This is a genomic window from Streptomyces sp. NPDC021356, assembly GCF_040641015.1.
Classification (GTDB): domain Bacteria; phylum Actinomycetota; class Actinomycetes; order Streptomycetales; family Streptomycetaceae; genus Streptomyces.
In genome coordinates this window covers 1-46249 of sequence record NZ_JBFACU010000049.1, presented here as the reverse complement: position 1 = coordinate 46249, position 46249 = coordinate 1, and the positions used below count along the sequence as shown (strand labels likewise).

General features: G+C 70.5%; 42 protein-coding genes and 2 tRNA genes. 37 read left to right on the top strand and 7 right to left on the bottom strand.

Features of this window, described 5'->3' with window-relative positions; all coding sequences use genetic code 11:
• The first annotated feature begins 3 nt into the window (after positions 1–3).
• From AB0G56_RS38150 to AB0G56_RS38110, 9 genes are all read left to right on the top strand, one after another.
• Complete coding sequence (locus AB0G56_RS38150) at positions 4–2469, top strand: ADP-ribosyltransferase (protein ID WP_360979614.1); 2466 nt, start codon at positions 4–6, stop codon at positions 2467–2469.
• 41 nt (positions 2470–2510) lie between these two features.
• Positions 2511–2915, top strand: a complete 405-nt coding sequence (locus AB0G56_RS38145) for a hypothetical protein (protein WP_360979604.1) — start codon at positions 2511–2513, stop codon at positions 2913–2915.
• 10 nt (positions 2916–2925) lie between these two features.
• Positions 2926–3708: a DUF6508 domain-containing protein gene (locus AB0G56_RS38140; protein WP_360979601.1), complete on the top strand. Its 783-nt coding sequence runs from the start codon at positions 2926–2928 to the stop codon at positions 3706–3708.
• Between the two features lie 35 nt (positions 3709–3743).
• Positions 3744–4226, top strand: coding sequence for an HD domain-containing protein (locus AB0G56_RS38135; protein WP_360979598.1), 483 nt, complete (start codon positions 3744–3746; stop codon positions 4224–4226).
• Between the two features lie 98 nt (positions 4227–4324).
• Complete coding sequence (locus AB0G56_RS38130; RefSeq protein WP_360979595.1) at positions 4325–4657, top strand: hypothetical protein; 333 nt, start codon at positions 4325–4327, stop codon at positions 4655–4657.
• Positions 4658–4736: 79 nt separating this feature from the next.
• Positions 4737–6092: a type VII secretion integral membrane protein EccD gene (eccD, locus tag AB0G56_RS38125; RefSeq protein WP_360979592.1), complete on the top strand. Its 1356-nt coding sequence runs from the start codon at positions 4737–4739 to the stop codon at positions 6090–6092.
• 59 nt (positions 6093–6151) lie between these two features.
• Complete coding sequence (locus AB0G56_RS38120; protein ID WP_360979589.1) at positions 6152–7471, top strand: hypothetical protein; 1320 nt, start codon at positions 6152–6154, stop codon at positions 7469–7471.
• A 49-nt stretch (positions 7472–7520) separates the two neighbouring features.
• The gene (eccCa, locus tag AB0G56_RS38115; protein WP_360979586.1) at positions 7521–11498 is read left to right on the top strand and encodes a type VII secretion protein EccCa; all 3978 of its coding nucleotides are present in this window, start codon (positions 7521–7523) and stop codon (positions 11496–11498) included.
• 7 nt (positions 11499–11505) lie between these two features.
• On the top strand, positions 11506–12936 hold the full coding sequence (locus AB0G56_RS38110; protein ID WP_360979584.1) for a DUF6177 family protein: 1431 nt from the start codon (positions 11506–11508) through the stop codon (positions 12934–12936).
• A 42-nt stretch (positions 12937–12978) separates the two neighbouring features.
• On the opposite strand, the gene AB0G56_RS38105 is transcribed toward AB0G56_RS38110, so the two are convergent.
• Positions 12979–14283, bottom strand: a complete 1305-nt coding sequence (locus AB0G56_RS38105; protein ID WP_360979582.1) for an acyltransferase family protein — start codon at positions 14281–14283, stop codon at positions 12979–12981.
• Positions 14284–14780: 497 nt separating this feature from the next.
• Between AB0G56_RS38105 and AB0G56_RS38100 the strand changes: the two genes are divergently transcribed.
• The 7 genes from AB0G56_RS38100 (at position 14781) to murF (ending at position 21958) form a co-directional block, all read left to right on the top strand.
• Positions 14781–14975: a hypothetical protein gene (locus AB0G56_RS38100; RefSeq protein ID WP_037854478.1), complete on the top strand. Its 195-nt coding sequence runs from the start codon at positions 14781–14783 to the stop codon at positions 14973–14975.
• An 804-nt stretch (positions 14976–15779) separates the two neighbouring features.
• Positions 15780–16475 carry a response regulator transcription factor gene (locus AB0G56_RS38095; protein ID WP_360979578.1) on the top strand — a complete coding sequence of 232 codons (696 nt, stop codon included), beginning with the start codon at positions 15780–15782 and terminating at the stop codon, positions 16473–16475.
• Positions 16468–17559 carry a HAMP domain-containing sensor histidine kinase gene (locus AB0G56_RS38090; protein WP_360979575.1) on the top strand — a complete coding sequence of 364 codons (1092 nt, stop codon included), beginning with the start codon at positions 16468–16470 and terminating at the stop codon, positions 17557–17559. Before AB0G56_RS38095 ends, AB0G56_RS38090 begins: the two co-directional genes overlap by 8 nt.
• A 213-nt stretch (positions 17560–17772) precedes the next feature.
• Complete coding sequence (locus tag AB0G56_RS38085; RefSeq protein ID WP_360979572.1) at positions 17773–18768, top strand: D-isomer specific 2-hydroxyacid dehydrogenase family protein; 996 nt, start codon at positions 17773–17775, stop codon at positions 18766–18768.
• Positions 18761–19828, top strand: coding sequence for a D-alanine--(R)-lactate ligase (gene vanA / locus AB0G56_RS38080; protein WP_360979569.1), 1068 nt, complete (start codon positions 18761–18763; stop codon positions 19826–19828). Before AB0G56_RS38085 ends, vanA begins: the two co-directional genes overlap by 8 nt.
• A complete protein-coding gene (gene vanX / locus AB0G56_RS38075) occupies positions 19821–20444 on the top strand; it encodes a D-Ala-D-Ala dipeptidase VanX (RefSeq protein ID WP_360979566.1) in 624 nt (207 codons plus the stop codon). Before vanA ends, vanX begins: the two co-directional genes overlap by 8 nt.
• Before the next feature lie 152 nt (positions 20445–20596).
• Entirely contained in the window at positions 20597–21958 is a 1362-nt protein-coding gene (gene murF / locus AB0G56_RS38070) for a UDP-N-acetylmuramoyl-tripeptide--D-alanyl-D-alanine ligase (RefSeq protein ID WP_360979563.1), read from the top strand.
• A 15-nt stretch (positions 21959–21973) separates the two neighbouring features.
• Here the strand turns inward: murF and AB0G56_RS38065 are convergent, their stop codons facing one another.
• Positions 21974–23128 carry a peptidoglycan bridge formation glycyltransferase FemA/FemB family protein gene (locus tag AB0G56_RS38065; RefSeq protein WP_360979611.1) on the bottom strand — a complete coding sequence of 385 codons (1155 nt, stop codon included), beginning with the start codon at positions 23126–23128 and terminating at the stop codon, positions 21974–21976.
• Between the two features lie 88 nt (positions 23129–23216).
• On the bottom strand, positions 23217–23441 hold the full coding sequence (locus tag AB0G56_RS38060) for a hypothetical protein (protein ID WP_360979560.1): 225 nt from the start codon (positions 23439–23441) through the stop codon (positions 23217–23219).
• Between the two features lie 249 nt (positions 23442–23690).
• Here AB0G56_RS38060 and AB0G56_RS38055 point away from each other — a divergent pair, with 249 nt between their 5' ends.
• The gene (locus tag AB0G56_RS38055; protein ID WP_360979557.1) at positions 23691–24002 is read left to right on the top strand and encodes a tyrosine-type recombinase/integrase; all 312 of its coding nucleotides are present in this window, start codon (positions 23691–23693) and stop codon (positions 24000–24002) included.
• A gap of 1617 nt (positions 24003–25619) precedes the next feature.
• Here AB0G56_RS38055 and AB0G56_RS38050 read toward each other — a convergent pair.
• Together AB0G56_RS38050 and AB0G56_RS38045 are read right to left on the bottom strand one after the other, a co-directional pair.
• On the bottom strand, positions 25620–26285 hold the full coding sequence (locus AB0G56_RS38050) for a YdcF family protein (protein ID WP_360979554.1): 666 nt from the start codon (positions 26283–26285) through the stop codon (positions 25620–25622).
• Positions 26282–27076 (bottom strand): GntR family transcriptional regulator, encoded by a 795-nt coding sequence (locus tag AB0G56_RS38045; protein WP_360979551.1) that lies wholly within the window; start codon positions 27074–27076, stop codon positions 26282–26284. Before AB0G56_RS38045 ends, AB0G56_RS38050 begins: the two co-directional genes overlap by 4 nt.
• Positions 27077–27235: 159 nt before the next feature.
• Between AB0G56_RS38045 and AB0G56_RS38040 the strand changes: the two genes are divergently transcribed.
• From AB0G56_RS38040 to AB0G56_RS37975, 14 genes are all read left to right on the top strand, one after another.
• Complete coding sequence (locus AB0G56_RS38040; RefSeq protein WP_360979548.1) at positions 27236–27565, top strand: hypothetical protein; 330 nt, start codon at positions 27236–27238, stop codon at positions 27563–27565.
• A 2-nt stretch (positions 27566–27567) separates the two neighbouring features.
• The gene (locus AB0G56_RS38035) at positions 27568–28908 is read left to right on the top strand and encodes an FtsK/SpoIIIE domain-containing protein (RefSeq protein WP_360979545.1); all 1341 of its coding nucleotides are present in this window, start codon (positions 27568–27570) and stop codon (positions 28906–28908) included.
• A 15-nt stretch (positions 28909–28923) separates the two neighbouring features.
• Positions 28924–29103, top strand: a complete 180-nt coding sequence (locus tag AB0G56_RS38030; protein WP_360979542.1) for a hypothetical protein — start codon at positions 28924–28926, stop codon at positions 29101–29103.
• Positions 29104–29108: 5 nt separating this feature from the next.
• Positions 29109–29783, top strand: a complete 675-nt coding sequence (locus AB0G56_RS38025) for a DUF2637 domain-containing protein (RefSeq protein ID WP_360979539.1) — start codon at positions 29109–29111, stop codon at positions 29781–29783.
• A gap of 18 nt (positions 29784–29801) precedes the next feature.
• Positions 29802–29987, top strand: a complete 186-nt coding sequence (locus AB0G56_RS38020; RefSeq protein ID WP_360979536.1) for a mobile element transfer protein — start codon at positions 29802–29804, stop codon at positions 29985–29987.
• A gap of 16 nt (positions 29988–30003) precedes the next feature.
• Positions 30004–30330 carry a SpdD protein gene (locus AB0G56_RS38015; RefSeq protein ID WP_360979533.1) on the top strand — a complete coding sequence of 109 codons (327 nt, stop codon included), beginning with the start codon at positions 30004–30006 and terminating at the stop codon, positions 30328–30330.
• Between the two features lie 5 nt (positions 30331–30335).
• Positions 30336–30884 carry a GGDEF domain-containing protein gene (locus AB0G56_RS38010; RefSeq protein WP_360979530.1) on the top strand — a complete coding sequence of 183 codons (549 nt, stop codon included), beginning with the start codon at positions 30336–30338 and terminating at the stop codon, positions 30882–30884.
• Positions 30885–30902: 18 nt separating this feature from the next.
• Entirely contained in the window at positions 30903–31139 is a 237-nt protein-coding gene (locus AB0G56_RS38005) for a hypothetical protein (protein ID WP_360979527.1), read from the top strand.
• A 90-nt stretch (positions 31140–31229) separates the two neighbouring features.
• Complete coding sequence (locus AB0G56_RS38000; protein ID WP_360979524.1) at positions 31230–31412, top strand: hypothetical protein; 183 nt, start codon at positions 31230–31232, stop codon at positions 31410–31412.
• 5 nt (positions 31413–31417) lie between these two features.
• Complete coding sequence (locus tag AB0G56_RS37995; protein WP_360979521.1) at positions 31418–31588, top strand: hypothetical protein; 171 nt, start codon at positions 31418–31420, stop codon at positions 31586–31588.
• Complete coding sequence (locus AB0G56_RS37990; protein ID WP_360979518.1) at positions 31585–32784, top strand: DNA cytosine methyltransferase; 1200 nt, start codon at positions 31585–31587, stop codon at positions 32782–32784. Before AB0G56_RS37995 ends, AB0G56_RS37990 begins: the two co-directional genes overlap by 4 nt.
• Positions 32781–34175 carry a replication initiator protein RepSA gene (gene repSA, locus AB0G56_RS37985; RefSeq protein WP_360979515.1) on the top strand — a complete coding sequence of 465 codons (1395 nt, stop codon included), beginning with the start codon at positions 32781–32783 and terminating at the stop codon, positions 34173–34175. Before AB0G56_RS37990 ends, repSA begins: the two co-directional genes overlap by 4 nt.
• Entirely contained in the window at positions 34168–34380 is a 213-nt protein-coding gene (locus AB0G56_RS37980) for an excisionase family DNA-binding protein (RefSeq protein ID WP_360979512.1), read from the top strand. Before repSA ends, AB0G56_RS37980 begins: the two co-directional genes overlap by 8 nt.
• Positions 34380–35513 (top strand): tyrosine-type recombinase/integrase, encoded by a 1134-nt coding sequence (locus tag AB0G56_RS37975; protein ID WP_360979509.1) that lies wholly within the window; start codon positions 34380–34382, stop codon positions 35511–35513. The genes AB0G56_RS37980 and AB0G56_RS37975 overlap by 1 nt, the downstream gene beginning before the upstream one ends.
• Before the next feature lie 66 nt (positions 35514–35579).
• On the opposite strand, the gene AB0G56_RS37970 is transcribed toward AB0G56_RS37975, so the two are convergent.
• A tRNA-Gly gene (locus AB0G56_RS37970) sits at positions 35580–35653 on the bottom strand.
• Between the two features lie 1713 nt (positions 35654–37366).
• On the opposite strand from AB0G56_RS37970, the gene AB0G56_RS37965 reads away from it, so the two are divergent.
• From AB0G56_RS37965 to clpX, 5 genes are all read left to right on the top strand, one after another.
• Positions 37367–37443 (top strand) — tRNA-Pro (locus tag AB0G56_RS37965).
• Positions 37444–37784: 341 nt separating this feature from the next.
• On the top strand, positions 37785–39176 hold the full coding sequence (gene tig / locus AB0G56_RS37960) for a trigger factor (RefSeq protein ID WP_360979506.1): 1392 nt from the start codon (positions 37785–37787) through the stop codon (positions 39174–39176).
• 281 nt (positions 39177–39457) lie between these two features.
• Positions 39458–40063 (top strand): ATP-dependent Clp protease proteolytic subunit, encoded by a 606-nt coding sequence (locus AB0G56_RS37955; RefSeq protein WP_360979607.1) that lies wholly within the window; start codon positions 39458–39460, stop codon positions 40061–40063.
• Positions 40064–40120: 57 nt separating this feature from the next.
• Positions 40121–40801 (top strand): ATP-dependent Clp protease proteolytic subunit, encoded by a 681-nt coding sequence (locus AB0G56_RS37950; RefSeq protein ID WP_360979503.1) that lies wholly within the window; start codon positions 40121–40123, stop codon positions 40799–40801.
• A 168-nt stretch (positions 40802–40969) separates the two neighbouring features.
• A complete protein-coding gene (gene clpX / locus AB0G56_RS37945) occupies positions 40970–42256 on the top strand; it encodes an ATP-dependent Clp protease ATP-binding subunit ClpX (RefSeq protein WP_360979500.1) in 1287 nt (428 codons plus the stop codon).
• 72 nt (positions 42257–42328) lie between these two features.
• Here clpX and AB0G56_RS37940 read toward each other — a convergent pair whose 3' ends face one another.
• The gene (locus tag AB0G56_RS37940; protein WP_360979496.1) at positions 42329–43372 is read right to left on the bottom strand and encodes a hypothetical protein; all 1044 of its coding nucleotides are present in this window, start codon (positions 43370–43372) and stop codon (positions 42329–42331) included.
• A gap of 135 nt (positions 43373–43507) precedes the next feature.
• Here AB0G56_RS37940 and AB0G56_RS37935 point away from each other — a divergent pair, with 135 nt between their 5' ends.
• Positions 43508–46132 (top strand): valine--tRNA ligase, encoded by a 2625-nt coding sequence (locus AB0G56_RS37935; protein WP_360979493.1) that lies wholly within the window; start codon positions 43508–43510, stop codon positions 46130–46132.
• Positions 46133–46249: the final 117 nt, after the last annotated feature.

Genomic DNA, 46249 nt, shown 5'->3' with positions numbered 1-46249 from the left:
GGGCTGTTGGAGAAGGCGTACGGGGATCTGAAGGCGGACGCGGGTCACATCCGTGACGCGGGCCGGGATGTGCATAACCGGTTCCAGGGGTTGTCGGCGTATTACAGGGCTCCGGAGGCGGAGCAGTTGTTCGCGTCGACGAAGCCGGTGAAGGATCGTGCGGACACGTTCGCGTCGGGTCTGGAGTCGGTGTCGGGGGCGCTGTCGGGGTATGCGACGGAGATCCGTCCGCTGGTGAAGAAGCTTGAGGATCTGAAGCGGGAAGCCGCGACGTTCGTCAACTCGGTGAAGGACGATGACGACTGGCAGTACGACGGTGGCAAGGTCGGTCATCACAACCGGATCCGGGACGAGATCACGAAGACGGTGGCGGCGTTCTGGGCGGCGGAGCGCACCTGTCACAACAAGATCACCGCACTGTTCCACGGCACGCAGATGGTCGCGGGGGACGGTTCGGACCGTAAGGACCAGTACGGGTTCAACGCCGACGACCTGAAGAACGCGAAGCTTCCCTGGGGTGACCCGGTGGAGGAGAAGCATCATGCGTGGGAGGTCGGGCACTGGATCAAGTCGTTCGTGTGGGACGGTCTGATCGTCGATGGTGTGTGGGGGACGATCAAGGGTCTGGGCACGCTGGTGGGTTTCGGCGGCTGGGAGGCGATGGGCCAGGCCTGGAAGGGCCTCGCCCAGTTGGCGACCGGTCTGGTGATCTCCTCGCTGCCGGGGGTGGGCACGTTGTTCTGGGCGTTGCCGGACGACAAGCTGCCGTCCTGGTTGCGTGATTCGCGTACCGCGATGAAGGAGACGGGCAAGGCGCTGGTGGCGTGGGACGAGTGGGGCAAGAACCCGGCCCGCGCGGCGGGAGCGGTCACCTTCAACGTCCTGACCACCGTCTTCACCGGTGGTGCGGGCGGTGCGGCCTCGGGTGCGGGCAAGGCGGGCGCGGTCGCGAAGGCGTTGTCGGTGGCGGGCAAGGCGGGCAAGGTCATCGACCCGATGACGTATGTCGCCAAGGGCGCGGGCGCCGGCCTGTCGAAGATCGGAGACATCAGCAAGGCCCTGAAGGGCCTCGGCAAGATCGACATGCCCACCCTTCCCGACGGCTCGGTCCACCTGCCCGACGGGCGGCTGCTGGACCCGCACGGCAACATCTTGGGGCCCGACGGTGTCGTCGACACGACGCCGATTCCGCACGAGGTCGGCCCGGGCATCCCGACCGCGCCGAGCCTCCCGGACCACTGGACGATCCAGGGTCAGCAGCCGGTTTACGCAGGCGTCCACACGGGCGCCGACGGCGTGACCCACACGACCGACACGGCCGTGCACCACGACCACACGGTGCCTTCGTCGTCGTATGACCACCCGGTGCCTCAGTCGGCCTACGACCACACTCCGACCTCGTACGACCACACGCCGCCGGCGTCGACGTACGACCACACGCCATCGCCGTCCTCGTACGACCACTCGGTGTCCCCGTCGTCCCACGACCACACCCCGACGCACACGCCCGCGCACGACGTTCCCACTCACGACCTCCCCGGCGGCGGTCACGGTCGCACCTCGGACGCCCCGAACGGCCAGGGCCACGGCCACGAGCACGACGGCACGGGACACACCGGGCACGGCGGCGACCACACCCACGACCAGAGCGGCCACCACACGGACGGTCACACCGACGACGCCTCGCACGTGGGCGACCACGTGGACCTCGACCACCCGGTCGTCGACGCCACCGCGCACCACGGCGCCGACGCCCCGGCGACACCAGTCCACGACCACACGAACGTGCCGGGCCACGGCGGCGCCGGGGAGCCGTTCGAGTACAAGCCCCTCATGTCGGGGGACGATTTCGACGACTTGGCCACCGACGCCGAGAAGCACGCGGTGGCCACAGCCGAACTGGCGCGCGGCACGAACCTTGAGCCCAGCATCAGTGATGAGGCGGGGCAGGCGTACGGCGACGGTTACTGGAACGATTTCCTGGACGACCTCGACCCGGACGCCAGGGACGCGTTGCACACTTACAGCGATCATTACTACACACAGATCAACGGCCATCTCCGCTCCGGGATGGACGTGTCCCAGCACATCCTGGACACCATCGACAACATGGACGAGGTGATGGGCACCCGGCCGGTGCCCGAGGACGTCATGGTCATCCGAGGTACAGGGATCGACCACCTCAATCTGAGGACACCGCTCGAGATGGAGGGCCGTGTCTTCGGCGATGCCGCATACACCTCCACGGCGTTCGGCGAGACAGTGCCGCCGGCGTTCAGGTACAAGCCGGTGGTCATGCACTGGAGGGTTCCCAAAGGCACGCCCGCCCTCTGGATCGACCACATCTCCGCCAACCCGGGAGAGCGGGAAATCCTTCTCGCTCGTGGCACGGACTACAAGGTGACGCGTGTCTTCATGGACGAAGCGGGCAAGTGGCACGTTTACGGTGAGGTCCTCCCGAGGTCGTAACCTCGTTGAGTATCGGGTACAGGTAAAGGAACGTGGACTTCATGAGTGGTGAACAGCCGGTCAACCCGCGCTTGGAAGACGACCTGAGGTTTGTGGAAAAGGCGGGCGGCCCGCCGCGTTACCAGGACTGGACCGAGAAGCCGGTGCGGTACTTCGCGGTGGTCGACAAGCAGGGCGGGGCGATTCTCGGCTATGTGTGGGCCGGTGACGAGGACGACGCCGCCGCGTACGAGCCCCGGCAAGCAGCCGGTCCCCGTGGCGTGAACGAGGGTGGCCGCTGGGGCCGTCGGCTGCGCGCGGCCAAGGAACGGGGAGCCCGGCCGTCCCAGGCGCTTGTGGAGCTGTACGGCGACCCGGAGCCGGGCGGCAAGGGTCGCCCCCTGCCCGGTTCCCTGTCGGATGCTCCGAACGCGGCAGCGGTCGAGGCGCTCGCCAAGGGAAACTGACTCCGCCTTCATGCCCAACCCCGTCCACTACACCACCCCCACCACCCCCGATGGAGAAGTCATCGGCTACCTCTGGGGAGACCCGGTCGAGGTCGGCTGGATCGATCGGACGGCGAGCAGTCTGGGGGCCTATCTCGCCGGGCGTGACTGGTACAGGAAGATGGATGCGGCGCGTCGGCGGGGCCTTACGCCCTACGCCGTGGTGGAGTTGCTCAGCCGTGAGCCCGGCGCGGGTCCCGTCACCGGTGCTCACTCCGTCACGGCGCTGGAGGAACTCTCCCGCACGGTCACGGCTGCCGACGACCAGCGGCTGCTCGCTGAGCTCCACCCGGTGGACAGTGCCGCCTGGCAGGAACTGGCCGACGCCTTCGGCGCGCTCACGGACGAGGACCGCACGGTTCGTACGGGGGGAGGAGACCAGATCCGGGAAGGTGTGTACGAGGTGTCCTACCCCGTCTACACCCAGCCGCTGTGGCGGGCGGTCCACGCACTGAGCGGCATCGGCGCTGTCACTCCGGAACACCGCTGGGTCGACACCCCGTTGGACCCGGACACGCCCTTCGGTGCGCTGCACCCTGCCGACGCGGTACGGGCCGCCACCGCGATCGTGCGCGGCGAGCGGCTCTGCGAGGGAACGCTCGCCCTGGCTGTGAAGATCGGTCTGCTGGATGCCGTGGCGGCCTCGCTCGGTACGTGGCACGCTGCCCGTCAGGGCATGGGGAAGGCGGCAGTGGGGCACCACCCCGGGTGTACGAGCGGCCCAGCCATGCCATATGTTGCGGAAGCGAAGTAGGGGGGTCCGCGATGCCGCAGGAAAGGCCGCCCCGGATGGGGCGGACGCAGGCGCCGGCCGGTGCCGGCGCGCAGATGACTCCTGCCGAGGCCGAGGCCGTCGCCCGCGCCGCGCACGACGGTCAGCGGGACAAGGCCGGGCGGCCGTACGCCGAGCATCTGCGGGCCGTCGCCGAGGGTGTGCGCGCCCGCGGCGGAGGTGACGACCTCGTCGCCGCCGCCTGGCTGCACGACGCCCTGGAGGACGGCGCGCTCAGCGAGGAGTGGCTCGACGCGGCCCCGTTGCCGCAGGGGGCCAAGGACGTCGTACGGGCCGTGACCAAGCGGCCGGGTGAGGAACCGCGGGCCTACGCGCGCCGGATCCTGGCCACTCCGGGCGCCCGGCTGGTCAAGGCGGCCGACCTCGCGCACAACGCCGACCCACACCGCCTCGCCGCCCTCGACGAGCCCACCGCCCGGCGGCTCGCGCACAAGTACGCCACGATGCGCGGTCACCTCGGCCTCGGCCCGGACGACTGACGGCACGCAGCAGACACAGCCGCACCCCACGCCGCGTCGGGTACGGACCGCGGCACGGCACGGCACGAAGCACGCACCTACAGCACAGGACGACGGAAATGGCACGGGACTACGACAGCCAGCTGCTCGAGTCGGTGGCGGTGCGCCGGCGTCGCATGCGCGACGCGCTGCTGTTCGGCGCGCAGCGCGGCCGGCGCACGGTGGACGAACGGCTCGGCAAGGTGTTCGCCGGCATCGCCATCGCGGCTGTCCTGTGCGCCGGTTGCGTCGGCTGGTCGTTCCTCCAGGCCACCCTGGCCAAACAGAAGGCCCAGCAGAAGCAGCAGCAACAACAGCAGGAGCAGCTGTACAACCCGTCCCCGACGGCGAGCACCACGGGGGCGGCGAGCACCCCCTCCCACGGCACCGCCAAGCATGCGGAGAAGAAGTAGTGAAGGCGATGTGTACGGCCTACATGGGCATGCCACGCAGAGCCGGTGACCGGCACGGCGCGATGATAGGTTCCGGTGAGTGGTGAGCACAGCAACGACGTCCCGGACCCAGCTGAGCCGGGTCACCCTGGTCGGTGAACGCCGACGTGCCGACATCGTCCTGCCGTCGGACACCCCGATCGGCCAACTGCTCCCCGACATCCTGCGGCTGCTCGACGACCGCGCGTCCACGCGTCCGGCCACCCGGCAGCTGATCACCTCCGACGGCTCGGTCCTGCCGCATGACGCGACCCTGTCCTCGGCCGGGGTCCCCGACGGCGCCGTGCTCCAGCTCGTACGCGCCCACGCGGCACCGCCCGCCCCGGTCGTGCACGACGTCACCGACCAGGTCGCCGACGACCTCGACCTGCGGGCCTGGCGCTGGCGTCCGGCCGCCCGCCGGGCCAGCGCCGGAGTGGCCACCGTGGGCTTCGCGGTGGCCGCGGGCCTGCTCGCCCGGCGCGAGTTCGCGCTGGAGAGCGTCACCACCGCACTCGCGGTGGTCACCGCCGTGTGCCTCATCGCCGGCGCCCTGGTGGCCCGGATCGGCCAGGGCAACCGGGGCCTCGCCACCGCGCTGCTGCTGGCCACCGGCGGGCTCGGTCTGCTCACCGCGTGGACCGCCGCCGACGCCCACCACTGGTCGGCCACCGCCCGGCTGGCCGGTGTCGTCGGCGCGCTGGTGGTCACCCTCGTACTGCTGGCCTATTTCTCACCGCTGGGCCGCGGCGGACTCGTCGGCGCCGGCGCGGCGGCCGCGATCGCGCTCGTGTGGGAGGCCGTCGCCGCCCTCCAGGACCGGCCGGACCGGCTCGGCGCGGTGATGGTCGTGATCTCCGTCGTCCTGCTCGGACTGCTGCCGCGGCTGGCACTGATGGCCTCCGGGCTCACCGGACTCGACGACCGGCGTTCCTCGGGCGTCTCCGTCAGCCGCCACCAGGTGGCCAACGCCCTCGCCGCCACCCACCGCGGACTCGCCCTGGCCACGGTGGTCACCGCCGCTTCCGCCGCCGCCGGCGGCTGGCTGCTGACCACCGCCCACCAGCCGACCGTGTGGACGGTGGCCCTGGCCTCGCTGACCGCGGTCGTCCTGCTCTCCCGGGCCCGGGCCTTCCCGCTGGTCGCCGAGGTCGTGGCCCTGTTCGCGGCGGCGGCCGTGCTCGTCGTACGGCTCGCGGTGCTGTGGATGCACCAGGCCGGCGGCGCGGGTGCGCTGGTGCTGCTCGGCGTGGCCGCGCTGCTCCCGCTGCTCGTCCTCGCGGTGGAGCCGCCGGAGCACGTACGGGTGCGGCTGCGCCGGTTCGCCGACCTGATCGAGTCCCTCGGCGTGATCGGGCTCTTCCCGCTCGCCGTCGGGGTGTTCGGCATCTACGGGCAACTGCTCGACAAGTTCTGAGACTCACGCACGACGCGCCGGCGCTCCGGGCGGGATGACGAGGCAGGGAAGAAGGCGACATGCCTAACGGGGACAACTGGCAGAGCGACGTGCTGCGCGATCTGAGGAGCGGCGCGTCCCGGCAGGAGCCGCAGGAACCGCCGCAGACGCCTCAGGTACCGCAGACACCTCAGGTACCGCACGGGCCGCAAGAGGGAGCACCCCCGCCCCAGCAGCCCCACCCGCAGCCCCACCCGCAGCAGCCGCCGCAGCAGCCGGGCCTGCCCTCCGCGGACATACCCGCACGGCAACAGCAGCAGACCCCGCACCCGGGGCCCGCTCAGGTGCCCCCGGCGGCGACACCGACGTACGGCCAGCCGCACCAGCAGGCCCAGCCCCAGCACCCCGTGCCCCAGCAGGGCCACCCCGCCCGACCCGCCGCGCAGCGCCCCCAACCGCCCCGCCCCCACCGCACCACCACCCCCGACTCACGCCCCGTCGTCGACAAGCGGCTGGCCGGCGCCGGGGGCAAGCCGCGCCGGGGCGAGCCGTTCACGGCGCGGGCGCTGCGCGCGGTGCGCCGTACCGTCTCCTCCTCCGCCGCGCGCGAGGTCGCCGAGACCACCGCCACCGCCGAGGTGCTCCAGCAGGCGGTCACCACCGGCCGGCAGATCGCCGTGACCTCCATCCGCGGCGGTTCCGGCAAGACCACCGTCGCCGCGCTGCTCGGCACCACCTACGCGCACTACCGGCAGGACCCGGTGCTCGTCGTCGAGGCCGACCCGGCGCTCGGCTCGCTGCCGCTGCGCCTGGGCGCGGAGAGCCTGCGCTGGACCACCGGCGACCTCGCCGGCCTCGTCGAACCGCAGATGTCCCTGCTCGACGTCACCGGCTACCTCGTCCAGCTCCCGGACAACGCCTGGCTGCTGCCCGGCAGCCAGGGCCAGGTCGGGGCGATGCTCGACACCAAGGGCTACGAACGGGTCATGGTGTCGCTGCGCCGCTACTTCGGCGTGACCGTCGTGGACTGCGAGACCCTGCCCGCCGAGGTTGCCCGCACCGCGCTGTCCGCCGCCCAGGCCCGGGTGCTCACCGTGCCCGCCACGCTGGAGGGCGTCGCCAGCACCCACGCCGTCCTGGAGTGGATGCGGGGCCTGCCCCGGTCCATCACCACCTCCACCGTCGTCGTGCTCACCGAGACCGTGCCGCACACCGGGGTCGACGTCGGCAAGGCGGCCGAGCAGCTGAAGGCGACCGGGGCGGCCGTGCGCGTCCTGCCCTACGACCGGCACCTGGCGGCCGGCGGCGCGATCCGCACCGACCTGCTCGCCCGCCCCACCCGGCAGGCCGCCACCGCCCTGGCCGCCGAGGTCTTCCGGCTCTCCCAGACGCGCCGCTGAACCCCGTGGACGAAGGGAACTCGAGGACGACGAGGACGAGACACCCACGATGAGCACCCGACTGATCCACCGCCCGGCCCGGACCACCCGGCCCGCGGCCGCCCCCGAGCCGCGCACCATAGAGGCGCCGCCCAACCTGCCCGAGGGCAAGGCCGGCTCCATCGCCACCTCGCTGCTGCCCGTGGCCGGCGTGATGTCGTCCGTCGTGATGATGACGGTCGTGCGCAACAGCCAGTTCGCCGGGCTGGGCGCGATCATCCTCGTCGTCACCCTGGCCGGCTCCATGACGCTGGTCTTCTCCCAGCGCGGCAAGGCCCAGCGCACCCGCCGCACCCAGCGCGAGGCCTACCTCGCCTACCTGGAGGACCTGCGCGAGGAACTGTCCAAGGAGGAACGCGAGCGGCGCGAGCGCGCCCAGGTGCTCAACCCGCCGCCGGACGCCCTCTACGACATCGTGCGCGACCCCGCCCGGCTGTGGGAACGGCGCAGGCTCGACGGGGACTTCCTGCGGGTGCGGGTCGGCACCGGCGAGATGCCCGTACGGGACCTCAAGGTGGCCCAGCAGGGCTCCTCCGTGCTCACCCCGCCCGACCAGTTCATGCTGAACGAGGCGTCCGCGCTGATGACCCGCTTCAGCACCGGCACCGAACTGCCGCTCACCGTCCCGCTCGACCGGGTCGGCAACATCAGCGTCATCGGCCGCCGCGAGGACACCCTCCGGGTCGCCCGCGCCCTCATGGTGCAGACCGCCGCCACCCACGCCCCCGACGACGTGGCGATGGCCCTGGCCGCCCCCGGCGACCGGGTCGGCGACTGGGAGTGGGCCAAGTGGCTGCCGCACCTGCTCGACACCGAGCAGTTCGACGGCCCCGTCGCCGCCCGCCGCATCGCCCCCTCCCTGCCCCAGCTCGCCCGGCAGACCGGCGCCGAACTGCGCCGCCGCGCCTCCTACGCCGCCGAGGTGCGGCGCGGCCTGTCCGGCCCGGACGCCCTCGCCATGACCTCCCGGCTCCTCGTCGTCGCCGACGGGCACGGCGAGGACGCCGTCGAACTGCCCCGCCCCGACGACGCGGTGGGCCTGCGCGACATGGGCGTCACCGTGCTCCACCTGCTCGACGAACGCGTCCAGGAACCCGGCAGCGTCGGCGTGCGCATCACCGTCGAGGCAGACCGCATCCTCATCGAGGACCTGCGCGAGGCCGAACCGGTCAGCGCCCACGGCACCGTCGACGAGGTCGGCGTGCCCTTCGCCGAGGGCCTGGCCCGCATGCTCGCCCCGCTCCGGCTGTCCGCCGAGTCCATGGTCGACGCCCCGCTGACCGGCCCGGTCGACTTCGCCGAACTCCTCGGCATCGACGACGTCGCCCACCTCGACCTGGACCGGCTGTGGGCGCCCCGCGGCGAACGCGCCTTCCTGCGCGTGCCGATCGGCGTCAGCGACTCCCACGAACCGGTCCTGCTCGACCTCAAGGAGTCCTCCGAACTGGGCATGGGCCCGCACGGCCTGTGCGTCGGCGCCACCGGCTCCGGCAAGTCCGAACTGCTGCGCACGCTCGTCCTCGCCCTGGTCGCCACCCACCCGCCCGAGGACCTCGCCCTCGTCCTCGTCGACTACAAGGGCGGCGCCACCTTCGCCCCGTTCGCCGACCTCCCGCACGTCGCCGGCGTCATCACCAACCTGGAGAACCAGGCCGGCCTCGTCGAACGCGTCCACGCCTCCCTGGCCGGCGAGGTCAAGCGACGCCAGCAGGTCCTCAAGGACGCGGGCAACGTCGCGGACATCGGCCACTACGCCGCCCTGCGCGCCGAGAAGCGCCCCGACCTCGACCCGCTGCCGCACCTGTTCGTCGTCATCGACGAGTTCGGTGAACTCCTCACCGCCAAGCCGGACTTCATCGACCTGTTCCTGTCCATCGGCCGCATCGGCCGGTCCATCGGCGTGCACCTGCTGCTGTCCAGCCAGCGCATCGAGGGCGGCAAACTCAAGGGCCTGGACACCTACCTGTCGTACCGGCTCGGCCTGCGCACCTTCTCCGCCGACGAGTCCCGCACGGTCCTGGACACCACCGACGCCTTCCACCTGCCCCCGCTGCCCGGCTTCGGCTACCTCAAGGTCGACACCAGCCACTACGAGCGGTTCAAGGCCGGCTACGTCTCCGGCGCCTACCGCGGCCCCGTGCAGCGCGAGACCGAGGACACCGGGCCGCTCGCCCTGGAGTACGAGGCGTACAACACCCTCGGCCAGGACGAGTCCGCGGCCCCCGAGGAACCGCAGATGCGGCGCCGCGAGACCGGCCCCACCGAGATGGGCGTCCTCGTCGGGCAGATCGAGGACGCGGGCGCCCGCACCGTACGCCGCATCTGGCTGCCCCCGCTGCCCGACGCCGTCGCCCTCGACAAGGTCGCCGGGCCCGTCGAGGTGGGCGCGCGCGGCATGCAGCTCGCCGAACGCAAGGCGCCGCTCCAGGTGCCGCTGGGCGTCCTCGACGATCCGACGAAGCAGTGGCAGGGCCAGTGGTACCTGGACCTCACCGTCGCGGGCGGCCACGCCGCCGTCATCGGCGGCCCCCAGTCCGGCAAGACCACCCTGCTGCGCACCCTCGCCCTGTCCCTGGCGCTCACCCACACCCCGCAGGAGGTCGGCGTCTACGGCCTCGACCTGGTCGGCGGCGGCCTCCAGGCACTCGCCGGGCTGCCGCACGTCGGCGGCGTCGCGGGCCGCGCCGACCGCGAGCGCGCCGCCCGCACCATCGACTCGGTGCGCGGCATGCTCGACCAGCGCGAGGAACTGTTCCGCATCCACGGCATCGACTCCGTGGAGCAGCTGCGCACCCTGCGCGCCGCGGGCCGGCTGCCCGAGCTGGCGTCCACGGAGATCGTGCTGCTCATCGACGGCTTCGGCGCGCTGCGCGACGACTTCGAGGACCTGGACGACGCGGTCGTCGACATCCTCAAGCGGGGCAGCGGCTACGGCATCCACGTCGTCGCCGGCATGCTGCGCTGGAACGACGTGCGCATCGCCACCCAGTCCCAGTTCGGCACCCGCGTCGAACTGCGGCTGAACGACCCGAGCGAGTCCAGCATCGACCGCAAGCTCGCCGAGACCCTCTCCCCGGAGGAGAAGGGCCGCGTCCTGACCGACGGCAAGCTGTTCGCCCAGGTCGCGCTGCCCCGCACCGACGGCCTCGGCGACACCGCCGAACTCGGCGCCGTACTGGAGCGCACGGCCCGTACCGTCCGCGCCACCTGGACCGGCGAGGTCGCCCAGCCGGTCCGGGTCCTGCCGCACCTGCTGGAACCGCGGCTGCTGCCCGGCCCGGCCGCCGAGCCGCGCCGCGTGCCCATCGGCCTGGACCAGACGAATCTCGCGCCCGTCCCGCTCGACCTGTTCGCCCACGACCAGCACCTGATGATCATGGGCGACAGCGAGTGCGGCAAGACCAACCTGCTCAAGGTGATCGCCGAGGGCCTGATCGAACGCCACGGCGAGGACGAACTGGTCTTCGGCGTCTTCGACCCGCGCCGCGGCCTGCGCGGCGCCGTCCCCGAGGAGTACCGCGGCGGCTACGCCTACAACGCCAAGCTGGCCGGTGCGCTGGCCACCGGTATCGCGGGCGAACTGGAGAAGCGGCTGCCCGACGAGAGCGCCGACCCCGCCGACCTGGAACCCGGCAGCTGGGGCTCGGGCCCGCGCATCGTCATCCTCGTCGACGACTACGACGTCCTGACCACCGCGGGGCAGCAGCCGCTCGCCCCCTTCGTGCCGTACATCCCCTCCGCCGTCGACATCGGCCTGCACTTCGTCCTCACCCGCCGGGTCGCGGGCGCCTCGCGCGGCCTGTACGAGCCGCTGCTCCAGGGGCTGCGCGAGTCCGGCTCCGCGGCGCTCGTGATGTCCGGCGACCGCAGCGAGGGCCAGCTCTTCCCCGGCGTCTACGCCGGCCAGCAGCCGCCCGGCCGCGGCGTGCTGGTCCGCAGGGGCGAGCCGAACCGGCTGATCCAGACCGTCTACGCCGGGAACAGGTGAACCACCCATGACCAAGGACGTCGTCACCCTCACCAGGAAGATGCCCGACCCGCTGAGCGTGATCGCGGGCCTGCTCTCCGGCGGCCCCGACAAACTGGTCGGCGCCGAGGACGGCGGGGCCGTGGTGCGGCTCTGCGACGAACAGGGCCGCCCGCTGGTCACCGTGGAGGCACCGCTGCTCGTCCAGGTCAGGGGCGAGGCGCAGCGGCTGCTCGGCGCGAGCGAGCCCGAGGTGCCGTACTGGTGGACCGAGGCCCGCGCCACCACCGGCGTCAAGGAGGGCGAGGAACTGGCCGGCACCTTCGCGGCCCGGCTCGCCACCCTCGTCGGCGGCACCGCCTGGCCGCCGCAGGCCGCCCGGTCGCTGGCCGTGGTGCCGTCGGACGGCGTGAGCGTGGCCCCCGTGCCCGCCGCCGCCCAGCCCGCCGTGGACGTCCTCACCGACAAGGTCGCCGTCGTCATCATGGACCGGCCCGTGGTCGCCATGACCGCCTGGCTCGCCGACGCCTTCCGCGCGGCGGCCGGCGCCCACCTCGGCCTGCAGATCGTCACCCCCGCAGGCACCCGGCTCTCCCCGGCGGTCCGCACCGCCCTGCCTGGCTGGCCCTCGCGCTGGGTCGTCCAGGACGAGGAGGACGGCTACTACGACGGCCTGTCCGGTGCCGTACTGGAGTGGAACAACGGCCTGTTCGTGACCGTGGAGTCACCGCGGGCCGCCCCCGACGACCCGCGCACACCGGTCGCCGCCTCCTTCACCCGCGACGTCGCCGACACCGGTGAACGCCAGCTGGCGATCTCCTACCGGGCCATCCACCCTGCCGACGACCGCCTGGTCCTCGGCGGTGCCCTGGAGGCCGTGTGGCGCGAGATCACCGGCGAGCCACCGGCCGGCTGGGGCACCGAGGAACCCGCCAACCTGCCCTGGTCACTGCGCCAGTTCACCGACGTCGCCCACGAACGGGCGCCCGAGCCGACCTGGTTCGTGGTCGTCGGCAGCCCGGAACGCCCCGGCCTCGCCACCGTCCGCGTCAGCCGCACCACGGGCGGCGTCGAGGAGGACGTCACCCTCGCCTTCGGCTACGGCCCCGGGGAGGAGGTACCGCAGGACGCGGTGGCGCGCGCCGCGGAGACGCTCGCCACCCGCCACGACCTCCAGTCCATGCTGGTGCAGATCCGCAGGGCCCGCCGCGACCTGGCCGTGCCGCCCCGCTTCGAGGGCCCCGGCGTCCCGTACGCCTTCGTCCTCGGCGCCGACGAGGTGCGCGCCATGCCCGGCGACCGCGCCCGCCGCACCCCGCTCGGCGAGCCCCCGCGCACCCTGGGCCCGAAGACCCGCCCGGCGTTGTACTACGCCTTCCCGGGCGACCCGTCCGACCTGTCGGGCTGGCAGCACTTCGAGCGGCTGATGCGGCACCTGAAGGGCGAACAGCCCGCCTGACGGGCGGGCTGTTCGCCCCACCGGCCGGGGCGGAGCGCCGGTTCAGCGCGCCATCACCGCCGCCCGCCCGGTCCCTGCCTCGGTCGTCCCGGCCCCGGCCTCGGTCGTCCCGGCCCCGGCCTCGGTCGTCCCGGCCCCGGCCCCGGTCGTCCCGGCCCCGGCCCCGGTCCCGGCCTCCGCGCCGGTGGCGGTGTCGGACCCCGCCCCACCGGAGCGCCCGCCCTCGGGCCGGGCGGTGTCGCGCCGGAACGCCCACTCCATCCTCGGCTCCACGGCGAACCGGAAGACGCGGCGCACGGGCGGGGTGCACAGCAGGGTGACGCCGCCCGTGGCGACCACGGTGACCAGGAGCGCGCCCAGCGGAGTGTGCAGCCACGACGCCTCGAACCACCCCGCGTACAGCACGCCCTTGACCACGAAGCCGTGCAGCAGATAGCCGTACAGCGTGCCCGCGCCGAGCGCGGTGCACCACATCCGGCGCCCCGGCACCAGCGCGAGGAAACAGCCGGTCAGCAGCACCGCGCCCGCGAACGTCACCAGCACCATGACCGGCCCGGCCCACCAGGGCGCGCCCATGTCCTGCGCGGCCCCGTTGCGGTACATCCAGGCGGTGTTCACGCCCGGCGCGGTCCACCAGCCCAGGGCCAGCGCCGCCGCGAACACGGCGAGCGCCGGCACCCGCACGGCGCGACGGCGCACCAGCCGGAAGTGCGCGGGCTTCAGGCACAGCCCCAGCACGAAGCAGGGCAGGAACTGCAGGACACGCGGAAGGTCCAGCACACCCCCCATGGCCGGGGACACCGAGCCCAGCATCGCGATCCCGAGGGACACGAGCAGGGGGTGGCGGACCAGCTTCCACACCGGCGAGGTCAGCCGCCAGATGAACAGGGCGCACAGGAACCAGGTCAGGTACCAGGGCGACAGAAGACTGACGGCATGGTCGCCGGAACCCCCGACGAAGACACGGAAGAGTGAATACGCCGTCTCGAAGAGGACGTACGGCACGACGACGCCGGTGATCAGCCGCTTCAGCCTGCTCGGCCGCAGATCGAAATCACGGGAGAAGAAACCGGAGATGATGACGAACGCCGGCATGTGGAAGACGTACACCACGTTGTAGGCGCCTTCGAGGAACCGGTTTCCACTCATCACCGGAGCCCAGGAATGCCCCAACGCCACCAGCACGATCGCGAGGTACTTCGCATTGTCGAAGAAGGGATCGCGCTGCTTTCCGGACCGGCCCGCACCCTCACCGGGTCTGTGCGTGACCGGCACACCGGGGGCCGGGGACTGAGCCGGGGGGAGGGGTGTTCTGCTCTGGCCGGGGGAGGAGGCAGCGTGGAACATCTCAGGCACCTTAGCGTCGTCCGTGCGGTTTTCGCGGAACCTCCGACGGCGATCCCGGCTCTGCGCAGCGGCTGCCCCGGGTTCGCCCGGCAATACCCGGCCACGGGGTGGCCCTCGCCACATCGCCCCAGCCGGCAGGAAGCCTCGATGTCCGGATTGTTCACGACGAGTTGACGCCCGGCGCACCGTCCGGCGACGGCAATTCGAATTGCCTGCGAACGACATGTGCGGACATCGAAACGAAATCACCGAATTCCCCGGCGAGTCGCCACGGCCCACCGCCCGGCGACCGCGCCGACGCGCCCCGGGACACCCCGCGGGACCTCGCACGGCGGGGGCGCCGGCCCTGGGATGCTCGGGGTGCGTGTCACGGTCCTGACCGATGATGCGTCAGGCACGGCATACGGGAGCCGTGTTGGTGGCACGATGGTTCCAGCGGGGGCGTGGGGTTGGCGCCCCGGGCCGGGAGAGCGGACCAACCGAAGGTGTGATCAGTTGTGGCCATTTCACTGTCAGTGGTGCTGCTGTTGGCGATCATCCTGGTGGTGTTGCTCCGAGGGGGCTCCATCAAGGCCGGGCCGGCCATCGTCGCCGTCCTCTTCGGCTTCTTCCTCGCCTCCACCGGCATGGCCCCGTCGATCAACCGCTTCATGAACTCGATAGCGGACACGATCAACTCGATCAACTTCTGAGCCGGCAACTCGATCAACCTCTGAGCCGGCAACTCGATCAGCTTCTGAGCCGGGCGGCCCGCGCCCCCGGCCCGGGCCGGCCCCGGCCGCCCGGCTCCGGCCGCCCGGCTCCGGAAACACCGAGGGGCCAGACCCGAGGATCACTCCCCGGACCTGGCCCCTGGCCACGCAGAGCGCGACGGGAATCGAACCCGCGTAGCCAGTTCGGAAGATCGCATATGCGGACTCGGCCTGACCTGGGGGAGTGCTGACCTGTGTGTTTGCTGACCACTGACCGGTGTTTCCCGTGACTCCCCTTGGCGTGCCTTGCGAACGGGCACGCCAAGGGCACGCTGTTCTGGGTCAGAAGGAGTGCAACAGCAAGACTGTGACGCCCGTCAGCGCTGTGATGAATCAGTGCAGAGACCCGCCCGCGACGAGCAGGCTGTCTGGTCCGCGATGGACCGTCTCCTGAAGGGTGACCTTAATGTCCGCCGCCTGCCCGCCGCCCGCCCCGGCACGGCCCCGTACGGATCGTGCAGCTGAGCCACGTCCAGGACGGGTCCGGACACGGCGAGGGAGCCCGTCGGTGTAGCCTGCCGTGTTCCTTCGCCGTCCGCACCAACGGCCCCCTCAAGGGTGATGTCGATCGAAGGCTCGTCGATGGGCAGATCGTGTGTTCATGCAGGTCACGGCACCGAATGCCTTCCCGGGATGCTTGTTGAAGGCGGTCGCGACGCACTGATGGACGGTGGCACGGTGTTGTCGGCGCGTATGCGGTTTTTGAGACGCGGACGATATGTGCCCGCTCGTAACATCGAGAGTATGCGTGTGTTGATCGTCGAGGACGAACCCTATATGGCGGAAGCCATCCGCGATGGCCTGCGCCTGGAAGCGATCGCGGCCGACCTCGCGGGCGACGGCGACATCGCCCTGGAAATGCTGAGCATCAACAGATACGACATCGCCGTCCTCGACCGCGATATCCCCGGCCCTTCTGGTGACGAGATCGCCAAACGCATCGTCGCCACGGGCAGCGGCATGCCGATCCTCATGCTGACCGCGGCCGACCGCCTCGACGACAAGGCATCCGGCTTCGAACTCGGCGCCGACGACTACCTCACGAAACCGTTCGAACTGCAGGAACTCGTCCTCAGGCTCCGGGCGCTCGACCGCAGGCGTGCCCACAGCCGGCCTCCGGTCCGTGAGATCGCAGGGCTGCGGCTGGATCCGTTCCGACGCGAGGTCTACCGGGACGGCCGCTACGTGGCGCTGACGCGCAAGCAGTTCGCCGTACTCGAGGTCCTCATCGCCGCCGAGGGCGGTGTCGTCAGCGCCGAGGAACTTCTGGAGCGCGCGTGGGACGAGAACGCCGATCCGTTCACCAATGCTGTCCGAATCACCGTCTCAGCACTGCGCAAGCGTCTCGGTGAGCCGTGGATCATCGCCACGGTCTCCGGCGTCGGCTACCGAATCGATGCACAGCCGCAGGCCGGAGACGGGGGAGAGAGCCATGGATAGGGCACCTGGATTGAGTGTCCGCCTCAAGCTCACCCTCAGCTATGCCGGATTCCTCATGCTCGCCGGTGCCTTGGCGCTCGCTGCCGCAGGAGTGTTCCTCCTGCAACAGGGGTGGTTGCAAACCAACGAAGAGGGGGCATGGAAAAGAAACCCGGTCATCGACTTCGTGCAGGGTTTCGCGCCAACGGCAGCCGCAGTAACGGTGCTCCTCCTCGTGTTCGGCCTCCTGGGAGGATGGATCCTCGCCGGTCGTATGCTCGCCCCCCTGGCTCGCATCACCAACGCCACCCGCACGGCCGCTACGGGATCGCTCTCGCACCGTATCCAGATGCCGGGCCGCCAGGACGAGTTCCGTGAACTTGCCGACGCCTTCGACGCGATGCTCGCACGGCTTGAGGCACACGTCGCCGAGCAGCAGAGATTCGCGGCAAACGCCTCGCACGAACTGCGCACCCCGTTGGCCATCTCGAAGTCGCTTCTCGACGTGGCCCGCACCGATCCATCACACGACACCGGCGAAGTTCTCGACCGCCTCCAAGCTGTCAATACCCGAGCGATCGACCTCACTGAAGCGTTGCTCTTGCTCAGCCGAGCCGACCAGCGATCCTTCACCCGAGAACAGGTCGACCTGTCCCTCATGGCGGAAGAAGCCACCGAAACGCTGCTCCCCCTCGCGGAAAAGAACGGCGTCACCATCGAGACCCGCGGCGACATCACCCCCGCGAGCGGATCGCCGGCGCTCCTGCTGCAACTGACCATGAACCTCGTGCACAACGCGATCGTCCACAATCTGTCTGAACAGGGCAGGGTGTGGGTCACTACCGGCGTCCACTCCGGCACCGTGATGCTCACGGTCGAAAACACCGGCGAGAAACTGCCTCCACACCTGGTCTCGACGCTCACCGAACCATTCCAGAGGGGCACCGAGCGCATCCACGCCAACCAGACGGGCGTCGGCCTCGGCTTGGCCATCGTCAAAACCATCACTCGCACACACGACGGCACCCTCACCCTCACCCCGCGCGACACCGGCGGCCTGCGCATCACGGTGGAACTGCCCGCCCGCACGTCCCCGCGGTCGTGATACGCGCCCCTGCTCGACCGCCGCGCCTGGACGGCCGCCGGCATGGCCCGGCTTGCCGGGGTGGCGCCGTCCATCGCGAACAGCCACCGCGACCGGCTGGTGACCTGTGCTCGGCGAACACCGCGCGGGCCGGCAAAGCGGGCCGACAACGTATCGGCAGCTTATCGAAAACTGCATACGCGTCGGCAACACCCCGTTTCCTTGAATGGAGGCATGACCTACAGCGAACCAGTGGGAATCACCGCTTTCGGATGCGGGCGGGACGAAGCCGCACGGTTCCGGGAGTTGGCGCCCCGATTCGGAGTGACGCCGACAATCACAGAATCCGCGGTGTCGGAGGACAACGTCCACCTGGCATCCGGAAACCGGTGCATCAGCGTCGGACACAAGACCCGGATCACCCCGGCGACACTTCGAGCGCTGAGCCGAGTCGGCGTCTCCTATATCTCCACAAGAAGCATCGGGTACGACCACATCGACGTGGATCATGCGGGCCGCGTCGGCATTTCCGTCGGGAACGTCTGCTATTCCCCCGACAGTGTCGCCGACTACACGGTGATGATGCTGCTGATGGCGGTGCGCCACGCCAAGTCCACTGTCCGCCGCGCGGATGTGCACGACTACCGGCTGCACGACGTACGGGGGAAAGATCTGCGCGACCTGACCGTCGGCGTGGTCGGAACGGGGCGCATCGGCACAGCCGTCATGGAAAGGCTCCGCGTCTTCGGATGCCGGATATTGGCGTACGGAAATCGTGCCGGTGAATCCGGTGAATCCGGTGACCCCGGCGACGAGGTGTCGCTCGATGAATTGCTGAAATCTAGCGACGTCGTCACGCTCCATGCGCCGCTCAACGCCGAGACGCACCACCTCCTCGACCGTGAACGCATCCAGCGGATGAAACCGGGCGCGTTCGTGGTCAACACCGGACGCGGTGCCCTCATCGACACCACCGCGCTGGTCGCGGCGCTGGAGGACGGACGCCTGGGCGGTGTCGCCCTCGACGTCGTCGAGGGCGAGGAAGGCGTGTTCTACGCCGACCGACGGAACGCACCCATCGACAGCAAGCCACTGCTGCGGCTGCAGGAAATGCCGAACGCGTTCATCAGTCCGCACACCGCGTATTACACGGACCGTGCCCTGAGTGAAACGGTCGAGAACTCGATCACCAACTGCCTGGAATTCGAAAGAAGGAATCAGCATGCCTAAGGCCAAGCTTCAGGTCGGAATCCTCTTCGGAGGCTGCTCGGAGGAACACCCCATCTCCATCAAGTCCGCGCAGGAGATCGCGCGAAACCTCGACCCGGACAAATATGAGCCGTACTTCATCGGGATCACGCGCCACGGCGCCTGGAAACTCTGCGAGGGGCCCGCCACGGACTGGGAGAGCGGCGCATACCGGCCCGCCGTGCTGTCCCCGGACCGCGGCGTGCGCGGACTGCTCGTCCTCGATCAGGGGAAGTACGAGACGATCGGCCTGGATGTCGTGATGCCCGTCCTGCACGGCAAGCTCGGGGAGGACGGCGCGGTCCAGGGCCTGCTCGAACTCTCCGGAATCCCGTACGTGGGCTGCGACGTCCAGAGTTCCGCGCTGGGCATGGACAAGTCCCTCGCCTATGTCGTCGCCGCCGGCGCCGGAATCGCCACGCCGAATTTCTGGACGGTCGCGGCGGGCGAGGACATCGACGCCGACCGGCTCACCTATCCCGTCTTCGTGAAGCCGGCCCGCTCGGGATCGTCCTTCGGGGTCAGCAAGGTGGCGAACGCGGAAGAACTGCCGGCCGCGCTGGACGTCGCCCGGCGGTACGACACGAAAGTCCTGGTCGAGGAGGCGGTCGTCGGCAGCGAGGTCGGATGCGCCATCCTGGGCGGCGGAACGGACCTGACCGCCGGAGAAGTCGACCGCATCGCCCTGTCCCACGGATTTTTCCGGATTCACCAGGAGGACGAACCCGAGACCGGCTCCGACAATTCGACGCCGATCGTCCCCGCCGATATTCCGGCTGGATCCCGGGCCCGCGTCCAGGAAGTGGCGAAGGCCGTCTACCGCGCCCTGGGCTGCAGCGGACTCGCCCGCGTGGACCTGTTTCTCAAGGACGACGGACAGGTCGTCCTCAACGAGGTCAACACATTCCCCGGCATGACCTCGTACAGTCGATATCCGAGGATGATGGCCGCCGCCGGCGTTCCGCTGCCCGAACTGATCGACCGCCTGGTGACCGGGGCCCTCGTCCGGCCCCTGCCTGTGACGGAGCAGGCCGATGCGTAACGACTTCGTCTTCATGGACGAGTTCATCCCCGGAGTCCGCTGGGACGCCAAGTACGCCACCTGGGACAACTTCACCGGAAAGCCGGTCAACGGATACCTGGCCAATCGCATCGTCGGCACCAGGGCTCTGTGCGCGGCATTGCAGAGCGCACGAGAAGAGGCGGCCTCGCACGGATTCGGCCTCCTTCTCTGGGACGGCTACCGCCCGCAACGTGCCGTGGACTCTTTCCTGCACTGGTCCAAGCAGCCGGAGGACGGCCGCACCAAGCACCGCCACTACCCCAATATCGAGCGGCCCGAGATGATCGAGAACGGATACGTGGCTGCCAGGTCGGGCCACAGCCGCGGCAGTACCGTCGACCTGACGCTGTACCACCTGGAAAGCGGCGACCTCGCCGACATGGGCGGCGACCACGACCTGATGGACTCGATCTCGCACCACGGAGCGGAAGGAATCTCGCGCACCGCGGCGGACAACCGCAGGCGTCTTCGTTCCATCATGGAGACCAGCGGATTCAGCTCCTACACATGCGAATGGTGGCATTACACGCTCAAGGACGAGCCCTACCCGGACACCTATTTCAACTTTCCCATCACACAGGTGAGTCTGGGATGAACACGGCGCGGCTCCGGCGGTCCGGCCGGAGCCTCGGCGTCCCCGGACGCCGAACGGCGGAAGCGAGCACCCCCACCAGAGCCCACCACCTATCGCCGGCGTATCGAGAACCGCATACGCGCCGGCAACACCCCGCCGCCTTCACTGGAACCATGACTCAGAGCCAGCCATCCCTCGCCCCGCACCCCCTCTCCCTCGCCGAGATCGCCGCGCTCGTCGGCGGCCGGGTCACGGGTGACACGAGCGTCACAGTGAGTGCACCGGCCGTACTCGACAGCCGGCACGGCGAACCGGGCGGTCTCTTCGTCGCCATGGCCGGTGAGCGCGTCGACGGCCACGACTACGCCGGCCACACCCGTGCGACCGCCGTGCTCGGTTCACGGCCGACACCGCTCCCCACAGTCGTCGTCGACGACGTACCGGCCGCACTGCAGACACTCGCCGCCCACGCCGTGGCCCGGCTGCGCGAGCGGCTGACCGTCGTCGCGGTGACGGGCTCGCAGGGCAAGACCAGCACCAAGGACCTGCTGGCCGTGGTCCTTCCGGGCGCCGGGCCGACCGTCGCCACACACGGTTCGTACAACAACGAACTCGGCGTGCCCCTGACCATGCTGCGCGCCGACGCGCACACCCGCTTCCTCGCCCTCGAAATGGGCGCCCGCCACCTCGGCGACATAGCCCACCTCACCGGCCTGGTCGCACCCGACATCGCGGTCGTACTCAACGTCGGCCAGGCCCACATCGGGGAGTTCGGCTCGCGCGCGGCCATCGCACGGACCAAGGGCGAACTCGTGCGCGGCCTCGCACCCGGCGGCACCGCCGTCCTCAACGCCGACGACCCCCGCGTCGTCGCGATGCGCGCGCTGACCGGCGGGCCGGTCCTGACCTTCGGCCGCGCCGAACACGCCGACGTGCGTGTCCAGGACCTGATCCTCGACCGCCTGGGCCGGGCGACCTTCACGCTGCGCACCTCCGGCGCCTCGGCCCGTGTCGCGCTGCCGCTCGTGGGCGCCCACCAGGCACTCAACGCGGCGGCCGCCGCCGCGGCGGGACTCGCGGCCGGCATCCCCCTGGTCACCTCGGCGGTGGCCCTCAGCACCGCCTCACTGTCCAGGTGGCGCATGGAGCGCCGCACCCTGGCCTGCGGCGCGACCCTGCTCAACGACTCCTACAACGCCAACCCCGACTCCACCCGAGCCGCCCTGGACACGCTCGCCGCGATCGCGGGCCGGCGCCGTATCGCCGTACTCGGCGCGATGCTCGAACTCGGCGCCGACAGCGAGGCCGAGCACCGAGCAGTGGGCGAGTACGCGGCCGCGCGCGCCGACCTGGTGGCCGTCATCGGCGAAACCGCCCGTCCCGTCGCCGACGCCGCGGGGGAGCGGGCGGTCGCGTTCACCGACAACCAAGCAGCCGCCGCCTGGCTGCGCGAGAGCCTCACCGGCGGCGACATCGTCCTCGTCAAGGCGTCGCGCGGCGCCCGCCTCGACGAGGTGGCCGCCGCACTCGGGTAACCGTGCGGCGCGGGCTCAGCGCCCGCGCCGACGCATGTACAGGTCGAAGGCGCGGTAGACCAGCGGTCGCAGCGGCAGATCCCACTCCCCGACGTACCGCACCGCCCGCCCCCCGGTGCCGACCTTGAACCGGATCAGGCCCACATGCGGATCAGCGGCGTCGAGCGTCGGCGTGATGCCCCGCAGGTCGTACACGTCGCAGCCCGCCGCCAGGGCGTCACGGATCATCGCCCACTGGCACGCGTTGGAACCCCGCACCTCACGTTTGGCCGTCGAGGAGGCGCCGTACGCGTACCAGGCGTGTCCGCCGACCCGCACCAGGATCGTCGCGGCCACCAGCTCGCCCTCGTGGCATGCCAGATAGAGCGCGATCCGCCCGGGATCCTCGGCGCTCAACTCCGCGAACATCGTCTCGAAGTACGCCAGCGGCCGCGGCGTGAATCCGTCGCGCGCGGCGGTGTGCACGTAGAGCTCGTGGAACGCCGCGAGGTCCGACGCGGCACCGACCGTGACCTCGACCCCCGCCTTCGCGGCCTTCTTGATGTTGCGGCGCCACTGCTGGTTCATGGCCTTCAGGACGTCGTCCTCGGACCTTCCGACCAGCGGCACCTCATACGTGAACTGCGGCTGCCCCGCCCCGAACCCGCCCTCAGGGCTCTGCGGCAGCCAGCCGGCCGTCCGGAGCCGTCGGCTCACCGCGGCGCCGGTCGGATCGACGTGCCCGTCGGGGAGTCCGGTGAGCCGCCGCACCCCCGGATCGGCCACGCCGTCCTTGACCTGCGCCGCATCCCAGGTGTGCGTCCGCACCGGCGGGCACAGCCGGATCGCGAACGCGCCACGGGCCTTGAGATATGCCGCCAGCGGGTCGAGCCACGCACCGATGTCCCCGGACCAGTCGATGTCAGGACCCCACGGCACATAAGCAAGCGTGAACCGCGACAGCCCCGGCACCGGCCGGTGAAGGACAAGCCCCGCCCCCACAAGCCGCCCGCCGTCGAACCATCCGAGCGACTCACTGCGCCACTCCGTCTTCACCCGCCCCCACGCAGGGGTCTGCACAAAGTTCACCGACCGCCGCGCCCGCACGAAGGCCAGGTGCTCGGCGTCGCTGATCGGCGCGACGGTCAGCGTCACAGGCAGGGACAGGGGTGCTGGTTCGCGGTAGGACATGACGCCAGTCAAGTCGGCCCTGTGTTGCCGGCGCGTATCCGCTTTTCGATACGCCGACGATAGGCGCCGCTCAGGCGCTCCGCGCCTGTCACAGGTCGTGCTGCTCACCGGTCCGGCGCCACAGCCGCGCGCACCCGTCAGGAGTGAGGTCGTCCAGTGGTACGAGGACTCGGTTCGCGAGGACGTCGGCGAACCTCTCGATGTCGCGGATCGGCTCGGGCGCCGCGCTACCGGCGCCGAGTTCGCGCAGGGTGCGCAACGCGAGCATAGAGTTCCACCCGTCGACGGGCCGGGTAGCGATCAGCGTGGTCACGTACGTCTACGGGAACAGGCCGCAGCCCTCGGCAACGTCCGCAGCCTGCCCGCCGCCCGACCCGGAACGGCACCGCACGGATCATGCAGCTGAACCTGTCGCCGATCGACGTATCCGAACACGGCGGGGGAGCCCACCGGCATGGCCGGCCGTGCTCCCGCGCCGGGCCGATCTGATGCTCGCCAGGAGATCAGCGAGACAGGGCGAGCGGTCCTCGCTCGGTATGCCGAACCGGGTGCGGAAGGCCGGGTGCTCAGCGGTGCCAAGGGGGCCACGCCTCGGCGCAACCACTTCAACCGGCTGTGGCACAAGACGTGCGACCAAGCCGGTATCAAGGGTCTGCACTTCCATGATCTTCGGCACACCGGTAACACCCTCGCCGCCTCGACCGGCGCCGGCACTCGGGAGCTGATGGCGCGCATGGGCCACAGCACCGCACGCGCCGCGCTGATCTACCAGCACGCGAGCGCCGAGCGGGACCGGCTGATCGCCGACGCGGTGAGCGGCCTGGTCGGCAAGGGCCGGCGTCCGAAGGGGCACGCGGGGGACACGCCGGACTGAACACAGCCCCCGGAACAGCTCAGGGCCAGGCGGAGGATTGTTCCTCCGCCTGGCCCTGAGTCGTCTGGAGCGGGCGACGGGAATCGAACCCGCGTAGCCAGTTTGGAAGATCGCGTACGCGGAGTGCTGCTGAGCTGGCCTTATGCTGACCTGCGGCTAAGGCCTGCCATCCCCGCTGTTCCCCCTTACGCCCCATCGGCTACCGCCTCTAAGGGCACGCGGGAGACACGCCTAGGGGAAGGTGTGAGGTGCCAACGGGGCGCACAGGAAGATGAGCAAGGTCAGGATCTCCCTGACCAGTCGGGCGACCTCTGTTGCCTTCTCGATCCGCGACTTGCGAGGGGGCGTGTCGGGTTTGGTGTGCGGGCATGCGCTGCAGCTCTCGCCCCGTCCCGCTTGCGCATTGCAATGCCATGCGTAAGTCGGTACGGTGGACGAGACAGTTGGTGCACTAGGGTGGGCCCCCCTGGGGTGGTCCATGTTGATCTCCCAATTGTTTGGATGCCAAGGCCGTGCGGACGTTCCGGCAAGTTCGATGCGCACGGCCATTTGGCGTTTCTGTAATTCGGTACGAGAGTAGCGCACTTGATGCGCCATCAGCCTCGGATCAGCCAGCCTGGCCTGTCCGGGCTTAAGCCTCCATGGTTCACGCACCTCTCCGGTTAGGTGTCCATCTGCGTGGTTGAGGTGGTCACCGCCTGCCATACATGTTGGGGCCCGCAGCGGCGCCGACGCAAAGCGCGTTTGTGCCGGTCCGTGCGGTCTTTCGTACCTGTCACTTCTTCCGGGTCTCGATCCACGACTTGGGGCGTTGGCCAGGCTGTACCCGGCCGCTCGGCCGCGAGCGTGGTCAATGAAGCCTGCAGCGAAGCCTGCAGCTTTCGGGTAAATCGCCCACTTCCTGCCAAATTGACTGCCAAGACTTTGCGTAGGCTTTGCCTGGCCTGGCGACGCTAGTGGTGGCGCATCGCCTGTTGAAGTCGTCAGGCGTGCACTAGTGAGTGTGCCTCAGAATGAGCCGCAACACAAGCTTCCAAGGCCAGGGGCCCCATCTGCCTGGTTTTATTAAATCAAGCCGCACTACGGCTGCGGTGTTCCTATGAATCGAAGGTTGGCGGTAGGAGGCCCCCCTCAACCCACCACCCACCCCCGGCTCCCATCCCGTACGCCGTCGACCCACACACTGTGGAGCGGGCGTGGTTCATGGCGTCCAGGTGGAGCGCGCCACTGTACGAACGACCTGGACGCCATGGGCCGCGTCTGCTCGGCTCTGCCTGGGGCGATGGTGTGCGGGATGGGAGCCCCCAGCATCCACCACGATGGACCCGCGGGCGGCGACGGCGCCCCCTCCATCCCGGTGCCGGCCGATCCCCCGCCGGAGGCACTGTTTTGACCGTGGCCGCGCTATGCGGTGATCGGCTCATGGCCACCGGCCCATCCACCTGTGGGCGCGCGTCGGCGCAGCCGGGGCGGAGCGGGCCGGAGGCAGGAGCGGCGCTCCGAGCGGAGCCGGGAGCGCGCCCGGCGGAGCGGAGCGCAGCCGGGGCTTGATGAGGTAGAGAAACCTGTAACAACTCGCTCGGCGCGACGGGATCTGGGCAAGGTGCCTTGGTGGTGTCAGGAAGAGGCCGCGTCGCTCCGAAGGAGTCGGCTGGTGAAGCCCCGCTGACGCAAACGTTCGTACGCCTGGAGGACGTCGGCTGGGACGTGCTGGCTGATCATAAAGCCCTGTTCCGGGTAGATCAGCAGTCGCTGAAGCGCGCCTACGAGCATGTCAATCACCAGTCGGGCGTCACCGATGGAGTCGACGTACTCGTCCAGCGACATCGGGGTAGATGCGCTGATGATCTCGACCTCGGGCCAGAGTTTGCGGGCGGTGGCGTACGCCCTCCGCTCCTCGTATGGCTTGCTGATCAGGAGCACCGAGGCCACATCAACGCCAGCCTCCTTCAGCACGGCTCGCGAGAAGCGGATGTTCTCACCCGTGTTGCGCGCCCGCGGCTCCACGAGGATGGCGGAGTCATGGACGCCGAGTTCCAGCGCCCGCTCCCGGTAGTGCACGGCTTCTCCTCGGGGCATCCGCTGCCTCGTCGTGGGACTCGTGGCCCCAGTGAACACGAGCAAGGGCGCCATGCCACGCCGGTAGAGATCGGCCGCAGTGTCGGCCACCCCCAGGTCGTGACTACCCAACCCGATCGCTACGGAGCACGGCCGCACGGAGTGGCCCATCTGGTGGTAGTCCCACAGGCGCCGCGTGTCGGCCCAGTCTTGCGATGAGATCACTTCTGCGCTTCCCCGTCCCGGGCCGAGTCCGGCACCTTGAAGTCGTACTCCCACGCGAAGCGTGAGGCGACGTGCACGCCGATGGCGAACTCGACCACGGTGTCAGAGGCCGTGTACGTGGTCCTGTGCAGTTCCACGACGGGCTCTCCCGGGGGAAGCTGCAGCAACTTCGCTTCGTCCGGAGTGGCGGCACGGGCCGCTAGTTCTTCCTTCATGTGATCGATCTCGTACCCGGCGTCGTACAGCACGCGGAACCCGCCGCCTCGGCCGGCCGGTCCCGGCGTGGGGTCGACCAAGCGTGTGCCCTCCACGTGTTCCGGGCGGTAATAGCTGGTCAGGGTGTGTGTTGGCTGGTCGCCTTCCTTGACCAGCCGCGCGCGTGCGTACACATCGGCACCCTCCGGGACACCGAGCGCCGCCGCGACCTCCGGTGACGCCTGAACGCGACTGACGGTCTGGGTCTGCTCGTTCCGTCGGAACCCTCGGCCAGAGGCCACGCGGTCCGCGATGAACGCCACCTCGTCACCGTCCCGCCACTTGGCTTTGTCGTAGCGAGCGATGCCAAGTCGCTTCAGTGGGAGCTGCTGTCGTACGACCGTGCCGTGTCCCCGTGAGGACGTGACCAAGCCTTCGGCCTCCAGTGCCTTGTAGGCGGCGTGGACAGTGGACTTGGAGCCCTCGCCGGCGTCCACCAGCTCCCTGATGTGGGGCAACTGCTGGCCGGGGGCGTAGTCACCCCTCTTGATCTGTTCGGCCAGTCGATCAGCCAGTTCCCGCCACTTCGGCGCCATCGCGAACCCCTCTCATCAGGTTCTAGTCAAACACAGTCCCAGGACTGTTGACAGTCCCAGGACTGCGGTGCACTATCTTGCTTAGTCGCTCGCAGTCCTAGGACAGCGGGCACTCGGTGGCCTCATTCGGGCTGCTGGAGCCAACACAGGGAGTACCTGATGCCGTCGTTCAAGATTGACCTTTCGTCCGCTGTGGTGTTCGTGGCGACCGCGCCGGAACCCAAGATGGCCAACAAGAAGACCGGTGAGCGGGCTCTGGACCGGGACACCGGGGCGTCCCTGTCGACGGTGGGCCTGCTGGTCTCCGACGAGGGGGAGGGCAACCTCTACCAGGTCACCGTCCCGGAGACGGGCCTCCCGGAGGGCCTGGCTCCTGGTATGCCGGTGCGGGTGGTCGGCCTCAAGGCCCGGGACTGGGAGAACGAGTTCAACGGGCAGAAGCGGCACGGGATCTCGTTCCGCGCGGTCGCGATCACTGCGGCGGCCTGACCATGAGCGACCTGTCCATGATGCTGGAGACCACGGGTGTCCTCGCGGGCGCCGGCGGTCTCGGCTACGCCAAGGTCCGCGCGCCGGGGGTGTACTGGTCGCTGGTCGGGCTGCCGGTCACCTGGGGCCGGTTCACGATCACCTACCGGTCCACGATGGACGTGTGCGGGCTGACGGTCCAGCCGTCCCGGCTGCGGGCCTTCCTCGCCCGGAACGTGGCACGCCGTGAGGTGCTGCCGGTCCCGCCCAGGGTCCGCCGGGTCCGTGGCACGTCGACGGGGCTGCGGGTGACGCTGCGGCTTCCCGCCGGCCTGGAGCCTGCCGACCTGATGGCTGCCTCGGAACGGCTGCGGCACGCGTGGGGCGTCCACTCGGTCACCATCGCGGAGACCAAGCCCGGCTATGTCGAGCTGCGCATGACCGGCTATGACGTGCTGCGCCGCGTCCGGATGCCCCGCCGCGCTCGCCCTGCCGATCTGGCGGTGCCGGTGGCACTGCGGGAGGACGGGACCGCGTTCGTCCGCGACTACCGCAAGGTCCCCATGGCCCTCACCCTGGGGGCGAACAACTCGGGCAAGTCCGTGTATCAGCGCAACCTGATCAAGGGCCTGGCGGAACTGCCTGTGGGGCTGGTCGGGATCGACTGCAAGCGGGGTGTGGAGCAGTCCGCCTACGCCCCCCGCCTGTCCGCCCTGGTGACCACACCGGATGAGGCGGCCTCGCTGCTGGACGTGCTGGTGACGGAGATGGAGTCCCGCTTCGACCTGCTCAGCGCGCACGGGGTGTCGGACATGTGGGAGCTGCCCGAGCACTTACGGCCGGTGCCGATCGTGGTCTTGGTGGACGAGGTGGCGGAACTGTTCCTGATCTCCTCCAAGAAGGACGAGGAACGCCGGGAACGGATCGTCACCGCATTGATCCGGCTGGCGCAGATGGCCCGCGCGGTCGGGATCTACCTGGAGGTGTGCGGGCAGCGCTTCGGCTCCGAGCTGGGCAAGGGCGCCACCATGCTCCGCGCCCAGCTCACCGGGCGTGTGGTGCACCGGGTCAACGACAAGCAGACCGCCGAGATGGGTCTCGCGGACGTCGCCCCGGACGCGGTCATGGCCGCCGGCCTCATCCCCGCCGAACGCCCCGGCACCGCCGTTGCGGCGGATTCCTCGGGTGGCTGGGCGAAGATCCGCACCCCGCACACGTCCCGCGACGAGGTGACGGCCGCCTGCCGCCGGTTCGCTCACCTGGTCCCGGACCTTCCCGCCCTCACCCCGTTCCGGCCGCACGTCCCGGCTGTCGCTCCGGTCGCGGGTCCGTCGCTGGTCAAGCCGCGCCCGGTCACGGACTGAGAAGGGGACAACGTCATGGCCACACGTAAGAAGGTGCTGCCCAAGCCGGTGTCCTGCCCGGACTGTGACGGCAAGGGCGAGACGAGTGAAACCGTCCGCGTCGGCGCCCGCAAGGGCCGCGTCACCGACAACCGGCAAGCCGCTCTGTGCCTGACCTGCCTGGGCACCGGCGAGGCACCCGCGGGCGGGGAGTGATCCCCGTGAACCGAGTTGTCCGCCCCGATGCCGTCCTGATCCAGGCCGTGATCGCCGGTGCGCTGTCCTTCGCGCACCTGCACGACCTGGCGGCGGCGGCCGGGCAGTCCGGCTGGAAGGCATGGGCCTACCCGGTCTCGGTCGACCTGCTGCTGGTCGCCGCCTGGCGTCGCCTCCGGGCCGGCCGGGACCGCTCCTCCTGGACCTGGTTCGCCATCGCATTGGCGGCCTCCCTCGGCGCGAACGTCGCCACCGCCGGACTCCTCGACCTGCACCAGGTGCCCGCCTGGCTGCGCATCCTCGTCGCCGGCTGGCCCGCCCTCGCCTTCCTCGGCGGCACCCTCCTCGTCCACGCGCCTACCCCGGCGGTTCCCGAACCGGCCCCGGAAGCGGACGAGACGGAGGCGCCGGAAGTCGAGATGCACCGCACCGACACCCCCGAACCGGCACCCCCGGCCCCGGCCCCGGCTCCGGTCCCCGCGGAACTGGCCCCGGCACCGCCCAAGCCGCCCGCCGTCGCCCCGCCGGTTCCGCCGGCGCTGCTCGACCACGCCCGTTCGATCGCTGACGCACACCGCAACAGCACGGGGGAGCAGATCACCGCCGCCGCGCTGACCGCCCGGCTCGGCCTGCCCGCCCCGACCTGCGAAGCCATCGCCGCGCAACTCCAACTCGCCTGATCAGAAAGGAGTCCGCCCATGCGCCCGAACCGCTTCTACGACGTGATCAAGATCGGCCCGGTCAAGGTCGGCACCTACAACAACGGACGCGGCCAGACCCGGCACACCGCCGCCTGCACCGCCCCCGGCTGCGGCTTCTCCACCGACCACCGCGACCGCTCCGCCGCCGAACTCTCCGCCCGTACCCACCGCTGCACCGCCTGACAGAAGGGAAGAGCCCGTGTTCACACCGAAGTACCCGCCCCCGGACACCGCCTCCACCACCCCGCTCCCCGCGCCGACGCCTGCGGTCGAACACACCCCGGCCACCACCACCCCGGCCCCGGCACCGGTCCCGGTCGCCCCGGCGCCGGCCTCGAACCGGCCCACGGTCCAGCTCACCCCCGGCACCGCGCTCGCCCTCGTCGGCGGCGGCACCGCCGTGGTCCTGGTCGTCGGCGCGGTCCTGGTCTCCATGCTCCTCGCGGTCGCCATCACCGGCGTCTCGGTCGCCGTGGTCGCCGTCGTCCTGCGCCTCCTCGTCAAAGACCTGCACAAGGGGCGGTGACCAGGATGGACACGCACGTGATCGCCGCCGCGTTACCGACGCTGGGCTGGGCCGTCCACGGCGGTCTCCTCGTCCGCCGCCTGGCCACCGCCCGCCGCGACCCGCTGACCGGCCTGCACACCCGCGCCGGATGGACCACCCGCGCCGAACACCTGCTGGCCAAGCACCCCGGCGCCCTGGTCCTCCTGGTCGACCTGGACGACTTCAAGGCCACCAACGACACCCACGGCCACGCGACCGGTGACGCGGTCCTCACCGCCACCGCCCGCCGCCTGAGCACCTGGGTCGGACGCTACGGCATCGCCGCCCGCCTCGGCGGAGACGAGTTCGCCGCCATCGTCACCGACCCCGGCCGCACCCCCGGCCACCAAGCCCTGCAACACGCCCTGAACCGGCCCCTCGACTACGGCGGCCACACCCTGCCGGTCTCCGCATCGGTCGGCTGCTGCCACTGCTCGAACCTGCCGGTACGCACCCTCACCGACGCCCTGGCCACCGCCGACGCAGCGATGTACGCGGCCAAGGGCCACGGCCGGCGCAACACCCACCACTGATCCCGAGAGGAACGATCCATGGGCATCTTCAGCCGCAGGAACAACGACACCGCCCCGGCCAACCCGCAGATGGCCGAACTGGGCCGCGAGTACGCCATCGCCCGCCGCCACGGCGACCGCAAGACCGTCGGCCGCATCAACCGGCAGATCGGCGCGTCCGGCATGAGCGACAGCGACCGCGCCTCGTTCCAGCAGGGCCGCGACGCCTACGACTCCATCCCGCCCATCCCCCGCGGTCGCAACCGCCGCCGCTGACGGCCCCGGGGCGGCTCTCTCGCCAAAGACCGCCGCCCCGGCGCCTGGACCCCTCATCAGATCCAACGGACCCGAAAGGGAGACCCCATCATGCCCCAGCACGCCCAGACGCCGCGCGTCTGCCGCGACTGCGACGGCCACGCCACCGCCGCGATCACGACGGGCACCCGCCACCGCGACGGCACCCGCGCCACCCTCACCGTCTCCTGCCCGGCCTGCAAGGGCACCGGCCACCGCGCCCCCGCCGCCGGCCTCGCCCGCGTCGGGAGGTGACCGCCGTGGCCCTCCTCGACTGGCGCTCACCCGACCACTTCGACCACAGCGGCGACAAGCCGTGCGTGATGTGCACCAAGCCCACCCCGCTGCGTTCCGACAACGGCAAGCCCGTCCACAAGGTGTGCGCCGAAGCATGGCTCGACGCCCACCCCGCGAAGGAGGGCGAACAGTGACCGCACACACTGGCCTGGTCCTGGACCTCTTCGCGGGCCCCGGCGGCTGGTCGGAGGGCTTGCGCGCCCTCGGCCTGCGGGATGTCGGTATCGAGATCGACGCAGCGGCCTGCGCCACCCGCGCCGCCGCTGGCCACACCACGATCCGCGCCGATGTTGCCGACTATCCCACCGCACCGCTCCGCGGGAAGGTCGCCGGGCTGATCGCCTCCCCGCCCTGCCAGACCTTCAGTGCCGCCGGACTGCGTGCCGGAAACGACGACATGGACCTGTGCCACCAAGGCCTTGACGACATCGCCCGCGGGAGCGACACCCGCAGTGCGTTGCGCGACGCCTGCGCCGATCCGCGCTCCCTCCTCGTCGTCGAGCCGCTGCGCTACGCCCTCGGCCTGCGCCCCGACTGGATCGCCCTGGAGGAGGTACCGGCCGTGGCGCCCCTGTTCGCCCACATCGCGGGCATCCTGCGCGGCCTCGGCTACTCGGTGTGGACCGGCGTGCTCAATGCGGCCGACTACGGCGTCCCGCAGACCCGCCGCCGCGCGCTCCTGCTGGCCTCCCGCACCCGCACTGCGGCGCCCCCTGAGCCCACCCACGCCAAGGACCCCGGACCCGACACGCTGTTCGGCCCCGCACTGGCGCCGTGGGTCACCATGGCCGATGCCCTCGGCTGGGGCGCCACCGACCGGCCCGTTCCCACCGTCACCGCCGGCGGCGGCAAGAGCGGGGGACCGGAGCCCTTCCCCACCTCGGCCCGCAAGGCGCTCATGGACGCCCAACGGCGCGGCGCGTGGGTGCTGCACACCAACCGCAACCAGATGTCCGACGGCAGTCGGCAGACGACCGACCCGCACAGGGCGCCCACTCCTACCTTCACGGCAAAGGCAGGCAGCCAGTGGGTCCTGCGGCACAGCAACCGCCGCAACGCCACCGTCCGCCGCGCTGACGAACCCGCCGCCACCCTGCTGTTCGCCAGGGCCAGCAACGACGTGTCATGGCACAAGGACGGCTCCGACGGCCCGGAATCCGTCCGCATCACCGTCCAGGAAGCCGCTGCCCTCCAGACCTTCCCCGCCGACTACCCCTTCCAGGGCACCAAGACCCGGCAGTTTGAGCAGATCGGCAACGCCGTCCCGCCGCTGCTCGCCTCCGCCGCCCTGCGCCCCCTGGTCCCCGCCGCGCTGGAGGTGGCCGCGTGACCGACACCGCCACCATGGCGGGCCTGGACCCGGCCACCCTCGCCGACGTGCTGAGGCTGGCCGGGTCCCCCGGCTTCGACCGCATCCAGGACCAGATCCGCCGCACCGGCGGCTGCACCGACCCGATCCGCCTGCAAGGCTCCGTCGTCGTCCGGGACAAGGAAACCCGGCACGTCCTGCACTCCTACTCCACCGACACCGAGCCGGGCGGCGTCCTCCGCGTGGCCTGCGGCAACCGGCGGGCCTCCCGCTGCCCCGCCTGCGCCTGGACCTACGCCGGCGACACCTACCACCTCATCCGCGCCGGCCTCGTCGGAGACCCCGCCAAAGGCACCCCCCACACCATCCGCGACCACCCCCGCGTGTTCGCCACCCTCACCGCCCCCTCGTTCGGCCCGGTCCACAACCGGCCCGGCAACCGGCCCTGCCGCTGCGGCACCCGCCACCCCGAAGACACCCCCGAACTCGGCACCCCCCTCGATCCCGAGAGCTACGACTACGCCGGCGCGGTGCTGTGGAACAACCACGCCTCCGACCTGTGGCGCTACTTCACGATCTACCTGCGCCGGGAGATCGCCAAGCGCGCCGGCCTCACCCAGAAAGCCGCACGTGAGGCCTCCCGCGTCGCCTTTGGCAAGGTCGCCGAGTACCAGAAGCGCGGAGCCGTCCACTTCCACGCCGTGATCCGCTTCGACGGCCCCGAGGGACCGGACAGCCCCCCGCCGGCCTGGGCCACCCTCGACCTGCTCACCGACTCGATCCACGCTGCTGCCGCCCGCGTCGCAGTCGACGTGCCCCCCGCCGGGGACCAACCGGCCCGCACGCTGCGCTGGGGCACCCAGCTCGACGTACGCCCGATCCGTGCCTTCGGGGACGGCTCGGAGATCACCGAACAGGCCGTCGCCTCCTACGTCGCCAAGTACGCCACCAAAGCCGCCGAGACCACCGGCACCGTCGACCGCCGCATCGGCAACAAGGAAGCCCTGGAACTCCTCGGCGTCCCCGAGCACCCGGCCCGGCTCATCGCCGCCTGCCTCGACCTGCACGCCCTCTACCCGGACCGGAAGTTACGGGAGTGGGCTCACATGCTCGGCTTCCGCGGCCACTTCTCCACCAAGTCCCGCCGCTACTCCACCACCCTCGGCGCCCTGCGCCAGACCCGCGCCGACTACCGCGCCGCCCAGCAACGCGCCGCCCTCGGCCTGCCCGACCCGGACGACGAGGAAGCCACCACCCTCACCCTCGCCCACTGGACCTACGCCGGCCACGGCCACACCCCCGGCGAATCCTGGCTCGCCGCCACCATCCGCCGCGACATCCAACTCAACCGCGAAACCGCCCGCGAAGAACTCGCAGACCCGCGCGACCAAGGAGGGGACGACTATGAATGAGCGGTACCTGAGTGTTGACCAGGTTGCCGAGATCCTCGGTACGACCGTGCGCTTTCCTCGGCGCCTGATCGAAGAGCGCCGGATCACGTACGTCAAGGTCGGCCGCCACGTGCGCATCCCCGAGAGCGCCGTTCGGGCCTTCATCTCCGCCAACACGGTGGAGCCGCGTCGGGGTGTGTCGCGTCTTCAGGAGGTGGCTGCCTGATGGCCGGCAAGCGTCGGCAGTTCGGCCGCGTGCGTAAGCTCCCGTCCGGTCGCTACCAGGCTCGCTACGTCGGTCCTGACGGGCTGCTGCGGCCCGCTCCGGAGACGTTCCGCACCAAGAGGGAAGCGGACGAGTGGCTTGCCGACAAGCAGACGGAGATGCGGCGCGGGGACTGGCACGATCCGGACGCCGGGAAGGTCTCGTTCGGTTCGTACGCCTCGGCGTGGATCAATGAACGGGAGCTGACTGTCAGGACGCGTCAGCTCTACGAGTCGCTGTTGAGGCTCCACCTCGAACCCACCTTCGGTGGCGTCAACGTCGCGGAGATCTCGCCTCCGTTCGTGCGGCGCTGGCGTGCGGACAAGCTGGCCGCCGGTACCGGTCCCACCACAGTCGCGAAGGCGTACGCCCTCCTGCGGGCGATCATGGCCACGGCGGTCTCGGATCAGATGATCAGACGCAACCCGTGCCAGATCAAAGGCGCCAGCACCGTGCACACACCGGAGCGACCGACCGCCACGGTGCAGGAGGTCTATGCCCTGGCGGACGCTGTTCAGTCCCGCTACCGGGCGCTGGTGCTGATGGCCGGCTTCCTCGGTCTGCGGTGGGGCGAACTGGTCGGCCTGCACCGCCGTGACGTTGACCTCGATCACGGTACGGTCCGGGTACGTCGTGCCGTCGCTGAACTCAACAACGGGGAACGGGAGATCAAGGCTCCCAAGAGCGCGGCCGGCAAGCGCACGGTCTCCATCCCGGCCGCGATCGTCCCCGACATCCGCGATCACCTCGCGCGGTATGCCGAACCTGGTGCGGACGGCCGGGTGTTCATCGGTGCCAAGGGGGCCACGCCTCGGCGCAACCACTTCAACCGGTTGTGGCACAAGGCGTGCGACCAAGCCGGCATCAAGGGTCTGCACTTCCATGATCTTCGGCACACCGGTAACACCCTCGCCGCCTCGACCGGCGCCAGCACTCGGGAGCTGATGGCGCGCATGGGCCACAGCACCGCACGCGCCGCGCTGATCTACCAGCACGCGAGCGCCGAGCGGGATCGGCTGATCGCCGACGCGGTGAGCGGCCTCGTCGACAAGGGGCGGCATCCGAAGGGGCACGCGGGGGACACGCCGGACTGAACACAGCCCCCGGAACAGATCAGGGCCAGGCGGAGGAATGATCCTCTGACCTGGCCCTGAGTCGTTTGGAGCGGGCGACGGGAATCGAACCCGCGTAGCCAGTTTGGAAGACTGGGGCTCTACCATTGAGCTACGCCCGCACACAACGCGCGCCGCTGGTCGGGTGACCGCGGCACACAGGCATCGTAGCGGGTCCCACCCCTTCCCCGCACACCCCTTCCACCCGGTCCGACGCGGAGCGTCCTGGGGTATGCGGCTGCACGACTGTGCTCGCCGGCTACGCGAACTCCGCTGCCGGTCACGGCCGTCACAGCCGACCCGGCGCCGGCCGACAGCAGCCGCGGGCCTGGCATGGCAGTACGGCAGCCGCCAGGCAGTCCCACCGGGCCGAGGCCCCCGGCCGGCCGGCATTCGCGCACGGCGCAAGCCCACGGGAACCGGGCGCACCCCACCCGTCCGGCCGTTCTCGTCCCCCCCCGAAGCCACGGGTCGGCGATGGCTCGGATCCCAGGCGTGTACGACCGGCCCGGCGACGCCCGCTCCAGGCCGGTCATACGCGCGCCTGCCCTCAAGACCCCGCACCGCGTGCGGCGGAAGGGGCCGAGGTGCGCCCGGCGTGGGTCGCGGGAGGCCGTGGCGCCGCCGAAAGCCCCCAGCGGTACGGCCCCGGCACGCCCGCGACGCGAAGGGCGGGTTGCAGGGTTGAGCCTGCTGGGCGCAGGGCCGAATCCGCCGGGGTGTCGGCCGGCGGCCGAGCCCGTGGGCCGGCCCACCCGCTCGCCGGAGTTCCGGCCCGATCCCGCCGGGTCCTGGTCCGCGTCCCGCCGGGGCGTCCGCCCGAGTCTGTCTGCTGGGGTGTCGGTTTGCGTCCCGCGGGGATTCCGGCCCGGCCCGCCGGGGTGGCGGCCCGAGCCCGCTGGGGCGCTCGGGCCCGCGTCCGGCCGGGGTGTTGTCCTGAGTCGGATTCTGATCCGTGTTCCGTCGGGGTGCCGGCCCGAGCCCTGCCAGGATGCCGGCCCGCGTCCGGCCGGGGTGGCGGCCCGAGTCCGCTGGTGTGCTGGCCCGAGCCCTGCCGGGATGTCGGCCCGCGTCCGGCCGGGGTGCTGACCTGAGTCCGCCGGGGTTCTGGTCCGTGTCCTGCCGGGGTGTCGGCCCGAGCCCTGCCGGGATGTCGGCCACGCGTTCGACCGTGGTGCCGGCCCGAGCCCGCCGGGGTTCCGCGCCTCGCCTCGCGGGGTGTCGGCCCGAGCCCTGCCGTGGTGTCGGCTCCCGTCCTGCCGGGGTGTCGGCCCGAGCCCTGCCGGGGCGCCGGCCCGCGCTGCGTTTGGGTGCAGGGCCCGCGCGGTGCTGGGGTGCAGAGCCCGAGCCGTGCTGGGGTGCAGGGGCGGAGCCCCCGCGTGGGGTCCGGGGCGGAGCCCCGGGAGGGTGACTCGTTCCTTACCGAGTCGGGTGGGTGGGTGGGAGACCGGGGTCCGGGGCGGAGCCCGGGGGAGGGGTGCGCTTTCAGGCCGCCGGTGGGAGACCGGGGTCCGGGGCGGAGCCCCGGGGAGGGGTGGGTGCACTCTCATCCCGCCTGCGGGAGACAAGGGGGCCAGCGCGGGGCCCCAGGGAAGGGGACCTTCTCAGCCCGCCGGTGGGAGACCGGGGTGCCGGGGCGGAGCCCTGTCCCACCGGGACGGGACCGCGAGCCCGGGACGGACCTCGCAGCGTGCGCAACCCAGGACGCCGTACCTGGCGGACGGCGACATCTGGACCGGGGCGCGCGCACCCCGCCACCCCCGCCCAGACACCCCCGCGAGGGAATTGCGGAGGCCGTACTGCCTGCGGGCATGTACCCTACGTGTCGCACCAGACGGGGTGTGGCGCAGCTTGGTAGCGCGTCCGCTTTGGGAGCGGAAGGCCGTGGGTTCAAATCCCGCCACCCCGACCACCCGCCGGCCGCCCGGCCGGCGCCACCGCACGTGTCCCGGGTGATTCCCGTGGCCGCACAGCAGCCGCACCGCGGACACACCGGATCCCCCTGGCCCCACCCTGGCCACGTAGTGCCCACCTCCTGGACCCGCCGTGGGCACACCGTGGGCCCGGCGGATCCCGTGATTCCCGTGATTCCCGTGATCGCCTTTTGGGGCGTTGAGCGGCTGCGGTTACTATGCAGACTGCGCGCCCGTGTGTCCGGCCTCCTGGCCTACGAACTCCTCCGGGCGGCGAATCCGCCGGACAACCCTCTGGCTCCGGCGAAATCCAAGAAGTCAGCCACAAGGAGACCGAACCGTGAAGAGCGCCGTGGAGACCCTGAACCCGACTCGGGTTCGGCTCACTGTCGAGGTGCCCTTCGAGGAGCTCAAGGACAGCCTCGACGCGGCGTACAAGAAGATCAACCAGCAGGTCACGGTGAAGGGCTTCCGCAAGGGCAAGATCCCGGCCCGGGTCATCGACCAGCGGTTCGGCCGCGGTGCGGTTCTGGAGGAGGCCGTCAACGACGCGCTTCCCAAGTTCTACACCGACGCGGTCAACGACGCCGAGCTGAACCCGCTGGGTCAGCCCGAGGTCGACATCACCGAGCTGAAGGACGGCGAGACGCTGAACTTCACCGCCGAGGTGGACATCCGCCCGACCATCGAGATCCCGGACTACTCCGGCATCGAGGTCGAGGTCGACGCCGTCGAGGTGACCGAGGAGGACGTCGACAAGGCGGTCGAGCAGCTGCGCGAGCGCTTCGCCTCGACCAGCCCGGTCGAGCGCGCCGCCGAGGACGGCGACGTCGTCACCATCGACCTGGAGGCCAAGGTCGACGGCGAGGTGCTGGAGGACGGCATCGCCAACGGCGTCTCCTACACCATCGGCTCCGGTGAGCTGCTGGACGGCATCGACGACGCCGTGAAGGGCGTGGAGACCGGTGGCGAGGCCACCTTCACCTCCGAGCTGAAGGGCGGCTCCGGGGCGGGCAAGGAGGCCGAGGTCACCGTCAAGGTCACCCAGGTCGCCTCCCGCGAACTGCCCGAGCTGGACGACGACTTCGCCCAGCTCGCCTCCGAGTTCGACACTCTCGAGGAGCTGCGCGCCGACAGCCGCAAGCGCCTGGAGAGCATGAAGCAGTACGACCAGGCCACGCAGGCCCAGGAGCGCGTCCTGGACAAGCTGCTGGAGCTGGCCGAGATCCCGGTCCCCGAGAAGCTGCTCGAGGACGAGATCAACACCCGCAAGCACAACCTCGAGCACCACCAGCTCGGTCAGATGGGTCTGACCCTCGACAAGTACCTGGAGATCCAGGGCAAGACCGCCGAGGAGTTCGAGACCGAGACCCGCGAGGCCGCGGTCAAGGGCATCAAGACCCAGTTCGTCCTCGACGAGCTGGTCAACAAGGAGAAGCTCAACGTCAGCCAGGAGGAGCTCACCGAGCACCTCATGCGGCGTGCCGCCTCCTCCGGCATGTCCCCCGACCAGTTCGCGCAGACGGTCGTCCAGCAGAACCAGGTTCCGCTGCTGGTCGGCGAGGTCGCCCGCGGCAAGGCCCTGGCCGTCGTGGTCGAGGCCGCGACCGTGAAGGACACCAACGGCGAGATCGTCGACCTGGACGACGAGGAGGACGAGGCCGCCGAGGGCGAGAGCGCCGAGGCCGCTTCCGCCGAGGGCACCGAGGGCGAGGAGAAGGCCGAGGCCTGATCCCCGCGCGGCGTCCGCCGCGTACGTACGATGGGCCCTGGGGCACTGCTCCCCAGGGCCCGTCGTCCTACCTGGCCACCCCCGTCCCACGGGCCCCGGCGCTACGCCCCCGGCGAACACTCCCGTTCGCGGGATTCCCCGAAGGGGCCCGCGCGTTAGGGTCCATGAATACGAGGGCAGGGGAGTCCCCGAAACCGGCCGGACGGCCCCACGCCCCGGCAGAACACGTGAGACGGCCCGGCGCCGTCGTAAGACGAGCAGGTGGATACGTGACGAATCTGATGCCCTCCGCCGCCGGCGAGCCCTCCATCGGTGGCGGCCTCGGCGACCAGGTGTACAACCGGCTGCTCGGCGAGCGGATCATCTTCCTCGGCCAGCCCGTGGACGACGACATCGCGAACAAGATCACCGCACAGCTGCTGCTCCTTGCCGCCGACCCGGACAAGGACATCTTCCTGTACATCAACAGCCCCGGCGGTTCCATCACGGCCGGTATGGCGATCTACGACACCATGCAGTACATCAAGAACGACGTGGTGACCATCGCCATGGGCCTGGCGGCCTCGATGGGCCAGTTCCTGCTGAGCGCGGGCACGCCCGGCAAGCGCTTCGCGCTGCCCAACGCCGAGATCCTGATCCACCAGCCCTCCGCCGGTCTGGCCGGCTCGGCCTCCGACATCAAGATCCACGCCGAGCGGCTGCTGCACACCAAGAAGCGCATGGCCGAGCTGACCTCCCACCACACGGGTCAGTCGGTGGAGCAGATCACCCGCGACTCGGACCGCGACCGCTGGTTCGACGCCCACGAGGCCAAGGAGTACGGCCTCATCGACGACGTCATCACGCACGCCGCCGGCATGCCGGGCGGTGGCGGCACCGGGGCCTGAGCCGACTCGGTCCAGCCAGCCCCCAGCCGACCGCCCAGCCCCTTTCCAGGAGACATCGTGAACGACTTCCCCGGCAGCGGCATCTACGACCGGACGCGCGCCGAGTACACCGGCCCCACGGCCGAGTCCCGCTACGTCATCCCGCGCTTCGTGGAGCGCACCTCGCAGGGCGTGCGCGAGTACGACCCGTACGCGAAGCTCTTCGAGGAGCGCGTGATCTTCCTCGGCGTCCAGATCGACGACGCCTCCGCCAACGACGTCATGGCGCAGCTGCTGTGCCTGGAGTCGATGGACCCCGACCGTGACATCTCGGTCTACATCAACAGCCCCGGTGGTTCCTTCACCGCGCTGACGGCCATCTACGACACGATGCAGTTCGTCAAGCCCGACATCCAGACGGTCTGCATGGGCCAGGCGGCCTCCGCCGCCGCGGTCCTGCTGGCCGCCGGTACGCCGGGCAAGCGCATGGCCCTGCCGAACGCGCGCGTGCTGATCCACCAGCCCTACAGCGAGACCGGCCGCGGCCAGGTCTCCGACCTGGAGATCGCCGCCAACGAGATCCTGCGGATGCGCGCGCAGCTGGAGGAGATGCTGGCCAAGCACTCCACCACGCCGATCGAGAAGATCCGCGAGGACATCGAGCGCGACAAGATCCTCACGGCCGAGGAGGCCCTGTCCTACGGGCTCGTCGACCAGATCATCTCCACCCGCAAGATGAACAACGCCGAGGTCCGCTGACGCGGACACCGCGCCCCCCGTCGCCCCCTGGCGCGGTCACGTCCAAGTGAACCGTGCCAAGGGGGGCCCGAACGGGGGGCCCGGCAAGGTACCGTCGACATAAGGCAGCACCAGGAGCCGCTGGACTCTACGCGTCCAGGCGTCTCCCAGGCGAAGGGGAAGCACACCGTGGCACGCATCGGTGACGGCGGCGATCTGCTCAAGTGCTCGTTCTGCGGCAAGAGCCAGAAGCAGGTCAAGAAGCTCATCGCAGGGCCCGGTGTGTACATCTGCGACGAGTGCATCGATCTCTGCAACGAGATCATCGAGGAGGAACTCGCGGAGACCAGCGAGGTGCGCTGGGAGGAACTGCCCAAGCCCCGCGAGATCTACGAGTTCCTGGACGGCTACGTGGTGGGCCAGGAGGCCGCAAAGAAGGCCTTGTCCGTCGCGGTGTACAACCACTACAAGCGGGTCCAGGCCGGGGAGAACGGCGGCGGCCAGAGCCGCGAGGACGCCATCGAGCTGGCCAAGTCCAACATCCTGCTGCTCGGCCCGACCGGGTCCGGCAAGACCCTGCTGGCCCAGACCCTGGCCCGCATGCTGAACGTGCCGTTCGCCATCGCCGACGCCACGGCGCTGACCGAGGCGGGGTACGTGGGCGAGGACGTCGAGAACATCCTCCTGAAGCTGATCCAGGCGGCCGACTACGACGTCAAGAAGGCCGAGACCGGGATCATCTACATCGACGAGATCGACAAGGTCGCCCGTAAGAGCGAAAACCCGTCGATCACGCGGGACGTGAGCGGCGAGGGTGTCCAGCAGGCCCTTCTGAAGATCCTCGAAGGCACCACGGCCTCGGTCCCGCCGCAGGGCGGCCGCAAGCACCCGCACCAGGAGTTCATCCAGATCGACACGACGAACGTCCTGTTCATCGTGGGCGGTGCCTTCGCCGGCCTGGAGAAGATCATCGAGGGCCGCGCGGGCGCCAAGGGCATCGGCTTCGGCGCGACGATCCGCTCCAAGCGGGAACTGGAGGCCAAGGACCAGTTCGAGGACGTCATGCCCGAGGACCTGGTCAAGTTCGGCATGATCCCCGAGTTCATCGGCCGCCTCCCCGTCATCACCTCGGTCCACAACCTGGACCGCGAGGCCCTGCTGAAGATCTTGGTCGAGCCGCGCAACGCCCTGGTGAAGCAGTACCAGCGCCTGTTCGAACTCGACGGTGTCGAGCTGGACTTCGAGCGCGAGGCACTGGAGGCCATCGCCGACCAGGCGATCCTGCGCCAGACCGGCGCGCGCGGCCTGCGCGCCATCATGGAGGAGGTCCTCCAGGGCGTGATGTACGAGGTCCCGTCCCGCAAGGACGTGGCCCGCGTCGTCATCACCGCCGACGTGGTCCTCTCCAACGTCAACCCGACCCTGATCCCCCGCGACGCCCGCGGCCGGGGAGCGGGGGAGCAGAAGACGGCGTAGCCGCCCGCGCACGAACACACAGGGAAGGGCCCCGGTCGCTCGACCGGGGCCCTTCCCTGTGCGGTGCCGGTGTCAGATCTTGACCCGGACCTCCTTGCGGAGCTTGGCGGCGAGGTCGGCCGCGTCCTCGAGGGAGATGCCGCCTCCGGTCGCCATCTTGGCCACGTCCATGGGCAGCACGTAGGCGAGTGTGCTGTGATCCGCCCAGATGCACATGGGCACGCTCATCGTCTTCGGAGCGCCGTTCTGCGCCTGCTCGTTGGTGATCTTGGCGCTCTGGCACTTCATGACGCCGTTGTCGAAGCCCGACGGCGACATCTTCTGGGGGCTGCCCTCGAGCTCGCCCTTGGTGCCGTCGCTGCCCTTGTCCTTCTCGGACTCGGACTTCATCTTGGAGAACATGGCGTCGACGACCTTTTCCGGGTCGTCGATCGTGCCGTAGACGCCGCTGAAGTTCAGCATCTTCTGCGTCAGCCCCTGACCGGCCATATATCCCGCGCTGACGTCCTTGGGGTTCTTCACCCCCCACGCCTGGGCGTCCTTCAGGTCGTCCTTGGTCATGCCGTCCGAGGCGTCGCTGTCGCTCTTCTTGTACTCACCGAGCACCGTCGCAGGCGTCACCAGCTTGTGCGGGCCGTCGTCCGCGACGGAGCTGCCGCCACCGCCGCCGATCACCATGTACGCCCCCACCGCGATCGCCGCCACGACCGCGACCGCGCCGATGATCAGCGCCGTCTTCTTGGCGCGGCCGCCGCCGCTGTCGGCGGCCGGCGGCTGGGGCATGCCGCCGTAAGGAGGCTGCTGGCCGTACGGGGGCTGGGGCTGCTGGCCGTACGGGCCCTGCTGGGGCGGGACGCCCTGCGGCGCCTGCTGGCCGTACGGACCGGGCTGCTGCTGCGGGGGCTGCTGGCCGTACGGGCCGGGCTGCGGCTGCTGGGGCTGCTGCGGGTAGCCGTAACCCGGCTGGGGCTGGGGCGGCGGGGCCTGCTGGGGGTAGCCGTAGCCGGGCTGCGCGGGCGGCGCCTGCGGCGGCTGCTGGCCGTAGGGGCCCGGCTGGCCGTACGGCCCGGGCTGCTGGGGCTGCCCGCCGTACGGGCCCGGCTGGTTGTAGCTCATTACTGGGTTCCCCCTCAGACGCTTATGTGTTCCTGACATCCTGGCGCAGGCCCGGTGTCCGCAGGCCATCGGGGTGCGCACCGTTACAGAAGAATGCGGTTCGGGACAGCGGCGTGACGCCTCTAAACTGACCCCGTGACCGAGAACGCTCAGCAGCAGCCACCAGCGCCCGACACCGAACTGCCGACCCAGTACGCGCCGGCCGACGTAGAGGGGCCGCTGTACGAGCGCTGGGTGGAGCGGGGTTACTTCGAGGCGGACGAGAAGAGCGACAAGCCGCCGTTCACCGTCGTCATCCCGCCGCCGAACGTCACGGGCAGCCTCCACCTGGGCCACGCCTTCGAGCACACGCTCATCGACGCCCTCACCCGCCGCAAGCGCATGCAGGGCCACGAGACGCTGTGGCAGCCCGGCATGGACCACGCCGGCATCGCCACGCAGAACGTCGTCGAGCGGGAACTGGCCAAGGAGGGCAAGTCCCGCCACGACCTGGGCCGCGAGGCGTTCGTCGAGCGCGTCTGGAAGTGGAAGGGCGAGTCCGGCGGGCAGATCTCCGGCCAGATGCGCCGCCTCGGCGACGGCGTCGCCTGGTCGCGCGAGCGCTTCACCATGGACGAGGGGCTCTCCCAGGCCGTCCAGACCATCTTCAAGAAGCTCTACGACGACGAGCTGATCTACCGCGCCGAGCGCATCATCAACTGGTGCCCGCGCTGCCTGACCGCGATCTCCGACATCGAGGTCGAGTACCAGGACGACGACGGCGAGCTGGTCTCGATGAAGTACGGCGACGGGGACGACACCATCGTCGTCGCCACCACCCGTGCCGAGACGATGCTCGGTGACACGGCCGTCGCCGTCCACCCCGACGACGAGCGCTACAAGCACCTGGTCGGCAAGCTCGTCAAGCTGCCGCTGACCGGCCGCTCCATCCCCGTCGTCGCGGACGAGCACGTCGACCCGGAGTTCGGCACGGGCGCCGTCAAGGTCACCCCGGCCCACGACCCGAACGACTTCGAGATCGGCCGGCGCCACGACCTGCCCGCCGTCACCGTCCTCGACGAGCACGCCGTCATCACCGCGCACGGCCCCTTCCAGGGCCTGGACCGCTTCGAGGCCCGTTCCGCCATCGTCGCCGCGCTGCGCGCCGAGGGCCGGATCGTCGCCGAGAAGCGCCCCTACGTCCACTCGGTGGGCCACTGCTCGCGCTGCAAGACCACCGTCGAGCCGCGCCTGTCCATGCAGTGGTGGGTCAAGGTCGGCCCGCTCGCGAAGGCCGCCGGTGACGCGGTCCGCGAGGGCAAGGTCAAGATCCACCCGCAGGAGATGGAGAAGCGGTACTTCGACTGGGTCGACAACCTCCACGACTGGTGCATCTCGCGCCAGCTGTGGTGGGGCCACCGCATCCCCGTCTGGTACGGGCCGAACGGCGAGGTCGTCTGCGTCGGCCCCGACGACGAGGCCCCGGCCGGCGAGGGCTGGCACCAGGACACCGACGTCCTGGACACCTGGTTCTCCTCCGGCCTGTGGCCCTTCTCCACGCTGGGCTGGCCCGAGCGGACCGAGTCGCTCGCGAAGTTCTACCCGAACTCCGTCCTGGTCACCGGCTACGACATCCTCTTCTTCTGGGTCGCCCGGATGATGATGTTCGGCCTGTACGCGATGGACGGCACCCCGCCGTTCCACACCATCGCCCTGCACGGCATGGTCCGCGACCAGTTCGGCAAGAAGATGTCGAAGTCCTTCGGCAACGCGGTCAACCCGCTGGACTGGATGGACAAGTACGGCTCCGACGCGCTCCGCTTCACCCTCGCGCGCGGTGCCAACCCCGGCGTCGACGTGCCGATCGGCGAGGACTGGGTCCAGGGCTCGCGCAACTTCGCCAACAAGATCTGGAACGCGACCCGCTTCGCGCTGATGAACGGCGCGACGGTGGACGGCCCGCTGCCGGACCCGTCGGCGATGTCCGCCACCGACCGGTGGATCCTGTCCCGCCTCAACTCGGTCGTCGCCGAAGTCGACGCGTACTACGAGGACTTCCAGTTCGCCAAGTTGTCCGACGCGCTGTTCCACTTCGCGTGGGACGAGGTCTTCGACTGGTACGTCGAGCTGTCCAAGACCACCTTCCAGGCGGGCGGCGAGGCGGCCGAGGTCAGCAAGCGGGTCCTCGGCGAGGTCCTGGACGTCACGCTGCGGCTGCTGCACCCGGTGGTCCCGTTCGTCACCGAGACGCTGTGGACCACCCTCACCGGCGGCGAGTCGGTCGTCATCGCCCAGTGGCCGGCCGACCGCGGCTTCCGGGACGCGGACGCCGAGCGGGAGATCGAGACGCTCCAGTCGGTCATCACCGAGGTCCGCCGCTTCCGCGCCGACCAGGGCCTGCAGCCGGGCCAGCGCGTCCCGGCCCGGCTGACCCTGGACGGCACGGCGCTCGCCCCGCACGAGGCCGCCATCCGCCAGCTGCTGCGGCTCCAGCCGGAGGGCGAGGCGTTCACGTCGACGGCGACCCTGCCGGTCGCCGGGGCGGAGGTCGCGCTGGACCTGTCCGGCACGATCGACGTGGCCGCCGAGCGCAAGCGGCTCGCCAAGGACCTGGCGGCGGCCGAGAAGGAGAAGGCCCAGGCGAACGGCAAGCTCGGCAACGAGGCGTTCCTCGCCAAGGCGCCCGACCACGTGGTCGAGAAGATCCGTACGCGGCTCGCCAAGGCCGAGGAGGACATCGTCCGCCTCACCGCCCAGCTGGAGCGGCTGCCGCAGGCGTAGGCGTCCGTACGCCGTCGAAGGCGTCCTCGAGGCGCCGCAAGATCGGAAGAGCGTCTAGTAGGTGAAGAGTGTGAGTTTCTAGTTGTAGATCTCGGTTGTCGACGTATCATTAAAAAG

Excerpts from the sequence above, each read along its gene's own strand:
- vanX (WP_360979566.1), top strand. The coding sequence starts at position 19,821 with ATGCGTAACGACTTCGTCTTCATGGACGAGTTCATCCCCGGAGTCCGC.
- murF (WP_360979563.1), top strand. The coding sequence starts at position 20,597 with ATGACTCAGAGCCAGCCATCCCTCGCCCCGCACCCCCTCTCCCTCGCC.
- AB0G56_RS38130 (WP_360979595.1), top strand. The coding sequence starts at position 4,325 with ATGGCACGGGACTACGACAGCCAGCTGCTCGAGTCGGTGGCGGTGCGC.
- AB0G56_RS38040 (WP_360979548.1), top strand. The coding sequence starts at position 27,236 with ATGCCGTCGTTCAAGATTGACCTTTCGTCCGCTGTGGTGTTCGTGGCG.
- AB0G56_RS38065 (WP_360979611.1), bottom strand. The coding sequence starts at position 23,128 with ATGTCCTACCGCGAACCAGCACCCCTGTCCCTGCCTGTGACGCTGACC.
- AB0G56_RS38140 (WP_360979601.1), top strand. The coding sequence starts at position 2,926 with ATGCCCAACCCCGTCCACTACACCACCCCCACCACCCCCGATGGAGAA.
- AB0G56_RS38135 (WP_360979598.1), top strand. The coding sequence starts at position 3,744 with ATGGGGCGGACGCAGGCGCCGGCCGGTGCCGGCGCGCAGATGACTCCT.
- eccCa (WP_360979586.1), top strand. The coding sequence starts at position 7,521 with ATGAGCACCCGACTGATCCACCGCCCGGCCCGGACCACCCGGCCCGCG.
- AB0G56_RS38085 (WP_360979572.1), top strand. The coding sequence starts at position 17,773 with ATGACCTACAGCGAACCAGTGGGAATCACCGCTTTCGGATGCGGGCGG.
- AB0G56_RS38095 (WP_360979578.1), top strand. The coding sequence starts at position 15,780 with ATGCGTGTGTTGATCGTCGAGGACGAACCCTATATGGCGGAAGCCATC.
- AB0G56_RS37955 (WP_360979607.1), top strand. The coding sequence starts at position 39,458 with ATGCCCTCCGCCGCCGGCGAGCCCTCCATCGGTGGCGGCCTCGGCGAC.
- AB0G56_RS38030 (WP_360979542.1), top strand. The coding sequence starts at position 28,924 with ATGGCCACACGTAAGAAGGTGCTGCCCAAGCCGGTGTCCTGCCCGGAC.
- AB0G56_RS38045 (WP_360979551.1), bottom strand. The coding sequence starts at position 27,076 with ATGGCGCCGAAGTGGCGGGAACTGGCTGATCGACTGGCCGAACAGATC.
- AB0G56_RS38105 (WP_360979582.1), bottom strand. The coding sequence starts at position 14,283 with ATGTTCCACGCTGCCTCCTCCCCCGGCCAGAGCAGAACACCCCTCCCC.
- AB0G56_RS37980 (WP_360979512.1), top strand. The coding sequence starts at position 34,168 with ATGAATGAGCGGTACCTGAGTGTTGACCAGGTTGCCGAGATCCTCGGT.
- AB0G56_RS38145 (WP_360979604.1), top strand. The coding sequence starts at position 2,511 with ATGAGTGGTGAACAGCCGGTCAACCCGCGCTTGGAAGACGACCTGAGG.
- AB0G56_RS37975 (WP_360979509.1), top strand. The coding sequence starts at position 34,380 with ATGGCCGGCAAGCGTCGGCAGTTCGGCCGCGTGCGTAAGCTCCCGTCC.
- AB0G56_RS38035 (WP_360979545.1), top strand. The coding sequence starts at position 27,568 with ATGAGCGACCTGTCCATGATGCTGGAGACCACGGGTGTCCTCGCGGGC.
- AB0G56_RS38005 (WP_360979527.1), top strand. The coding sequence starts at position 30,903 with ATGGGCATCTTCAGCCGCAGGAACAACGACACCGCCCCGGCCAACCCG.
- AB0G56_RS38090 (WP_360979575.1), top strand. The coding sequence starts at position 16,468 with ATGGATAGGGCACCTGGATTGAGTGTCCGCCTCAAGCTCACCCTCAGC.
- vanA (WP_360979569.1), top strand. The coding sequence starts at position 18,761 with ATGCCTAAGGCCAAGCTTCAGGTCGGAATCCTCTTCGGAGGCTGCTCG.
- AB0G56_RS38020 (WP_360979536.1), top strand. The coding sequence starts at position 29,802 with ATGCGCCCGAACCGCTTCTACGACGTGATCAAGATCGGCCCGGTCAAG.
- AB0G56_RS38010 (WP_360979530.1), top strand. The coding sequence starts at position 30,336 with ATGGACACGCACGTGATCGCCGCCGCGTTACCGACGCTGGGCTGGGCC.
- AB0G56_RS37940 (WP_360979496.1), bottom strand. The coding sequence starts at position 43,372 with ATGAGCTACAACCAGCCGGGCCCGTACGGCGGGCAGCCCCAGCAGCCC.
- AB0G56_RS38110 (WP_360979584.1), top strand. The coding sequence starts at position 11,506 with ATGACCAAGGACGTCGTCACCCTCACCAGGAAGATGCCCGACCCGCTG.
- AB0G56_RS38120 (WP_360979589.1), top strand. The coding sequence starts at position 6,152 with ATGCCTAACGGGGACAACTGGCAGAGCGACGTGCTGCGCGATCTGAGG.
- AB0G56_RS38000 (WP_360979524.1), top strand. The coding sequence starts at position 31,230 with ATGCCCCAGCACGCCCAGACGCCGCGCGTCTGCCGCGACTGCGACGGC.